This is a genomic window from Maricaulis maris (genome assembly GCF_049116555.1).
Classification (GTDB): domain Bacteria; phylum Pseudomonadota; class Alphaproteobacteria; order Caulobacterales; family Maricaulaceae; genus Maricaulis; species Maricaulis maris_C.
Genome location: NZ_JAGDYT010000025.1, coordinates 1 through 56179, shown reverse-complemented (window position 1 = coordinate 56179; position 56179 = coordinate 1). Strand labels below are relative to the sequence as shown.

Sequence of the window (56179 nt, the reverse complement as noted above, 5' to 3'; positions counted from 1 at the left end):
AGCGCAAGCGCGTGGCAACGCCTGCCAAGGATGGCGGCGCGGGTGGCAAGCAGTCTGGCAATGCCAAGGGCGGTGAATCCGCCCTGGCCGCCAAGGCGCGCCAGCTCGGCCTGTCCGAAGAGGAACTCGTTGCGCGCCAGCGGGCCATTGCCCGGGCTCGTGCCGAAGCCGCTGACCGGGAAGCCCAGAAGAAGCAGGCAGACGCCGCAATGCAGCAACGTGCTGCCGACGAACGTCGCCAGCTCGAAGAGAAGCGCGAACGTGCGGCGCGCGAAGTCGAGGAAGCCGAAGAGGCAGCCCGACGCGCTGTCGAGGAAGAGGCGCGCCTGAAAGCGGAAGCCGAAGAAGCCAAGGCCGCCAAGGAAAGCGGCCGCAAGCGGGATGATGAACCGCGCCGACGCCCGGCTGCCAAGGAAGACAAGCGCGCTCCCGATGCCGCGCCCATGACGGATCCGGCCAGCGCCCTCGAAGCGCTGGGCGGACGTGTGAAGCGCAAGGGCGGCGGGGCAGGCCCCGGCCCGGCGACCAAGCAACAGCCGGCGCGCGCCAAGACCGACAATCGCCGCCGCGGCAAGCTCACCATCCAGAACATTCTGGAAGGTGATGAGGAGCGCCAGCGTTCGCTCGCTTCGGTTCGCCGAGCGCGTGAGCGCGAGAAACAGCGCCGCCAGGACACGTCTGGCGGTCGCGACAAGATCGAACGCGAAGTCATCGTGCCGGAAGCCATTACCGTGGCCGACTTGGCCAACCGGATGGCCGAACGTGCTGTCGACGTCATCAAGTATCTCATGAAGCAGGGCCAGATGGTCCGCGTGAATGATGTGCTGGATGCCGATACCGCGGAACTGGTGGTCGAGGACTTCGGCCATATCGTGAAGCGCGTCTCGGAAGCTGACGTCGAAGAAGGCTTCATCGCCGATGATGATGCTGATGAAGCGAAGGCGCCTCGCGCACCGGTCATCGCCGTCATGGGTCATGTCGACCACGGCAAGACGTCTCTGCTCGACGCGTTGCGCTCGACCGATACCGCATCGGGCGAAGCCGGCGGCATCACGCAGCATATCGGTGCCTACCAGGTACAGCTCAAGGGCGGCGAGAAGATCACTTTCCTCGACACGCCGGGCCACGCCGCTTTCTCGGCCATGCGTTCGCGCGGGGCCATGGCGACCGATATCGTGATCCTGGTCGTGGCGGCCGATGACTCGGTCAAGCCGCAGACCATCGAGGCGATCAATCACGCCAAGGCGGCAGGCACGCCGATCATCGTGGCGGTCAACAAGTGCGACAAGCACGAAGCCAATCCGCAAAAAGTCCTGACCGATCTCCTGCAACACGAAATCGTCGTCGAGGCGATGTCGGGTGAAGTGCAGTCGGTCAATGTCTCTGCCAAGACGGGCGATGGGCTGGACGAGCTGACCGAGGCTATCAATCTGCAGGCCGAATTGCTCGACTTGAAGGCCAATGCGGAGCGCAGTGCCGAAGGCATCGTGATCGAAAGCCAGGTCGACAAGGGCCGTGGCCCGGTAGCGACCCTGCTGGTTCGTCGTGGCACGCTCAAGCGCGGTGACATCCTCGTCGCCGGCGCCCAGTGGGGCCGTGTGCGCGCGCTCGTCAATGAGCGCGGCCAACAGCTCGATGAAGCCGGACCCTCGGTTCCGGTCGAGATTTTGGGTCTCGCCGGTGCACCGGATCCCGGTGAGGTCTTTGCCGTTCTCGACAGCGAGTCCCGCGCTCGCGAGATCGCTGACTATCGTCAACGCAAGGAGCGTGAAGCCTCCGGTGCGACCTCGTCTGCAGGCGCCTCGCTGGAACAGATGATGGCGCGCCTGAAGCAGGATGCGACCCAGGAAATGCCGCTGCTGATCAAGGCAGACGTGCAGGGGTCGGCCGAAGCCATCAAGCAGTCGCTCGAAAGCATCGGCAATGACGAAGTCCGGGCCCGCGTGGTCCATGCAGCTCCGGGCGGTGTCAATGAAAGCGATGTTCTGCTCGCCAAGTCGTCCGGTGCGCCGGTCTTCGCCTTCAATGTCCGCGCCAACAAGCAGGCGCGCGCATTGGCCGAACGCGAACATGTCGAGATCCGCTATTATTCGGTGATCTATGATGTGATCGACGATGTTCGGAACACGATGGAAGGCATGCTGGCGCCGGAGAAGCGCGAGAACTTCATCGGTTACGCCGAGATCCTGGAAGTCTTCAACATCACCAAGACCGGCAAGGTTGCGGGTTGCCGGGTGACCGAAGGCACCGTCAAGCGGGGCTGTGGCGTCCGTCTTCTGCGCGACGACACGGTGCTGCACGAAGGCAAGCTCAAAACGCTCAAGCGCTTCAAGGATGAAGTGCCTGAGGTCAAGTCGGGCACCGAGTGCGGCATGGCGTTCGAGCGTTATGAAGACTTGCAGAAAGGCGACCAGATCGAGTGCTTCGAAGTCATCGAAGTGGCGCGCAAGCTGGAAGCCTGATCCGCCGGATCAGTCTGGAACAAGAAAGGGCGGCCCGATCGGGCCGCCCTTTTTCGTGCGAACAGGCGGGAGGGTATGTGCCGCAATCAGTGACCGGGTTCGGCCGTGATCATCCCTTGTTCGGGCGTGGCGTAATTCGCGAAGTCATCATGGCGAACCACCATCCCGTCCCGTACGGTCACGACGCTGACCTGGTCGGAGCGCCACCGGAAATTCTGCCCTTCGGTCTGGGTCGGGTAGAGTGCGTTGACATGACCGATGAAGATGACGCGACTGTTCGACGTGTAGACTTGGTCCCACTCGAAACCGAGCTCGATCGGGTCGTAGGTCTCAACGAATTCACGCAGCAATCCCATCATTGCATCGCGGCCTGCGCTGTTCAGCCCGTCAAATCCATGCTCCTCCGTCTCGGCCGTCGGATCGCGGAAAGCGACATCGTCGGCCAGCATGGCTTCCATCGCGTCGAGCTCAAGGTTGGAATAATGCGCCATATAGGTGCGGGCGACTTCCTCTGCGGCGACATTGGCCTCGCCCTGGGCGAGGGCCGTCGGAGCCAGCATCAGAGCAGCGGTGCAGGTTAGTCCTGCGAGTGCAGATTTCATCGTCATCAGGCTTGGACTCCAAAAAAAGCGGACGGTATCAGGCCGGTGGCCCAGGGATTTTGGCTCGGGCAGTACATCCCCAGGCCACCGGCCCGGTCCAGGCAGGGGGCACACACCCTGCTCGGACCATCTCAAGGGGCATCTAGAACGCCGCGTAACGGGTCAGTGAGGTGCGGGAATACGGCTGGCGCCGTTGAAGTCGGTATAGTCCCGATGCTCGGTGACATGCCCGTCCGCGACAGTAATGATGGTGGTAATGGGGTAGCGGAAGGCCTGCGCCCCCTCGCCTTCGCCATAAATCACATCGATATGGCCATTGAAGATTACCCGCCCTGACGATTCATAGCTTCGCTCGATCGTGTAACGGCCATGGTTGATGCCCCAGGCGCCGACACCGGAAGTGATGGCGTCCGGGCCCTGCCACTCGATCCGGTTTGTGATCGCCGCGATATCGAATGAGGTCGGATCCACGAAGACCGTGTCTTCCGTCATCAGTGCGGTCATCCCCTCGAAATCCTGCTTCGAATAGGCTTCGAGCCAGGCCTCGGCGATGGCACGAGGTGTCTCGGCGTGGTGATCGGCCGATGCGGCCGCCAGGCCGGTCAGACAGCTGGCTATGGCCAGCGAGAGGGTGGTCAGTCGTAACATGGTCTCTGTGTGTCCTGGAATTGTCCTTGGCCGCTCCTGCCGGCGGCGTGTCGGGTCGAATAGCGCTGCCAGATCTGTCCCGGTAAAGGGGGAGTGGCGACTAAAGTGATGAGCCCGGGAGGTCGAGGGACGAATGCCCCCTTCCGGGCAGGTCTTGCATCACCCGGCCAAGGGGCGTACACCCGCGCGCCTCGCTTCCGCCGGGATGGAGATCCGCATGGCCCGCCGCAAGACCCAGCCGCCGAAAGGCCCGAGCCAGCGCCAATTGCGCGCCGGTGAACTCGTCCGTCATGCCCTTGTCGGTATTCTGACGCGTGAGGAGCTGCGTGACCCGGACCTGGAAGGTCAGCTGATCTCGGTGACAGAGGTGCGCCCCAGCCCGGATCTGCGGACCGCCAAGGTTTATGTGGCCCCGCTGGGTCGTGGCGACTCGGCAAAGCTCGCCGCAGGCCTCAACCGCTGTGCCGGCTTCTTGCGCGGACGTCTCGGTCGCGAGATCGAGATGAAGTTCACGCCGGAACTGCACTTCCATCCGGACAATTCCTTCGACACGGCCAGTCATGTCGATGATCTGCTCAACCGGCCTCAGGTCCGGCGCGATCTGGATGCGGATGAGGGTCTGCCCGACAACACCGAAGACTAGTTTTCGGTGGTCTCGGTTCCGGTTGTCGGCAACGGCGGCAAGTCGGTGCGTTCGAGGCGGTAGCCACGCCCCTCTCCGGTGAGCCCTGCCTGGTTTGCCGTGATGGCGGTCACGCGCCCGGCGGCATCGCGCTCCAATGTCATATCGGTATTGAAAAGCCGCCAGTTGAAGGCGTCGATCCCGGTTGGCGTGAGGTAGAATCGCCAGTCTCGTTCCGTCAGGACCAGGTCCAGCCCGCCCTCGGTCTGCGTGAGCGCTACCGGACCGAACGGGCTTCCTGAATAGGTGCCGACGGCTTCCAGATGGCCAGACGTCAGGCGATCGGTGGCGGGGCGGCCGGCGGCGGGCGCGACGGGCTGTCCCAGAGCAAGCGCATGCAGGACGTCCCGAATTTCCCAATTGGGATAGGATTCAAGACTGGTTCCATAGGCGATGGTGATGTCGCGTTCGGGCAGAACAGAGATTCCGGCGCTGTAACCGGGCACCGAACCCTGAATGGTATAGATCGTTTCGCCGCTCAATTGCTCGACGCTCCAGGAGCCGGTCATCCGGCCATCTGGCTCGAACAGGTCGATGCGGCGGCTCGCGACCGCATCCGCCAATCGCAACAAGTCCTCCATCGGAGCCACCAGGCCAGATGCCCCAAGGGCAGGCGTGTTGGCCATGGGCGCGCGGAGGTCGAGCGGCAACGGGCCCGCGGTATAGCCCGTCGGCACACCGGCGAGGGTGGACCCGTCCTGACGCACGACCCGGCTTCTCTGCAGGTCCAGCGGGATCAGAAACTCGGTGGTGAGCAATGTCTCGAAGCGGGCATTGACGGCGCGCTCGATGATCACGGCAAGCAGGCCATAACCCACATTGGAATAGGCATAGGCATGAGGCCCCGCATCGGGGGCGGGCTGGTTGGCCAGCCAGGCCACCAGCGTATCGCTGGCGCTGTCGCCAAGGGCGCCCGGCGGCACGTCCCGAGGCAAACCGGCCGTGTGGCCGAGAATGTCGCTGATCCGGACCCTGTCATAGCCAGTAAGTTCCGGGACAAGGCGCGAAACGACAGTGTCCGGCGCGAGGCGGCCCTCATCGATCAGTCGATGCGCCATTGCTGCTGTCAGGCTTTTGGTAATCGAGCCGGTGGGAAAGCGGGCGTCTGCCCGCATCGGCTCGCCGGTGACCCAGTCGGCATAGCCAAAGGTCAGGGCTGCCGGAAGATTGTCACCGTGGCGGACCATGATGACGCCCGAAAAGTCGCGTGTTTCCACGAGCGGTTCAAACCAGTCGCGCACTCGCTCTTCCAGCAGGCGAGCGTCAGCGGCAGGCTGGGCCCGGCTTTCGGTCATCGGACCGACTGTCAGGACCAGCACGGCAAGCGCGGTTCGGAACATGCAAGACTCCTCGTGCAGGCTTCCACAACTAGGTGCTTCGCTCCTGCCCAGCAAGTCCGGGACCCTTGCTTCAGCCGCGTCAATCCTCTAGGTCCGCCCCTCCCGCGCTCGGGTCCGATCCCCGACGCCAGATGGAGACTGACATGGGAAGACGCCGCAAGGGCGAGGATATTCACGGCTGGGTGATCCTCGACAAGCCGCTCGACATCACATCAACCCAGGCTGTTTCGGCAGTCCGGCGAATTTTCAACGCGCGGAAGGCGGGGCATGCGGGAACACTTGATCCGTTGGCCTCCGGCATTCTTCCGATAGCACTCGGCGAAGCGACCAAGACGGTGCCTTTCGCTGTGGAAGGGTCGAAAACCTACCGCTTCACTGTGCGTTGGGGTGAGCGCACGACGACGCTTGATCGCGAAGGCGAGATCATCGCAACGAGCGAGGTCCGTCCGAGTCGCGACCGGATCGAGGCGGTATTGCCGGACTTCATCGGCGATATCCAGCAGGTTCCGCCCGCATTCTCCGCGATCAAGGTCGACGGCGAGCGGGCCTATGACCTGGCTCGCAGCGGCGCGGATGTGCAACTTGAAGCGCGCGAGATTCATATCGAGGATCTGCGCCTTCTCGACTGTCCGTCCGAGGACATGGCAGTTCTCGAAACGCGTTGTGGCAAGGGCGCTTACGTCCGCTCTCTGGCGCGAGACATCGCCCTTGCGCTGGGGACGGAAGGTCATGTGGCAGCGCTGCGCCGGATTCGCGTTGCTGGATTCACGGAAGCGGAATCCACAAGGCTGGACGAACTGGAAGAAATGGCTCATAAGGGCGCCGCTTCGGAAGCTCTGCTCCCGGTTCAGACCGCGCTGGACGACATCCCGGCGCTGGCCATAACCGAAGAGGAATCCTTCCAGTTGAAGCTAGGACGTCCGATCGTCCTGCTCCCGCGTCAAGCGCAAGAGCTCAAGGCGCAGCGCCGACCTCGCGAAATTGCGGGCAAGGACTGCACCTTTACCGCTTTGGCACTTTGCGACGGCGTGGCAGTGGCGCTCGGCGACGCAAGGGCCGGAAAGTTCCAGCCCGCGCGTGTTTTCAACCTCACTCCCTGACACGTCAGGGAGTCGACATAACGAGTTTAGGAGAACCCGATGTCGATTACGCAAGAGCGCAAATCCGCGCTGATCGCTGAACATGCCCGTGGCAAAACCGACACGGGATCGCCGGAAGTGCAAGTGGCCATCCTGACGACCCGGATTGCCAACCTTACCGAGCACTTCAAGACCCACAAGAAGGACAACCACTCGCGTCGCGGCCTTCTTAAGATGGTCTCCCAGCGCCGCCGGCTTCTCGACTACGTCAAGAACAAGGACGTGGCCCGTTATCAGGCTCTGATCGAGAAACTGGGTCTGCGCCGCTGATCCGCGACGCCATCCGTACGAAAGACGATATGTTCGATATCCAGAAAGAAACGATTGAGTGGGCAGGTCGCCCACTCACCATCGAAACCGGGCGGGTCGCCCGCCAGGCTGACGGCGCCGTCATGGTGTCCTACGGCGAGACGACAGTTCTCGCCACCGCCGTCGGCGTCAAACAGGCCAAGCCGGGAGTCGATTTCTTCCCGCTGACGGTCAATTATCAGGAAAAATACTTCGCAGCAGGCAAGATTCCTGGCGGCTTCTTCAAGCGTGAAGGCCGTCCGACGGACAAGGAGACGCTCACCTCGCGCCTCATCGACCGTCCGATCCGCCCGCTGTTCGTCAAGGGCTTCAAGAATGAAGTCCAGGTGATGCTGACGGTCCTGTCGCATGACCTTGAAAACGATCCCGACATTGTTGGCATGATCGGTGCCTCCGCGGCCCTGGTTCTGTCCGGTCTGCCCTTCATGGGTCCGATCGGCGCTGCCCGCGTCGGCTACAAGGACGGCGAATACATCATCAACCCGCCTTGCGATGAAATCGACGACAGCGAGCTTGATCTCGTCGTCGCCGGTACGCAGGACGCGGTGATGATGGTTGAATCGGAAGCCAAGGAGCTGTCCGAAGAGGTCATGCTCGGCGCTGTCATGGCCGGTCACAAGGCCTTCCAGCCGGTGATCGACATGATCATCAAGCTGGCTGAACGCGCTGCCAAGGAACCTTGGGATTATGCTCCGGCTGATCACTCGGCCGAGGAAGCCAAGGTTCGCGACCTGATCGGTGACGATCTGGCCGCCGCCTACACGATCGTCGACAAGACCGAGCGCTACAAAGCGGTTGGTGCGGCGAAAGACAAGGCGGTCGAGGCCCTGCTCCAGACCGAAGACCGTCCGGACGGCATCGACATGACGACCCTCAAGGACGTCATGAAAGCGGTCGAGAGTTCCATCGTTCGCGGTGGCATCATCAAGACCGGCAAGCGTATTGATGGCCGTTCGCTCGATCAGGTTCGCTCGATCGTGTCCGAAGCGGGCATCCTGCCGCGGACGCACGGTTCAGCCCTGTTCACGCGTGGTGAAACCCAGGCCCTGGTCGTTGCGACCCTGGGCACAGGCGAAGATGAGCAATTCATCGACGCTCTGACGGGTACCTACAAAGAACGCTTCATGCTGCACTATAATTTCCCGCCCTATTCGGTCGGTGAGACGTCTTTCCGTCTTGCTCCGGGTCGCCGGGAAATCGGACACGGCAAGCTGGCCTGGCGTGCGGTGAAAGCCGTCCTGCCGACCAAGGAAGACTTCCCGTACACGATCCGCCTGGTCTCCGAGATCACCGAGTCGAATGGCTCGTCCTCGATGGCTACGGTCTGCGGCGCTTCGCTGTCCATGATGGACGCTGGCGTGCCGATCACCCGTCCGGTCTCTGGCATTGCCATGGGCCTGATCAAGGATCCGGAAGGCATTGCTGTCCTCTCCGACATCCTGGGTGATGAGGATCATCTCGGCGACATGGACTTCAAGGTGGCTGGTACCACCGAAGGCGTCACCTCGCTGCAGATGGACATCAAGATCGCCGGTATCGACGAGGAGATCATGAAGACAGCCCTGGCCCAGGCCAGCGGCGGTCGTCTGCACATCCTTGAAGAGATGGGCAAGGCTCTGGGCGAAGCCCGGACCGAGCTGGGTGAGTTCGCACCTCGCATCGAAACCATCACCATTCCGACCGACAAGATCCGCGACGTGATCGGTTCGGGCGGCAAGGTGATCCGCGAGATCGTCGAAACCACCGGTGCCAAGGTCGACGTCAATGACGACGGCGTGATCAAGGTCTCGTCCTCGGACGGCGCCTCGATCAAGGCAGCTCTCGACTGGATTCACGGTCTCACGGCCGAGCCGGAAGAGGGTCAGATCTACAAGGGCAAGGTCGTCAAGGTCATGGACTTTGGTGCCTTCGTGAACTTCTTCGGTCCCAAGGACGGCCTCGTCCACGTGTCCCAGCTCAAGGCTGAGCGCGTGAACCACCCGTCCGACGTGGTCAAGGAAGGTCAGGAAGTCTACGTCAAGCTTCTCGGCTTCGATGATCGCGGCAAGGTCCGCCTGTCGATGAAAATCATCGACCAGGAGACCGGCGAAGAGATCAAGAAGGAAGAGGAAAGCGCCGAATAGGCGACGTCCCGTCCGATTGATTGATCAAAAGGCCCCGCCGGCGCAAGCTGGCGGGGCTTTTCTTTGCAAAAACCTCCTGTCGGCGATCGATGCCGCCAGCGTGGCCGGATTGGACAGCCAATGAATTGGGACCTGCTCGATTTCCTGATCGCCGCGGCGATGCTGGCCGTTCTTGTGGGAGGAGGCGTCGCGCTGTTCCGGGGCCGGGCGCATAGGGCCTGCAAACTGGCGGGTGTGGGGCTGCTGGTCGCAAACCTGCTCCTGTTCTGGATCAACGGGGCAGTCGGCATTATTGGCGCGTCGGGAAATGACGCCAATCTGGCCTATTTCCTCGTGCCCGCGATTGGCCTTGCCGGAGCGATCCTGCAGGCCGTTCGCGGGCGCGGGTTCGCGACAGCTTGCCTCGCCTCCGTCGTGGTCCTGACGGTCCTGGCGTCGGTGGCCCTGGTCATGGGCTGGGGGCGGGACGGTCCTGCCTGGCCTTGGGACATCGTGGTCATCACGGTGTTCTTTGTGGGCGTGTTCGTGATCGTTGGCGTTCTTCATCGTCACGGTGAGCGGGCTCACGCCGCGTTCAGCCGATCCCGATAGCGGCGACTGCCCGGAATGGTGTCTCCGGTATCCAGAGTGATGGCGACATCGCCTTCGCCGGTCGGGGCGATTTCACGGACGGCGTCACGATTGACCAACCATGAGCGATGGACACGAACGGCATCGATGCCGGCATCGCCCAACTGCTTCTCCAGTTCGGTCAGGGTCGACCGGGCCAGATGCTCGCCGCCTGCCAGACGGATCTCGACATAATTGCCGGCCGCCTGGGCGGAGCGGAATTCGTCCGCCGCGATACGCAGAGTCCGGCCGCCGCATTTCAGGGTCAGGCGGTGTGTTTGTCGCGCCTCCGCACGGGCCACCTCGACTTCCAGCTTCCGCATCTGCAGGGCGAGCGAGACGATCATGATGATCTGATATCCGGCATAGGTGCCGATATCCTTGCGGGCTTCATAAACGATCTCCCGCCAGGGGGAGTCGTGGAAGAACTCATAATCGCTGCCATAACCGAAGGCCCAGACGCCTTCGCGGATCAGGACCATGCCCAGCACGTGCAGGCTCGTATAGCCAAGAAATCCCGCGACATGCCAGGGCAGGGAGCCCAGCCAGCGGCCCGGCTCCAGAGGGGCCCGCAATCCCAGCCACATCATGGCCGGGACCATCAAGGCGGTCATGACGACGCTGGACCCTTCGGTCACCCAGGAGAAGAAGGGGGGACCCTCCCGTCCGTCGCGGGCGAATTCGGTATCGATCGAGGTCGAGGCGATCACCCAGAAGACGAACAGGGACAGCCAGGCAAACTGGCAGGCCAGCCAGAAGGCCCGGCTCTCGGCCTGATCGGCGCGATTGCGGTCAGAGGAAAATGTCTCGGTCATGAAGCGATGCTCAACCTGCGACGGGATGTCGGCAAGTCGGGCTTCAGTAACTCATCCCCCCAGGCCGCCGCTGATCCCTGCCATGCGGACACCCGTCCCGCGGGCCTGCCGGATGTCCCTGCCGACTGTTGGATGTCGGCCGCAAGTCCGATGACTGGGACCAACAAGGAGCCTTCCCATGACTGCGACAATGACCCATCCCCCTCAGCCCGGCGCAGGTCGCCAGTTCGGTCTGGACTGGCTGCGCATCGGCGTCTTCATCCTGTTGATCTTCTATCACACCGGCATGTTCTTCAACACGGAGGGCTGGCACGCCAAGAGTCTCAATGCGAATGACGCAATGGAGCCCTTCATGTGGCTCTCCAGTCCCTGGCGCCTGCCGCTTCTCTTTCTTGTCTCGGGCGTCGCCATGCGCTTCCTGTCGGATAAGCTGGGCAGCGGCAAATTCGCCCTCGACCGGTTGTGGCGGCTCTTCCCGGTGATCGTGTTCGGCATGTATGTGATCGTGCCGCCTCAGTCCTATTCCGAGCTGCGCATCGACGGCATCATCGAGCCGGGGTGGTGGGACTTCTATCGCCAATATGCCGGTGAGTGGGCCGGGCCCTGGGAGCTGCACACGCCGACCTGGAACCATCTCTGGTATGTCGTCTACCTGTTCGTCTATTCCCTGCTCCTAGCGCCCTTCGTCCCGGTTCTGCGCAGGCTGGCCGAGAGTGAGCCGCTGCGGGCGGCTGGCCGTGCGGCGTCACGCGGGTGGGTCGGGATCGCGGCGTTGCTCTGCTTGCCGCTCCTTCCCTTCCTTGTCGTGCGCTTCACCCTGACCGAGCACTTTCCAACAACCCATGCCCTGTTCGACGACTGGGCCAATCACGCCAACTCGCTGGCGATGGTTCTGATCGGCTATTTCATGGCCCGCAATGAGGGTGTGTGGCGCAGCGTGGATCGGGCGCTGCCGGTGGCCGGCGGGCTGACGGCGATCCTGATGACCTATCTGTTCTGGGCCTACACCCATATCGAGGTGGCGCTGGGAGAACCGGTCCTGCTGTGGATCGCCCGGATCGGCCGGATCGTATTTGCCTGGACGATCATCCTGACCCTGTTGGGCGCTGCCCGCCGCTGGCTGAACCAGGACGGGCCAGTCCGACGCTATCTCACCGCGGCGGTGTTTCCCTGGTACATCCTGCATCAGACCATCATCGTGGCGACAGGCTTTGCCATTCGCGATGCCGGCCTTGGAGTGTGGACCGAGTTCGCGATCATTACGGCGACGACCTTCGGAGGCTGTATCATTGGCTTCGAAGTGTTGCGGCACATCCCGGTCCTGCGTTTGGTGATGGGCATGAAGGCGCTCGCCCCGGCCATCGCGCCGGCCCCGGATCCGGATGCCCGGTCCACATTACAAAAACTTTAGACGAAACCGGGCCGCGTCCGCCTATCTTCCCCGGGACACATATTCGGGGAGCTCGTGATGCTGAAATCGATGATGAAAACTGGCCTCAAGGCCGGACTGGGACTGGTGGCGGCGTCTGCCTTCTGGGTCGCACCGGTCGCCGCGCAGGACCCATATCGCCTGCCACCCCAGGACATTATCGACATCGTGGACGCGGCCCCCTCACCCTGGACCTCGCTCTCGCCGGCGCGCGACACGCTGCTCCTCATGCATCGCGAGGCCCTGCCGCCGGTTGCCGAGCTGGCCCGACCGATGGAACGCCTTGCCGGGCTGCGGCTGGATGCGACGCTGAATGGTCGTCATGGCCCACGCTCTGTGGTCGGTCTCTCGCTGATGGATCTGGAGAGCGGTGAGGAACGTGAGGTCCGCCTGCCCGACGATGCCGGCATCTCCTACACCAGCTGGTCGCCGGACGGATCGCAGATCGCCTTCGTGATGACCCGCAATGACGAGCTCTCCCTGTGGGTCGTCGATGTCGAGCGCGCCCGGGCCCGCGAGCTTGTCGACAGCGGCATCAATGCCGTTTTCTCGCCGATTGACTGGATGCCTGATGGTGAACGCCTGCTTGTTCATCTGGTGGACCCGGACCGGGGTGCCATGCCGGAGCGCCCGCGCGTGCCTTCCGGCCCGGTGACGCAGGAAGCCAGCGGCTATGAAGCGCCGGTGCGGACCTATCAGGACCTGCTGACTGATGATCATGATGCCGCCCTCTTTGCCTGGTTGGCTTCGAGCCAGCTCGCGGTCGTCAATACCAGCGGTCGGACGCGGATACGTGAAATCGGTGAGCCGGGCCTTTATTATTCGGCATCCCCGGCCCCGGGCGGGGACTACATCCTCGTTGGCGAGATGGAAGAACCCTTCTCCTACCAGGTGCCCTGGTCGCGCTTCCCGGATCGGGTTTTCGTCATCGACACGGATGGCGATGAAGTCGCGACGATTGCCCGCCAGCCCCTGGGCGACAATGTGCCGATTGGTGGCGTGGTCACCGGTCGCCGTTCGGTCAGCTGGCAGGCCAGCCATGCAGCGCGTCTGACCTGGGCGGAGGCGCTCGACAATGGCGATCCGCGCGTTGAAACCGATCAGCGCGACAGTGTCTGGGCGCTTGAGGCGCCATTCAGTGGCGACCCGACCGAGATTCTGCGAACCGAGGACCGCTATTACGGCACCCAGTTCACCACCGAAGGCCAGCTCGGTTTCTCCATGGAGTATGATCGCGATACCCGCGTCATCCGCCGCTGGCTGGTTGATTTCGCCGACCCGTCGGTCGAGCCGCGCCTTGCCGAGGAGCGCAACTACCAGGACAGCTATGCCAATCCCGGCAGTGCCCTGAGCGTACGCAATGAATTCGGACGGAACGTTGTCGGCGTCCATGATGGCTATATGTACATGGCCGGCGATGGCGCCACGCCAGAGGGCGAACGTCCTTTCCTCAACCGTGTCAGCTTTGAGACGTTTGAGACGACGGAAATCTGGCGCAATTCCGGCGAGAATTACGAGGAGGTCATCGGCCTGACGTCGCCGGACGGTTCCGCGTTCCTGACAAGCTGGCAGGACCCGATCACCCCGCCCAATGTACGCTGGCACCGTGCGGGTGAAGAAACCGCCCAGATCACGCAATTCGCCAATCCGCACCCGCAGCTCAACGAGATCAGCCGCGAGCTGATCACCTATGAGCGGGAGGACGGCGTGCCGCTCTCGGCCACGCTCTACCTGCCGGCCGATTACGAGGAGGGCGACACCCTGCCGGTGCTCGTCTGGGGCTATCCGCTGGAATACAATGACGCCTCGACTGCCGGTCAGGTCTCCGGCTCGCCGTACGAGTTCACCCGTGTTGCCGGGACCAGCCCGCGCTTTCTGGTGACCCAGGGCTATGCCCTGCTGGAGAACGCCACCATGCCGATCGTTGGCGATGACCCGCTGACGGTGAATGACACCTTCATCGACCAGCTCGTCCTCTCCGCCGAAGCGGCGCGCGATGTGACGGTCGAGATGGGCTTTGGCGATGGCGAGCGTCTGGCGATCGCCGGCCATTCCTATGGGGCCTTCATGACGGCGCACCTCTTGGCGGCATCCGACGTCTTCCGGGCCGGCATTGCCCGCTCGGGCGCGTATAATCGCACCCTGACGCCGTTTGGCTTCCAGTCCGAACGCCGCACCTTCTGGGCCGCACCGGAGACCTATTTCGAGCTTTCACCCTTCATGCATGCCGACCAGATCAACGAGCCGATGCTGATGATCCACGGGCAGATGGACAATAATTCGGGTACCTACCCGATGCAGTCCGAACGCATGTTCGCGGCCGTCAAGGGCAATGCCGGCACAGCCCGCCTGGTCATGCTCCCCTATGAAAGCCACGGCTATCGCGGCCGCGAGAGCATCCTCCACGTGCTGGCAGAAAGCATCGACTGGCTCGACCGCTGGGTGAAGCCGGAAGTGAATCCGATGGGTGGGGATGAGGAAGAGGCTGCGGAGTAGCGCGAACTAGCCTTTGAAGTAGGTTTCCCGGTGGTAGCGCAGAAATTCGGAGTGCGGCCGAAGATGCGCTGCCTCCGGCACAGATACAAACCCACTCGGGTCGAACAACCGCTCGACCCCATCCGGCAGCAGATTTTTCGCTTTCAAGAGCCGATGATTGTCGTCGATAGCGATTAGGCCACGGTCGAAAAGCCAATGCGCCGTTCGTGACAGGGCGACGCCGTTTTGAATTGAGTCGGGCCCATCGTCGGCCACAGGGCGGATATGAGCCGCCTCAATTTCCGCCCGACCGCCACCGTTGATGATCTGAAGACCTGTAACAGCGCATCGTTGATCGTAGGTAGTGCGAACGGTTCGAGCGAAAGCGGCATCTCTAAACTTACGAGAAACAAGCTGCTCTACGATCGGTCGCTTGAACACCGCGGGAGGATCTGAGAGGCCTGGCCGGTCGGTCCTCGTGCCTTCGAAAAGGTCTGGCGAAAACCCGACGTCACAAATCAGGCTGAATTCGTCATCCGGAATTCGTCGCACCGAAACACCAAACGAACCTTGGTTTCCAGAGCCGTCTGGCTTTTGGAGCTTGGCTTCCCAATAAGACCCATCCGCCCTGCGGTGTGGAACGGGCTCTGTAAACTCCAAATAGTTGGATAGGTGAGCAATGCAGTCGCCCGAACCATCTGGAACTTTTTGCAGGTCGGAAACTTGTGCGACGGCTAGATAAGCCAAGCGACCGCCCCCAGCGCGCGGCTCATAGAACAGCGCGAGATCCCCGACAGCCTCGCTCGCGGCTTTAACTAGACGCTTTGGAACAAAGTAGGTCTCGCCCGACACTTCGGTGTACGCGCTTGCCATGGACTGCATAAGGACGACTTTGGTCATGTCGCCAGGCTAGCTCGACCAATCAAATAGTAAAGCGACAAGCAGTTGAACACGCGAACAAAAAACCCCGCCAGCATCCGCCAGCGGGGTCTTTCAGTCCGACAGTGTCGTCAGATGTCAGTCGTCATCATCCATGCTCGGCACCGCCACGGCGTGGAAACCGGCATCCACATGCAGCGTCTCGCCTGTGCAGGAGAAGCCGAGGTCTGACAGCAGGTAGAGGGCGGCGCCGGCGACGCCTTCCATCTTGGTGTCCTGCTTCATCATCGACCATTCGCGGCCGGTGCGCATCAGGGCCTTGCCGCCGGAGATGCCGGCCATGGCGAGGGTGCGCATCGGGCCAGCCGACAGCGCGTTGACGCGGATGTCCTTGGGGCCGAGATCGCGGGCCATGTAGCGGGTCGAGGCTTCCAGCGCCGCCTTGGCGACACCCATGACATTATAGGACGGCACGACGCGCTCCGAGCCGAGATAGGTCAGCGTCACCATCGAACCACCATTGGGCATCAGGTGGGAGGCGCGCTTGCCGGCATCGACGAAGGAGAAGGCGGAGATGTCCATCGCCCGGCGCCAGCCCTCGCGGGTGGTGTTCTCGGTGAAGGAGCCGACCAGCTCGTCCTTGCCGGCAAAGGCAATGGCGTGGACCAGGAAGTCGATCGTGCCCCACTTGTCTTCCAGCGCCTTGAAGCAGGCATCCATGGAGGCGTCATTGGTGACGTCGGCCTGAACCATGAACGGCTCGCAGGGCAGGCTCTCGACCAGCGGGCGGACCCGGCGCTCGAGCGCTTCATCCTGGTAGGAGAAGGCGATCTCGGCGCCTTGGGCGGCCAGTTGCTGGGCAATGCCCCAGGCGATCGAGTTCTTGTTGGCGACGCCCATGACAAGTCCGCGCTTGCCCTTCATCAGCTCGCCGGCCGGGAAAACCGTGTCACTCATCGTGATATCCTCTTCTGGATCAGAAGCCGCCGTGTCGGGCGGGTCAGACTTTTTCGAAAACGACCGTGCCGTTGGTACCGCCGAAGCCGAAGGAGTTCGACATGGCGGTTTTCAGATCGGCGTCGCGGGTCTCGGTGATGATGGGCAGGTTCAGGGCTGCAATGTCGGGATCCATGTCGAAGACATTGATCGACGGGGCGACGAAACCCTCTTTCATCATCAGCAATGTGTAGATGGCTTCGTGGACGCCGGCGGCGCCGAGCGAATGGCCCGTCATCGACTTGGTGCCCGAGATCATCGGGGCGCTGTCGCCAAAGACGTGCTTGACCGCTTCCATCTCTTTGATGTCGCCGACCGGGGTCGCGGTGGCGTGCGGGTTGAGATAGTCGATCGGCGTGTTGACCGTTTCCATCGCCAGCTTCATCGAGCGGATGGCGCCTTCGCCGGACGGGGCGACCATGTCGTGCCCGTCGGAGGTGGCGCCATAGCCGGTTACCTCGGCGATGATATTGGCACCACGCGCCTTGGCGCGCTCGTATTCTTCCAGAACAACCACACCGGCGCCGGCACCGCCGACGAAACCGTCACGGTCCTTGTCGAAGGCGCGCGAAGCCTGTTCCGGCGTGTCGTTATACTTGGTCGACATGGCGCCCATGGCATCGAACAGGTTGGAGAGCGCCCAGTGGATCTCCTCGCAACCGCCGGCGAACATGACGTCCTGCTTGCCCCACTGGATCTGCTCGGTCGCGGCACCGATGCAATGCAGCGAGGTCGTGCAGGCCGAGGTGATGGAATAGTTCACGCCGAGAATCTTGAACGGGGTGGCCAGCGTCGCCGAGGCCGTCGAGCTCATCGCCTTGGGCACGGCGAAGGGACCGATCCGCTTGGGGCCCTTTTCGCGGGTGATGTCGGCCGCATTCACGATCGTGCCGGCTGACGGTCCGCCCGAGCCCATGATGATGCCGGTGCGGTGGTTGGAAATGTCGGACTCTTCAAGGCCGGAATGGGCGATCGCCTGTTCCATGGCCATGTAATTCCAGCCGGCGCCTTCCGACATGAAGCGGTAGACGCGCTTGTCGACATGGGCGGCCGGGTCAATGTCCGGCTTGCCGCCGACCTGGCAGCGGAATCCGAGCTCGGCGAAGCTTTCCATGCGGCCAATGCCGCTCTTGCCGTTCTTCAGGGACTCGGTGACTTCCGCAGCATTATTGCCGATCGGGGAAATCACGCCGAGACCGGTAATGACAACACGACGCATGAGGCTCTCCTGGGTCAGGCCATTTCGCCGGGCTTGAACAGGCCCACGCGCAAATCCTTGGCGGTGTAGATGGTTTTGCCATCGACTTCGACACGGCCATCGCCAATCGCCATGATCAGGCGGCGCTGGATGACGCGCTTGAGGTCGATGACATAGCGGACTTTCTGGCAATCCGGTGTGATCTGGCCGGTGAATTTCACCTCGCCCACGCCCAGGGCGCGGCCCTTGCCGGGATTGCCCTTCCAGCACAGGAAAAAGCCGACCAGCTGCCACATGGCGTCGAGGCCGAGGCAACCCGGCATCACCGGATCACCCTTGAAGTGACAGTCGAAGAACCAGAGGTCCGGCTTGATGTCGAGTTCGGCAATGATCTGGCCTTTGCCATGTTCACCGGTTTCGTCGTCGATGTGAGTGATGCGATCCATCATCAGCATGGGCGGCGCGGGGAGCTGCGCGTTGTCCGGTCCCCACATCTTTCCATTGCTGGAGTCGATCAGGTCATTGTAGCTGAAAGAGCTTTGGCGTTCAGTCATGTAGCCGATCAGTTGCGCCGCGTGTGAAGGCGCATGGCGATCACCGGGCTGGTCACGAAAACCCGGCCTTTCATGATCGACCGGGAAGATCAGGGCAGAGCGGTATCATGCGCGACCGACGTGCTCAAGGCGGGGTTGCCGTCGGTTTCGTCACCGTTCCCGGTGTCCAGCTCCTGGGGATACACGCCCCACAAGGTGTGCGGGCGTACCCAGCCACGAAATCCCTGCCCTTCGACACGGCACCAGCCTGTGCGGCAGCGTTCCAGTGACAGGACCACGCCGGCTTCGGCAACGGCCTCGATCGGCGAGCTGTCGCTGTCACGGGCATGCAGGGTGGTTTCTTCCAGTGTGTAGACCGACCGGCGCCCGGACAGGATGGAGCGGTGCATCCAGGTGACCTCGCCCTCCGGGTCACGCACGCGGCGCCAGTCCGGGGTTTCCGCGATCACCTCCATGGGCAGGCCGGCGCGCAGATAGCGCCAGGCGATGGGGTGCTGGGAGGACGGGCCGGAGCGGCCATTTGCGACGTCGACCTTGAGCGACACGAAGCGCGGCACGGCCTGCCCGGAAGGCGTGGCGGTGTGCTCTGGCTCCTGGGAAGCGAAGACAGACCCGGCAAATGTCAGGCAGGCAATAAGGGTGATGAGGCTTCGCATGGGACACTCCTTGACCTTATCCCTCTGCCAAAACAGGGTGAACAGGCCGTAAATTCTGCGCAGCAAGACGGGAGCGCGAGGCATGGCCGGTAAACGAAAAAACAGGGGCGCCGGGATTGGCGTCGGGATCGCTCTCGGCGTCGCCCTGGGTGTGGCGTTCGACCAGATCGGGCTCGGCCTGGCGCTGGGCGTCGCCATCGGCGCGGCGTTCGAATGGCGCCCGGGCGGTGGACCTTCACCAGATGGTGAGGATGCAAATTCGAAAATCGTGCCTATATCAGACCCAGACAGGCCGGAAAGCGGGTCCGGCGATATCTCGGGAGGGGATTAGATGAGTTTTCGTTTGGCAATCAGCACGGCCGCAGCCGTTCTTGCGGCGAGTGGCATGGCTGTTGGTACCGCGTCGGCGGTCCGGCAGGACGTGACCGCATCATCGACCGACATGGGCGATGGCATTCACATGATCTCGACCGGCATTGCCGGCAATCTCGCCCTCCTGACGGGTGATGATGGCGTGGTGATGGTCGATGACCAGCTGCCCAATACCGGTTCGGTGATCGAAGGCGCAGTGGTCGAGATCGCCGGCGCCGGTGCGCCGCGCTTTATCGTCAACACGCACTGGCATGGTGATCATACCGGCGGCAATTCACATTTCGCCCAGCAGGGCTCGACCGTTGCCGCCCATCACAATATCCGCACCCGGATCGCCGATTCAGAGGCTGAGTGGACAGATGCACCGGGCGCTCTGCCGATCCTCACATTCGGGGATGACCTGACCTTCCACATGAATGGTCAGACCGTCGAAGCGGTCCATGTACCGTCGGCCCACACCGATGGCGATGCGTTCGTCTATTTCCGGGAAGCCGACATCCTGCACATGGGCGACATCTTCTTCTCGGGCTGGTTTCCCTTCATCGACCTTGATTCCGGCGGCACCGTCGACGGCTACCTGGCCGGCATGGAGCGGGGCCTGGCAATGGCCGGTGAGGATACCCGCATCATTCCCGGACATGGTCCGCTGTCGACGCGCGTCGAGCTCCAGGCCTCCATCGACATGCTGCGTGAAGCGGCCTTCCGCGTCCGTACCCTGGTTGAAGGCGGTGCCGATCTTGAAGCCGTGCTGGCAGCGCAGCCGCTCGCAGATTACGACGCTGAGTGGAGCTGGCGCTTCATCACCACGGAACGCATGGTCACCACGCTCTACAACGACGCCGTCAGCAATGGCTGACGGTTGGCTCGCCGCGGAGTGAAGCATCTGACGAAGAGTTAAAGCGTCACTCAGCTTCCTGTGAGGTCATGGCGTCCATAACGGACGCCATGACATCCAATCCGCCTCCGCCGGCCCCACGTGAGCCGGCCCACAAGACTCAAGGTTTCCGCCTGCCGCTCGGTTTTGTCGCCGGGTTGGCATCGGGACTCGCCCTGTTGGTGATCATCACGCTGGTGACCGACAGCCCGCTCCTCGGCATACTCTTCGGCCTCGCCCCTGGCATCGCCATTGGTCTGGGCTTGCAATTGACCGCGCGGCGCTGACGCCACCCCGGTTGCACCACGCCTGTTCCGACGCTTAAATTGGTGCCGGGGGCGAATAAATGATTCCGACATTGAGTGTTTTTCGGGCGGTATCGGCCGCACTGGTTGGCGTGATGGTTGCGGTCATGTCCGCGGTCGGCCCGGTTGATGCGCAGCGTATCCCCTCGATGGGCGATGGCGCGATCGAGGACTTCCTGCGTCATGTGATTCGCCCGCCGCGCTATGAAAATGTGCGCCTGTCGCCCAATGGACGCTATCTGTTGATGGTCCAGAAGCCTCACCATGACGGCGGGGATGACACTGTCCTGGTGTATGACCTCGATGCTGAAGGTGGCTCGTCCGGTCGCCGCGTGTCTGTCGGCAATCGACGCGTCGACTGGGTCGAACTGCTGGCGCACCCCCGTCGTGACCGCGACTTCATGCGCGAAACTTTGCCGGTCCACCTGGCCGATCAGGTGCAGATTCCACTCTATCTGTTTCACGGCGAGGCCGACCAGATCGTGCCGGTCGAGCAATCGCACGTCATGGCCGAGACCCTGTAAAGGACAGGGGCGGATTTCGTCTATGAAGAGGTGCCGGATTTGGCCCACAACTGGGGTGAGGGCCGGGACTTCATCATCACCATGCGCAATCTGGCAGAGTTTCTCGACGATGCGATGGATGGCCGGATCGACAGTTTCGACCCGAATGAGGAAGAAGAGGGTTAGGGTCCGAAGCGTCAGGCGCGACACCCCCTCCGCAAAACTAGCCGCCGCAGGCCGGGCAGGCCGGGTCCTTGTCGAGCTTCACTGTCCGGCTTTCCATCGACAGGCCGTCGAAGAGGTGGATGCGGCCGTCCAGGGTTTGGCCGGCGCCGCAGATATGCTTGATCGCTTCCAGGGCCATCATCGAGCCGATCACGCCGGTCAGGGCACCGACCACGCCGACGCGGGCGCAGGTTTCGGCGTCCGGCGGGGTTTGCGGTACCCAGCAGCGATAACAGGGTGCGTCCGGGCGGGCATTGAACAGCGAAACCTGGCCGTCCCAGCGTCCGACCGCGCCGGAGATGAGCGGCTTGCCGCTGGCTAGGCAGGCTTCGTTGACCGCATAGCGCGTCTCGTAATTGTCGCAGCCATCCATGACCAGATCAGCTTTTCCGATCAGGCGTTTGGCATTCTCCTTGTCGAGCGCCTTGATGATCGATTTGACCTTGGTGCCCGGATTGAGGGCGCGCAAGGCGCGGGCGCCTGTCTTGGCCTTGGCGGTACCGATATGACCGGTTCGGAACATGATCTGGCGCTGCAGATTGTCCACCGTCACGGTATCCGCATCGATCAGGCTGATCATGCCAATCCCGGCCGCCGCCAGGTAGAGCGCGGCCGGGGCACCGAGGCCTCCGGCGCCGATGATGGCGACATGGGTCCGGGCAAGGGCCTGCTGGCCGGGGCCGCCAATCTCCTTGAGAACGAGATGGCGGGCGAAGCGGTCGATATCGATTTCGGTGGTCATGCCCCCTTGGTGACGGGATTGGTGTTTCGCTTCAAGGGGGATGCACGCCTGAATCCGGCGATTGGCGCGCAGAAGGCTTGTTCGCAGCGCGAACAGGGGCAATCTGGCGCGATGTCCGTGCCTGCCAATCCACCCCTTCCCGCGCCAGCCCTGTCCGAGCACCAGGAGCGTCTGCTTGACTGGCTGTCGAGTGCGCGGCCGAATGTCTTCCTGACCGGGCGTGCCGGCACCGGCAAGACCACGCTGATGCGCGAATTCCTGCGCCGGGCCGGGCCGCGCGCGGCGGTCATCGCGCCGACCGGTGTGGCGGCCATGCAGGCAGGTGGTCAGACCATCCACTCCTTTTTCCATTTCCCGCCACGGATGATCGGCGCCCGCGATATCCGCAAGGTCCGTCATCGCCGCGTGGTGCAGGCGCTGGAAACCCTGGTGATCGACGAGATCTCGATGGTCCGCGCCGACATGATGTGGGCGATCGACAAGTCCCTGCGGCTCAATCGTGAGCGCAATGAGCCATTCGGGGGCGTGCAGATTGTTCTCGTGGGCGATCTCGCCCAGCTGCCGCCCGTCGTGCAGGGCGCCGAGGCCGAGTATCTGGAATCGACGTTTGGCGGGCCCTTTTTCTTCCACCCCGACAGCTTCCGGGATGCCGGCTTCTCCTATGTCGAGCTCGAGCAGGTCTTTCGCCAGACCGACAGCTATTTCGTCGACATTCTCAACGCGATCCGCGATGGCGACCTGACCTCGGACAAGGCCGCTGACCTGAATGATCGGGTCACGGGACGTTCCGGGCTGGAGGCCTCGCTCTCCCACATCGTACTGACCGCCACCAATCAGACCGCCTGGCACATCAATCAGGCACGTCTGGAAGGCCTGCCGACCAGCCACAAGGCCTTCGAGGCCAAGGTCGAGGGCCAGTTCGACCAGCGCCTCTTCCCGGCCGAGGAACCCCTGGTGCTCAAGATCGGTGCCCGCGTCATGCTGACCCGCAATGACCCGCAGGGGCGCTGGGTCAATGGCACGCTGGGGCAGGTGGAAGGCTTTGACGAGAAAGCGGTTCGGGTGCGGATCGGCGACACGGTCCACGCCGTCGAAGCCCAGAAATGGGAGCGCAATGCCTATGCCTTCGATCCGGAAAAACAGGCCCTGACCAAGACCACAGCCGGCGCCTTCACCCAATTCCCGCTGCGTCTCGCCTGGGCGATGACCATCCACAAGGCCCAGGGCCTGACGCTGGACAAGGTCTATCTCGATCTCGCCCGCCGTCTCTTTGCCCACGGCCAGGCCTATGTCGCCCTGTCGCGGGCCCGCTCGCTGGAAGGCCTGGAATTGTCGCGCGCCCTGACTCCCAGCGACGTCATCTCCGATCCGCGGATATTCGATGTGACGGCGTTTTGTGATCCGGCACCCGCGAGTGTGAGTGCGTAGGGCTTCTTACCTCGCCGTCATCCCCCGGATCACGACGCCGTCGTGACCGTGGGATGACGGTGGGTGCGGGGCAAAGAATCAGCGCCGAAACCGCCCTCAATCCTCAAACAGCGCCGTCGACAAATATCGTTCCGCAAAGCTCGCGAGGATCACCACGATGGTCTTGCCGGCCATGTCGTCGCGCTTGGCAACCTCGAGGGCGGCTTTCAGGGCAGCACCGGAAGAGATGCCGCCGGGAACGCCTTCCAGTTTCGCGGCCTCGCGGGCCATGGCGAAAGCATCGTCATTGGAGACCGTGACCACTTCGTCGATCAAATCGGGGTCGAGAATGTCAGGCACGAAGCCGGCGCCGATGCCTTGAATCTTGTGCGGGCCGGGTGCGCCGCCCGACAGGATGGGGCTGTCGGTCGGTTCGACCGCGACGACATGGAAGCCGGGCTTCTTTTCTTTCAGGACCGAGGCGCAGCCGGTCAGAGTGCCGCCGGTGCCGACGCCGGAGATCAGCACATCGGCCTCACCGGCGGTGTCGTTCCAGATTTCCAGTGCCGTGGTCTTGCGGTGGATTTCCGGATTGGCCGGATTGGCGAACTGGCTCGGCATGACGGCGCCCGGCGTGGCGTCGAGGATTTCCTGCGCTTTCGCGATGGCGCCCTTCATGCCCTTGGCGGCTTCGGTCAGGACCAGTTCGGCGCCAAGATGGGTGAGGAGTTTGCGACGCTCGACCGACATGCTTTCCGGCATGGTCAGGATCAGGCGGTGGCCGCGTGAGGCGGCGACGAAGGCCAGGCCGATACCGGTATTGCCGGAGGTCGGTTCGACCATCACGGCGCCCTCGCCCAGCTTACCGGCCGCTTCCAGCGCGTCGATCATGGCCACGCCGATCCGGTCTTTCACCGAGGCCAGCGGGTTGAAGAATTCCAGCTTGGCCAGGATGCGGGCCTTTGCGCCATGGGCGTCAGCGAGCTTTTTCAGCTCGACCAGCGGGGTATTGCCGACCGTGTCGGCGATGGAAGCATAGATGCGGCCGCGGCCGGGTGCGTCTGTCATGGGAGATCTCCGTTTGCGGGCAATGTAGGTATCCGGCGGGCGAGGGCCAGTGACGAAAGCGTCAGGTGATACCTACTTCGTCCCTGTGGATCCAAAGCCGCCGGCACCGCGAGTGGTCTCGTCCAGCGTGTCGGCGACCTCCCAGACGGCCTGGGTGACCGGGGCGATGATCATCTGGGCGATGCGGTCGCCGCGATTGACGACGAAATTGGCCTTGCCGTGATTGATCAGATTGACCCGGATTTCACCGCGATAATCGGCATCCACCGTGCCCGGCGTATTGACGCAGGAGATGCCGTGCTTGGCGGCGAGGCCCGACCGTGGTCGGACCTGGGCCTCATATCCCGCCGGCAGCGCAATGGCGATCCCGACCGGGATCAGACGCCATTCGCCCGGCGGAATGGAGACCGGTGCATCGGCGGGCACCGCCGCGCGCAGGTCCATGCCGGCGGATTGCGGTGTTTCATAGGCCGGCAAGGCGAGGCCCTCATAATGATCGAGCGGTTTGATCTTCACGGGCACGGTCGGCATGGCGGCATCCTGGCTGGAATTGTGGTGCCAGCATCAAAGCCAAGCCCGGCTGATTTGGCCAGAGGCTAGAGCGCCGACGCGATCCGTGCGGCCAGCAGGGCGGCGATCTTCGACTTCTCCGCCCGCTCCCAGCTCTCGCTGCCCGTTTCGGTGACCAGCAGGACCGCATTCTCGGCCCCGCCCATCACATCGCCGGAGACATCATTGGCAACGATCCAGTCGCAGCCCTTGCGGGCCCGCTTGGCCGTGGCGAGCGCTTCGACATCATGGGTTTCGGCGGCAAAGCCGATCACCAGGCCGGGCCGACCCGCGTCCATTTGCGAGATCGTCTTGAGAATGTCCGGATTCTCGACCAGTGGCAGGCTGGAAAAGCTGGCCTTGTCGAGCTTGAGCTTCCTGTCGGACGGCTGCGCCGGGCGCCAGTCGGCGACGGCAGCGACGGCGATGAAGACCTCGGCGGGCAGGGCCTGTTCGACACCGGCCAGCATGTCCCGCGCGGTCTCGACATGGACAGTCTCGACGCCGTCCGGGTCGTCCAGTGCGGTCGGCCCGGCGACCAGTGTCACCCGGGCGCCCAACGCGGCGCAGGCCGCGGCGATGGCATAGCCCTGCCTGCCGGAGGAATGATTGGAGATGAAGCGGACCGGGTCGATCGGTTCGCGGGTCGGCCCGGCCGTGATCAGCACGTGGCGGCCGGTCAGTGTGTCAGGCATTGAGCAGGCTCACCACCGCATCGGCGATCACATCCGGCTCGGCCAGACGGCCCGGTCCGAACTCACCGCAGGCCATGTCACCCTCATCGGGCCCGACAAAGTGCACGCCGTCGCCCTTCAGCGTCGCCAGATTGCGCTGGGTCGCCTTGTGCTCCCACATGCGCACATTCATCGCCGGCGCCATCAGGACCGGCTTGTCGGTGGCCAGAAGCGTGGTCGAGGCGAGGTCATTGGCCAAACCGGTCGCGGCCTTGGCCATCAGGTCGGCCGTGGCCGGCGCGACCACGACCAGGTCGGCCGAGCGCGACAGCTCGATATGACCCATCTCGGCCTCGTCGGTGAGGTTGAACAACTCGCCATAGACCTTGTCGCCCGACAAGGCGGCCACGGAGAGCGGGGTCACGAATTCGCTGCCCGCGCGGGTCAGGATGCAACGACTGGCAATGCCGCGCTTCTTCAGCGTCCGGATCAGTTCCAGCGCCTTGTAGGCGGCAATGCCGCCACCAATGATCAGGAGTATGGACTTGTCGGCCACGTGTCGTCTCCGCTGATGGTCCCGTACAGGTAACCGCAAAGCGGCGAAAGCCCAAGGGATGCATCATTTGATCTCCGACCTGTCGGCCACCTTCACCTGCGCCGATGACGGCGCGGGGTACCCGTCCGGCGACGGTACCAAAGAGAAAACGCTAAACTCCCTTCTCCAGGGCCCAATGTCTGGTTTTGTCGGTAATCTTTCAGGTTAGCTGGTATGCCGCGCTGTTTGCTTGAACGTCCGCGCCATCGGCGCAAACTCCACCATAAACCGCTTGCCGGGACGCCGCCGTATCCGGTTCTTCAGGTCAAGGGCGGCGCAGCCGCCGCTGCGCGGTTTTACCCTTGAGCTGAAGAACCGGATACGGCCTGCTGGCTGACAAGCGATGTATGGATCGCCCTGCGCGCTGGCGCCCAGATCACCCCGAGCCCGGCCGGTGACCGCACGGATCTCTCACTCAAGCTGACCGCCCGAGCCCCTTCCTCAACCAAGCCTCAGCTCAGTCAACCAGGTGACGGATCTTGTGAACGTCCGAGGTCAGGGCCGCGCGCTTGTCCATGATGTGGCGGTAGAAGGCGCCCATCGACAGTTCGACATCGTAGTGCGTTATGCGCGACAGCGCTGTGATGTCATCGGTCTTGAAACGGCGACGATTGGCCATGGCGAGCTCGACGATACGCGCGAACATGTTGGAGTAGGCCGCCGTATAGACATGCGACGGGAATTCCAGCTTGGCATGGCGCTCGCCCATGCTTTCGGTCGCTTCATAATAATGCTCGTCGAAGCGGGCCGAAAACAGCTCGTCGCAATGGGCCAGCATGCCGGCGCGCAGATAGGCGACATTGTCGGCGATCTCGAAATAATGCGCGACTTCCGGATTGCCAACCAGATGGTCGAAGACGGTTTCGAGGGCCTCTTCCGCGTATTCCATCAGGCGCGGCTTGAGGTGCTGGATCCGGTCGATCACATCTTCGTCGATGCGAAAGAACTCGCGCTGCAGGCTGCGTGCCTCTTCATTCATGATGAAATCTCTTGCCATGCTTGGAATAGGCGCAGGTGTTTCTTTCGATTTTGTGTAAATCGGAGCGATATTTTAGCTAAATGCCAGCATTGCAGCCGCGCCTAGCGCTCCAGCACCGATCAGCCAGGCCAGACGCAGGAACCAGGGCCGCAGCTTCGGGCCGCCGCCGAGTGATAGTTTTCCGGCCTTGAGCTGGGCGCCGACATCGGCCCAGTCATCGATCGCATCGGGGAGTCGGCGCAAGGCGTCATGCAGGCGCGTCAGGTCCTCGCCGAGGTCCCGGATACGCCCTTCCGGACCCAGTTCCCGTTTCATCCAGGCTTCGACGATGGGCGCGGCTGCGCCCCACATGTCGTGTTGCGGGTCGAGCTGGCGTGAGACGCCTTCGCACTGGACCATGGTCTTTTGCAGCATCACCAATTCCGGCCGGAGGCGCATGTCGAACAAATCGGTTATCTCGAAAAGCTGCAGCAGAACGCGCGACATTGGAACCTGATCGGCAGTCTTGCCGAAGATCGGTTCACCAACCGCGCGCAAGGCGCTGGCAAAGTCTTCTACGGAGTGTCTGGCAGGGACATAGCCGGCCGCGAAATGGGCCCGGGCGGCGGCCATGTAGTCGCGGGTCAGGAAGCCGTGCAGGATCAGCGCGAGGAAGCGTCGCTCGGCCCGGCCGATCCGCCCCATAATACCGAAATCGACCGCCCAGACCGTGTCGTCAGTGCGCGCGAAGAGATTGCCGCCATGCATGTCGGCGTGGAAGACACCCCGGTCGAGTGCGGTGGCAAGGAAGGCGCGGGTCAGGCGGGTCGCCAGAGCGGGTCGGTCTATTCCGCTTTCTGCGATGGCGTCGATATCTGACAGGGCAATGCCGTCAATCCATTGCGTGACGAGGATGCGTCGGGTCGACCGGGCCCAGTCTACGGTCGGGATGTGGTAACCCTCGGCGACCGCGGCGGCTTCGCCCAGTTCCGATGCGGCGGCCGCTTCCAGTCGCAGATCGGTTTCCACCGTCAGGGAGCGCGAGACCGTCTCGACAAATTTCTTCGGTTCCAACCGGCGGCTGGCCGGCGCGAAGCGTTCGGCCAGGGTCGCGCCGAGCGAGAGGGTGCGGATGTCGCGCGCGATGCGCCGCTCGATGTCCGGCCGCAGGATTTTCACCGCGACCACCGCGCCGTCGGGGGTCGTGGCCTTGTGAACCTGGGCGATCGAGGCGGCCGCGACAGGAGGCCCGAATTCGCTGAAGGCCTCGCTGACCGGCATGCCGAGCTCGTCGGCCAGAACCGCCCGCGCCTCTTCATCACCAAAGGCCGGCATGCGGTCCTGCAGCCGGGACAGGCCGCGGGCAAAGCGCTCGCCAATGACATCGCCGCGTGTGGCCAGGATCTGGCCGAACTTCACATAGGACGGACCCAGCTGCTCCAGCGCTCGTGCAAGGCGCTCGCCCGGATTTTCGGCGAGATCGCGTCGCCGAAATACGCGCATGACGGCGCCTGCCCAACGGGCCGGTGCCGGATAGAGCGACTGATACTCGGCCGGCAGAATGGCGTCATGCCGGGCCAGGGTCAGGCCGGCGCGCAAAAGGCGCGCGAAAGAAGCGAGGCTGTCAAACATTGATTGTCGGTTTAGTGTCCTTGGTGCAGCTTGGCGAGCGTGGCGTGAAGTCGCGCCGCTAATCGGCTGAAACTGAACGGCTTGCCGCGGGACATTTGACGTGACGCACCGGATTGAATTTGACCCGCTTCGCCAGCTCGCCGTGGTGCATTATCGGGGTGACGTGCTGCCGGAAGAGCCCGCGGAGCTGCTTCTCGAACTGGTTGCCAAGCCCGGATGGACCCCGCGTTGTGATCGCATTGTCGTTTATGATGATGCGGAGATCGGTGAATTGACCGCGGCCAGGTTCAAGCAGGTGGCAGCCTCGTTGCAGCCGATCATCGCAAAATATTATGGCCCGGCGCCCAATTTTTCTGCCCAGGTTTGTGGCAATGCCCTGAAACGCGGCATGTTGGAGTACTGGATTGCGCTCGGATCGTCAGTCTATTCGCCGCCCATGCAGCTGTTTGAGACCCAGGCTGAAGCCGAGGCGTGGCTGGCACAGCAGCGTGCGGCGCTCAAAAAGTCCTAGGCCCACCCAACATGGAGGGCGGCAATCCCGCCGGAAAAATTCGTGTAGCCGACCTGCCGGAACCCGGCAGCGCGCAGCTCATCCGCGAAATCATCCTGGTTGGGAAAACGGCGGATCGACTCGACGAGATATTGATAGCTGTCGCGATCCTTGGCGACGTAATGACCGAGCTCCGGCATCACATTGAAGGACCAGGCATCATACGCCTTCTCCCAGGCGCGGCTGGTTGGACGCGTGAATTCCAAGCACAGGAAACGGCCACCCGGCTTGAGCACGCGGCGCATTTCCTTCAGGGCCGTGGCCCGGTCGGTGACATTGCGGATTCCGGTCGAGATCGTGACGCAATGGGCGGTGCGCTCCGTCAGGGGCAGGCATTCCGCATTGCCGGTGACCCAGTCAATCCTGCCAGCCTCATGTGGCTTCAGGCCGCGCTTCACGCCCGCGCGCAGCATCTGTTCATTGATGTCCAGCACGATGGCGCTGGCCTTCCGGTCGCTGCCACGTCGCTCGGCGACCGCGTCGGCCTTGGCCAGAAAGCTGCGCGCCAGATCCCCCGTGCCGCCAGCGACGTCGATCAGGACTTCTCCGGGCTGCGGATTGGCGCGGGTCATGACCATGTCTTTCCAAACGCGGTGAATGCCCAGCGACATCAGGTCATTCATCAGGTCATAGCGCCGCGCAGACCGATCAAAGACGCCGCGGACGAGCGAGGCCTTCTCCTCGCGGGCAACATCGGTGAAGCCGAAAGAGACGGTGGCATCGGATGCGTCGTCGGCGGGGCGTGTGGTCTGGCTACGGCTCATGACTGGCAACATAGACACGGACCGTCCCGCGGCAAAGCGGCGAGGGCGGTCCTTGTTGTCGCATGTGCGCGACCGCGCCCGGGCCTGCCGCATGCCCGGCGGGCATACGGCGCGGATGTCACGCCAGGGCGAGTTTCGGAACGGGCGCTGTCACCATGCGTCGGACCTGCCAGGCGTGGGCGGCGACGAAGCGGCGTGCGCGTGACATGATGCGCCGTCCGCGGGCAAGCGGACCGATTCCCATGATCTCATCACGCGGCTTGCGGCGCCCGAACCCCTCCACGAAGCCCTCAACGAGGCGGAAGATGCGTAATCGGTCGAGCGCCGGATTGAGCAGATTGGTCACCGTGCAATAGCGGGTATTGTGTGCGTGGGTGTGATGCTTCCAATGCTCTTTCGGGCTTAACAAGACGCCGCGCCTTTGCAGCCAGTGAACCAGCGGCGGTCGCTTGCGCTTCGGTTTGTGGCTCCAGACATGGATCTCGCTGGCGAAAACGCCGGTGGCCAGGGCGCTGAGCGTGAAGGCATTGATCCAGCCCAGGGTAAGAAAGGCGGCCAGGAATGCCGCGCTCAGGGCGAGGTTGGGACCATTGCGCGACCAGAAGCTGGCACGGGTGCAGTCGAGTGGCTGGGCATGGTGATTGATGGTCGGCCAGTAGACGTGCTTGCCGAGAATGGGGGTCTTGGGATCGCCATAAGTGTCGATATACCAGTGTACGATCCCGCTCATCAGGTCGGCGAAAAGAACGCCCAGCCCGATCTGTGCCGCGATTATCGCGGCTGACAGGATGATATCCATATGATCAAACATGCTGCCTCGTCTCCATTGCATACCAAAGGCCCGCGAAGCTGAAACCGGAAATGCGGCCAAAATGTAACCAGTTGAATGTAAAGATGATTCACATAAGCCATGCCCGAGCTTCCTGAAGTTGAAACGGTCCGCCGGGGCCTCATTCCGGCGCTGGAGGGGCGACGTCTCCTCGCAGTCGAAGTGAATCGCCCCAATTTGCGCTTTGCCTTCCCCGAACGCTTTGCCGAGCGGCTGACAGGACAAAGGGTCGAGCGCATTGACCGCCGGGCCAAGTATCTGCTGGTGCGCCTGAGCGGCGGCGAGACGATGATCGGGCATCTCGGCATGTCCGGCCGCTTTTCGATCGAGGTGGACGGCGCGGCGGCCCAGCCCGGTGATTTCGTCCACGCAGCCCCCGCCAATCCCAAGCACGACCATGTCGTCTTCCGGGCCGAGGGCGGTGTTGTGGTGCGCTATAACGATCCACGCCGGTTCGGATACATGGACCTGTTGCGGACCACGGCCGAAGCTGACCATCCGGTCCTGGGCGCGCTGGGACCGGAACCGCATGGCAATGAGTTTTCCGGACCTTACCTGTCATCTGTGCTGGCCGGGCGGCGCACGCCGATCAAGGCGGCTTTGCTGGATCAGTCCATCGTCGCCGGTCTGGGCAATATTTATGTCTGCGAGGCCCTGCATCGATCCGGGATCAGCCCGCGGCGGGCCGCCGCCTCGATACCGGGCGTGCGTGCCGATCGGCTCGCGACTGCCGTGCGGGCCGTCATTATCGAGGCGATCGAGGCCGGTGGTTCCTCGCTCAAGGACTTCGCGTCCACGGACGGGGCGCTTGGCTATTTCCAGCATCGTTTCCGGGTTTATGATCGATTGGGTGCGCCGTGCCCGACCGACGGATGCCACGGATCCATCCAGCGCATCGTGCAGTCCGGTCGCTCGACCTGGTTTTGCAGCACCTGCCAGCGTTGAGGGCGTGCGGGTGGGAAGCGGGCCTGTCATTTCCCGCTAGCCAGCGCGTTCGGTGCGGATAACGTGTCCGCATCTTTCGATTGTCTCTTTGAGGATCCTGCATGTCAGCTCACTCCCGTTTCCGCCGTGCCGTCTCCGGTGCCCTGGGTGCCGCCCTGTTTGCGGGCAGCGCCGTGTTCGCTTCAACTGCCCTGGCCCAGCCGGCGGACTATTCGACCCTCGAGGCCGATCCGGCAGTCTGGCACCTCTCGGATGCCGATTCCGACGTCTATATCTTTGGCACTTTTCACATCCTTCCGCCGGGCCTCGATTGGCAGACGCCTGAGCTTCAGGCGCTGCTGGCGAGCGCCGAAACGCTCTATCTGGAGGCGGATGTGCATTCGCCAGAGTCGCAAGCCCAGATGCAGCAATTGGTCATGCAGCACGGACTCAACCCGCCCGGTGTGACGCTGTCCTCCCTTCTGTCGGCCGAGGCCAATGCGGCGTTGGCCGAGTTCGCCCCCACACTTGGCGTTGCTCCGGCGATGCTGGAACCGATGCGTCCCTGGCTGGCCCAGGTGATGCTGGCTGTTACCCAGATGCAGGCGCTGGGCCTTGATCCCAGTGCCGGTGCCGAGGCTGGCTTGCTGGCGCTGGTCGCCGGTACCGACACGCAGATGGGTTATTTCGAGACCGCCGAGGAGCAGATCGGCTTTCTGGCAGGCGTGTCCGATGAGGTCCAGGCGCGTGCCTTCGATCAGGGCCTGGAGGACATGGTCGACCTGCCGACCCAGCTCAATGAGTTGGTGACGGCCTGGGCCCTGGGCGACATGGCCGTTCTCGAGGAGATGATCAATGGCAGCATGCGTGAAGGATCCCCTGAGGTCTACGAGACGCTTATCGTGACCCGGAACACTAACTGGGTGCCGCAGATTGCCGAGATCATGGACGGTGAAGGCACGGTCTTTATCGCGGTTGGCGCGGCGCATCTGCCGGGCGAAGACGGTGTGATCCAGCTCCTGCAGGATGCGGGTTACAGCATCTCACGCCAGTAAGTCGTGCGAGACCGGGTGACTCAAACGGGTCGCCCGGTATCGACGCTCGCTTCTGTCTGCGTTATAGCGGCGCGGATTTTCCCGCGCGGGACTTCCGCGCCGTCAGATGGAGCACCGGAATGGGCTACAAGACGATCCAGTACAAAACCGAGGGCCGGGTTGGCGTCATTACGCTGAACCGCCCGGAGGCACTCAATGCCCTGTGCGACGAGTTGACGACGGAATTGGCAGCGGCCCTGGCGGCCTGCGAGGCTGATGACGAGATTGGCTGTGTGGTCCTGACCGGCTCGAAGAAGGCCTTTGCGGCCGGTGCGGACATCAAGGAACTCCAGTCGCGCGACATGGTCGGTCTCTACAACAAGGACCCGTTCGCGGAGACCTGGGAGGCGGTGGCCCGTTTCCGCAAGCCGATCATTGCCGGCGTGTCCGGCTATGCGCTGGGCGGTGGTTGCGAGATCGCCATGATGTGCGATTTCATCATCGCATCGGAGTCGGCGAAATTCGGTCAACCGGAAATCAATCTTGGTGTCATGCCGGGTGCTGGCGGTACACAGCGCCTGCCGCGCGCCGTTGGCAAAGCCAAGGCCATGGACATGTGCCTGACCGGCCGGATGATGGATGCCGAGGAAGCTGAGCGCGCTGGACTGGTTTCGCGCGTCGTGCCCGCAGACGATTTCATGGATGTGGTCATGGAGGCCGCGCAGGCTATCGCTGCGAAGTCCCTGCCCGTCGCGATGATGACCAAGGAAACGGTCAATCGCTCTTTCGAAATCGGCCTGACCGAAGGCGTACGCTTCGAGCGCCGTGTCTTCATGTCCCAGTTTGCGCTTGAGGATCAGAAAGAAGGCATGGCGGCCTTCGCTGAAAAACGGGCTGCACATTTCAAACATCGCTAGGCGTCAAGACACACAGGGCGGTTGACGCCCAGCCCGCAAGGGCCTATACGCCGCCGCTCACGGATTTAGCCGGGAAGTCTGTCCCGGCCGCTTAAAGAGGTTTACATCCATGGCCAACACCAACTCGGCCAAGAAAATGGTCCGCAAGATCGCTCGCCGGACAGCCGTCAACAAGGCTCGTCGTTCGCGCGTTCGTACTTTCGTCAAGAAAGTCGAAATGGCGATCACGTCTGGCGACCAGGCTGCTGCCAAGACCGCTCTGGTCGAAGCTGAGTCCGAGCTGATGCGCGCTGTCGGCAAGGGCGTCTACCACAAGAATACGGGCTCGCGGAAAGTCTCCCGCCTTTCGGCCCGCGTGAAGTCGATGTCGGCCTGATCCGACACACTTGACGGACTGCAATTCTGATACGCCCGGGGCACACGTCCCGGGCGTATTTCTTTGTGCGCCTGCATCACGGCGCGCAGGACATTCTTCGCGCATGCCGCACGATGTTATTCAATAAATTATTCTGCGTACGGAGGGTTGCCAAACCCGGTCGGACTCGTTCCGACGGCCGCAATCCTGGCTTCACTCGGTTCTCAAAAACGACCAATTGATCTGTCATAAATGAGTTACAAAGGCCAAGTTTCGGTCCGGCCACGGATTTCCCGTGTCAAGCGAAGAATCTCGATTTTTGGGAGCTGAATCCTGTTGACCCAAACCGGCCTCGGAGTAACCTTTGGGCTTCTGAGGGCGACTATTCCCATGCGGAAAAATTTCCGGTAGCAGCACGACTGGGTGGAGTGCTGTGAGCGGGGGGATTTTGCCAAAATTACAAACACATAGCTTTCGCACCTGCGAGAGAAAAATAAAAGTGTGACCGACGATGGCATTTAACAAACTGGCTGTTTCCGAGGCTAAAGCGGCAACCATTGAGGGGCTCGACGCTGGGGGCATTTCGGCGATCTGGCGCAAGGTCCGAGCGCACCTCCGTGAGGAGTGTGGCCCGGCACTGTATTCCCAGGAAATCGCGCGTTTGCGTGTCCGCTTGGCTGAAACTGGCGCTCTGGTTATTGTCGCGCCCAGCAGTTTCAATCGTGATTGGGTCGAAGATCACTGGGGTGCCCGAATTCGCGCACTTTGGGCTGAACTCGATCCCACGCATCGCGAAATTCTCCTGGTGTCCGAGGGCGACCGCGAACCGCAACCCCTGGTCGCGGCGCGTCCGGCAATGGCCGCGCCCGCCGTCCGCTCGGCCCCAGCCAAACACGACGCTGGCGATGAGGGCTTGGCAGATGATGCGCTGACCGATGCGCGCTTCACATTTGACAGTTTTCGCGTTGGCCCGGCCAATGAAGTCGCCGCGGCCGCAGCCCGGACCATGGTTGGTGCCGCGACGCCGCCATTCAATCCGGTTTTCTTCTATGGCGATTACGGTGTCGGCAAAACGCACCTGCTCCACGCTGTGGCGTCTGCGGTTCAGAAAACGTCGCGTCCGCGCCGGGCGCTGTATCTGACCGCCGAGGAATTTCTCTCCGGCTTTGTCACCGCCATGAAGGCCCGCGACACGATCTCCTTCAAGGAGACGGTCCGGGGTGTCGACGTTTTGCTGATTGATGATGTCCACTTCATCGCCGGCAAGCCCAAGACCGAAGACGAGTTCCTGCACACGATCGCGGCGCTGGTCGCAGAGAACAAGCAGGTCGTCCTGGCGTCCCACAAGCCGCCGGCCGAGCTGCAAATGCAGGATGAGCGTCTGCGCTCGCTGTTGACGGGTGGCTTGTCCTGCCCGCTCGGCAAGCCGGATCTCGACCTGCGTCGCCAGATCCTTGACTGCAAGATCGCCCAGGCAACCTGTCATTACCCGACGTTTGATGTTTCCGAAGCGGTGCGTGACTTTCTCGCCGCCCGTATCACGTCCAGCCCGCGCGAGATGGAAGGGGTGCTCAATAACGTCATCTGCCGCACCGCGCTGATCGGTCAGCCCGTGACCATGGAGGTCGTGTCGACGGCCTTGCGCGAGTTGTCTCTGGGTTCCGAGCGCCGTCTGACCGTGGACGAGATCCAGAAGGTTGTGGCCACGCATTTCGGGATCACGCCGGCGGATATCTGCTCCAAGCGCCGGACCCAGTCCGTGGTCCGTCCACGTCATATCGCCATGTATCTGGCCAAGACGCTGACGACGCGGTCCCTGCCGGATATCGGGCGGCGTTTCGGCGGTCGGGATCATTCCACGGTCATCCATGCGGTTTCCAAAGTGACGCATATGATCGAGGCCGGTGATCCGGTTGCGGACGAGATTGATGCACTCACCCGAGAGCTGCAGGGCTGACACCCCCGCTCCATCGGCGGAAATTCGCGTTAACGCTGGATAAATCTCTTGCGAACGGGCGAATTCATGTATCCTCTTTGACCCATCCCGAACGGCTCGGGTGAATTGCGTCCGGTGCCGTCAAGACAGACAAAGATCTTCGACGTGGATTCAGGTAACTGACGCAGAAGACGTTGAAAGCGGAACGCGAGATATGAAGCTGACGATCGAGCGCGCGACGCTCCTCAAGGCCTTGGGCCATGTGCAGGCAGTGGTCGAAAAGCGCAACACAATTCCGATCCTGTCCAATGTGCTGATTTCAGCAGGCCCTGACGGGGCGAGCTTTGCGGCCACCGATCTGGATATCGAGATTCTCGAAACCACGGATGCGAGCTGTGACGGTGAGGGTCTGGTGACCGCTCCGGCTCACACGCTTTACGACATCACCCGCAAGCTTCCCGATGGCGCGGATGTGACGCTGGAATTGAATGGCGGCGACCCGCGCCTCACCCTGAAAGCCGGCCGTTCCAGCTTTTCCCTTCCGTCACTGCCGCCGGGCGATTTCCCGGTCATGCCGACCGAGGACCTCGAGCATCGCTTCACGGTTCCGGCGCGGGAACTGGCTCGCCTGATCGACAAGACGCGCTTCGCCATCTCCACCGAGGAGACGCGTTACTACCTCAACGGTATTCACCTCCACGCTGCCGAGCAGGATGGTCGCAAGACCCTGCGCGCCGTGGCCACGGACGGGGTTCGTCTCGCCCTCGCCGAAGTCGACCTGCCGAACGGTGCCGATGGCATGCCGGGTGTGATTGTCCCGCGCAAGACGGTCCAGGAAGTCAAACGCCTGCTCGAAGATGCCGACGACGATGTCGAAGTCTCGGTCTCCGAGGGCAAGATACGTTTTCGCCTTGGCAAGGCCGTGCTCACCTCGAAACTCATTGACGGCGCCTTCCCGGATTATGAGCGCGTCATTCCGCGCGGCAATACCCGGCTGATGTCGGTCGAGAACAAGCGTTTCGCCGAAGCCGTTGATCGCGTTGCCACGATCTCCGTTGAGAAATCGCGCTCGGTGAAGCTCTCGCTCGGCGCCGATGCGCTGACCCTCGCGGTCAACAACCCGGAGAGCGGTCAGGCCGAGGAAGAGCTTGCCGTGTCCTATTCGGATGAAGGCTTCGCGATTGGCTTCAATGCCCGCTACATGCTCGACGTGGCTTCGCAGATTGAAGGCGATGAGGCGCGTTTCCATTTTGCCGATGCGGCCTCGCCGGCACTGGTCACTGATAGTGGTGATCCCGACGCGCTTTACGTGCTGATGCCGCTGCGGGTGTGACGGGCGACGCCGAAACTCCAGGAACTGACACGCCGCCGCCGGTTCCGCCTGCGGCGGTTCGTCGTTTGCGACTGACTGATTTTCGCAGCTATGGCGATCTCGATCTTGATCTCAGCGCCGCGCCAGTGGCCCTGTACGGCGAGAACGGGGCCGGCAAGACCAATCTTCTTGAAGCGCTGTCCTTTCTCGCGCCCGGCCGAGGTCTGCGCTCGGCTGGCGCCGACGGTGTCGCGCGAAAGCTCGATGGCGGGATTGCGCCGGAATGGGCGGTCTTTGCAGAGGCCGATACGCGCGATGGCGGCTTCCGCCTGGGTGTTGGCGCCCGGGGAAGTGCCCGGCGCGAGACCCGGATCGATGGCGAGCCGGCCGCCCAGAACGCGCTTGCACGCCTCTTGCCGATGATCTGGCTGACACCGGCCCAGGACCGCCTCTTCGCTGGTCCACGGGCCGATCGGCTGAAGTTTTTCGATCGCCTGGTCCATGCCGCCGATCCGGCTCATGCCGACGCCGCCAGTGCCTATGAGAAAAGTCGAACGCGACGGCAGCGCCTGCTCGACGAGGGTGGGCAGGACCCCGCCTGGCTCAGCGCGCTCGAGGTCGAAATGGCCGGTCATGGTGTGGCCATGGCCGCCGCACGCCTCGACGCCTTGATCCGCTTGCAGGGGGAGATTGACCAGCGACCCGCAGGCGTCTTTCCGCAGGCCGACCTGGCTCTGGATGGCGCAGTAGAGGCTGACCTCGCCGAGGGTCTGACAGCCGGCGAGGCCGAGGACCGTTTTGTGTCGGCCTTGCGTGAGGGGCGCCGCCGCGACGGCGCGGCCGGCCGGACGCTGACACGCGGCCCGCATCGGACTGAACTCCTGGCGCGGCACCGCGGCAAGGATCAGTCCGCTGGTGATTGCTCGACGGGGGAACAGAAGGCCCTGATCCTCACGCTGGCCCTGGCGCAGGCGAGGGCGCTGGGACGGCAGTGGGGCGTGGCGCCGCTGCTCTTGCTTGATGAGGCCTGCGCCCATCTTGATGCTACCCGGCGTGAAGGTCTGGCGCAGGAAATCCTGGCTTCGGGATCCCAAGCCTGGTTGACCGGCGTGGAACGCGTTCTCTTTGAGCCGTTCGGATCACGCATCCAGTTTGGCGAGGTGGAGGACGGGCGAGTCGCTCTGGCCTGACTGCCGCCCTCCGCTTTTTCGGTCGGGCGGGGCTGATCAGGCCGGGAGCGCGGTCGTCCCGCTCTCCGTCTCTTCTTCCGGATGCGCGTCATCGGCGTCGCGATGTGCATCCACAATGGCGACCAGCAGGCCCGCACCGGCATCGACTGCGATATGGATCAGGATTGCCGGCCACAGTGATCCACCGATCAGAAAGACGGCTGTCATGAGCACCGTAATTGGCAGGATGCGCAGCATGCCGGACAGGCCTTGATAGGCATGGGCAACCAGGAAGGTGCCAACGACGATCAGCGCCGCCGCCCAGACCGGCATGGCCAGTGCGAGGGTGGATATAAGGAAGCCGCGGAAAATAATCTCTTCGGTCACGCCGGCTGTGATGGACAGGCCCTGAAAGCTGACATGTTCTGCTGCGGTACGCGGGCGAAGCAGATCGAAGCCGTCGGCGTTGGCAAAATCGGCGCGCAGCTTGATGCGGGTTTTGCGATCGAGTGTCGTCGCGATGACGGAGTAAATCAGATAGGCGATCGTTCCGGCGGCAAGCGCCCAGACCAGCCAGGCTTGCCAGCCGGTCGGTGACCTCATGCCCATCTCCGCGAGGGGCTGGCCCGACACGACCCAGCAGGCCATGCAAATCAGACACAGGCCCCAGAGCGAGGCCGCGGTGTTGCGATACTGTATCATGGTGGAGCCGTGGTCCCGGTCCGGGTTGGCTCGACGCATCAGGTCCCGGATGATGCCGACAAAGATGAAAAGGCTGATAGTGCCAAGTCCGATGAGAAGGGCGGGGGATTGGATGAGCGTGTCCACGAATATACTCCCTGTCTGGCTTGACCGCCGCTGGATCGGCGTGCGATCAGTTAGATCGATTATGCGAATGCGAATTCGCGTTCACATTTAAGGGTGGTTCAGACATGAGTCAAGGAGTGCGGCCGACACGGCAGGCGCGTTCGCGTGAAACCCGGGACAAGCTGGTGCAGGCGCTGGACACTTGCCTGCGCAAAAAGTCTTTTGCAGACATCACTATAGCCGAGCTGGCCGAGACTGCCGGCCTGTCAGTGGGCGCGGTCTATCGCCGCTTTGAAAACAAGGATGCCTTCATCCCGGTAATCTTCGAGCTCTATCGGGCGCGCCTTGGTGAGTTCACGGCCAATGAGGGGCGGTTGGAGATCGATCCCGCAATTGGCCTCCGTGCCACGCTGCGGGCGGCATGTGAAACCGGCTGGTCCTTCTTGCAGCGCGATGGCTACCTTGTTCGCGCGGCTCATCTCTATGCGCGGATCCGACCCGATCTGATTGGGGATGATTGGGAGGAAATGCTGGAGATGGCGCGGGAATCCGGCCGCCAGTTGCTGCGCCTCTTCGGCGACGAGGTTAAGCGGTCTGACCCGGAAGAAGCCGCGCAAATGTTTACCTATCTGATGAATACCCTGCCGATCGAGCGGGCCCTCTACCGGGAGGAGGGAGCGGCGGTAATCCTGACCATACCAGACGCGCAATTCGTCTCGGCCATCTCCGACACCCTGTACGGCTATCTCGTCACGCCCGACTGAGGTGATGCTTCGACCCTGTCGCAGGTTTCAGTCTATAGCCAAGCCTGTTTAGCGAGCGGAAACCGATGACGCCGGAAACCCTTCTTCTCTTCGCCGGAGCCTTNNCACACCGGGCCCGGGCATCGCAGCCATGATAGCGCGGACCCTTGATACGGGGCCCTGGCATGCGGCGGTCTACGGCGCAGGGATCCTTCTGGGTGACATGTTCTGGTTCACCCTGGCGGTGACCGGCCTGTCAGCCATCGCTACCCAGCTCTCTGCCTTCTGGGTCGCCGCGAAGATTATAGGCGCGCTCTATCTGGGCTGGATGGCATTCAAGGCCTTCTGGAGTGCGTGGACGGGCGCGCGGCCAAAGCCGGTCTTCAAGGCCGGTTCGAAGCGCGGCTGGATCGCCACCTTTGTCGCAGGCATTGCCATGCCGCTCTCCAATCCCAAGCCGATTGTCTTCTATCTGACCCTCGTCCCGGCCTTTGTTCCGCTCGAGGCGATCACGCCGCTCAGCTATTTGCTGATGCTGGCCATCATGATCGCCATGGCGGTGCCGACCGCGGGCTTCTATATCGGGCTCGCACACCGCGCGAGGAACTGGATGTCGACGCCGCAAGTCCGACGGGGAGCTGACATCCTCACCGGCTGTGTCATGACCGGGATCGCAATCCTCCTGATCCTGCGCTAGCGCTGACAGGTACTTTCGTCACCGAACCGCATTCAGGTTTGAAACTGCCGCCAAAGCGGCACACACTCCGGACCACGTTATCAGGGCTGTTTCATGAGCGAGATGAACTCCACGGACTTTCGTCGACCCGACCGGTCAGGCAGCGAATTGCGGGCTTCCGTTGTCATTGCCGTGCTGGACGAGGCGGAGAATGTCGCCGCTGTGTGCGAGGAAGTGCTGCGTGAGATGGAACGCGCCGGCGCCTTTGAAATCGTCTTCGTGGACGATGGTTCGACCGACGCCACGCCGGACATTCTCCAGGACATTGCCGCCAGGGATGACCGTGTTCGCCTGATCCGACATGACCGGCGATGCGGCAAATCTCAGGCCGTTCGCTCCGGTGTGCTGGCTGCGCGGGCCCCCTGGATCGCCACGCTTGATGGTGACGGCCAGAACGATCCGGCTGACCTGCCTGACATGCTCGAAAAAGCCTGGACTGCCGACGGCGTCGCTCCGCTTGTTGCGGGCACCCGGGTCCGTCGCAATGACCCGGTTTCGCGGCTGATCGCCACCCGCATCGCCAATGGCTTCCGCGCGACTGTGCTGGGCGATCACTGCCCCGATACGGGGTGCGGCGTGAAAATATTCGACCGCGACAGCTTTCTGCTCCTGCCCTGTTTCGAGGGGATGCACCGTTTCCTTCCCGCGCTCTTCCAGCGCTACGGCCACCCCCTGATCAATCATCCGGTCAGCCACCGGGCCCGCCATGCCGGGCAGTCCAAATACACCAATCTGGGGCGCGCCTTTGTCGGGATTTTCGATACGATGGGCGTGATCTGGCTGGTTCGCCGCACCAAGGCGCCGGGGCGGATCGAAGAGCGTCTGTCGTGACCTCCGTCGGATCGGACGCGCACCGGCTGGGCTGGAAGGATTGGCTGATCCTTGTGGCCGTGTCGGCGCTGGTCCTCCTGCCGGGGATATCCTCCTTGCCACCCGTGGATCGCGACGAGTCCCGTTATGCCGTCGCCACCAACCAGATGCTGGAAACCGGCGATTACATCGATATCCGCTTCCAGGAGGAGCAACGCTATCTCCAGCCGGCCGGCATTTACTGGCTGCAATCGATCGCAGTCGCCGTAACCGGGACAGCGGATGATCGCGAAATCTGGGCGCACCGCATCCCGTCCTTCCTGGGCATACTCGCCGCGGTCCTGATGACCGGGGCGATCGCGACACGGCTATATGGCCGCCATGCGGGCTATGGCGCGGCGCTCCTTGTCGCGACCGCGTTTGCCGTCGGATTTGAAGCGCGGATCGCCAAGACTGATGCCGTTCTGCTCGCGACTATCACGGCCGCCCATCTGGCTCTGATGCGGACCTATCTCGAGCCGAAGGGACATTGGTGGAGGCCGGCCCTTTTCTGGGCCGCATTGGGCGGCGGGCTGATGATCAAGGGACCGATCATCCTTCTCTTTGTCGGCCTGACCCTCATCGCACTGGTGATCTGGGACCGAAAGTTTGCCTGGCTTGGGGCGTTGAAGCCTCTCTGGGGCGTACCGCTTTTCCTGGCGATTGCCCTGCCCTGGTATGTGGCGATCGGAATCGTGTCCGATGGCGGGTTCTACGCAGAAGCGGTCGGAGACAGTCTGATGGGCAAGGTTGGCGAGAGCCAGCAATCCCACGCCGGACCGCCGGGATATTATCTCGGCCTGTTATCACTCAGTTTCTGGCCGGGCTCACTCTTCTTCGTTTTTGCCGCCTGGTTTGCCTGGACCCGGCGCGCAGAGCCTGCAACACGCTATCTGATTGCATGGATCGTCCCGGCCTGGATTGTCTATGAACTGATCGCCACCAAGCTACCGCACTATGTCATGCCACTCTATCCGGCGATGGCCTGTTTGGCGGTCGCTGCGATCTTCCAGCCCGGCGACGCGCGTGCGCCCCTCTGGCTGCGGGTGGCTGCCGGCCTTTACGCCGTGATCTGGCTGGTTACGAGTGGGTTTGTGGCGGCGTTTGGCGCGGCCTTGCTGCAATGGTCCGAGGGCCAGCTTTCACCGGTCCTGATTGTGGCCGGGGTGGCGATCCTGGTCTCGGCCATGGCGGCTCTTGGCCTCTACCTCTCAGGCCGCAAACCGAAAGCGCTCGCAGCCGGCCTGGTTGCGGGCGGGCTGGCCGTTGTGACCGTCTATGCGGGCACCCTGCCACGTCTCGACACGCTTTTCCTGACGCCCCGCATTGTTGCGGCCGTGGAGGCGTTGTCCGAGTGTGAGCCGACGCGACTGGTCACATCGGCTTATCGCGAGCCGTCGCTTGTTTATCGTCATGGCCCTTATGATACGCGTCTGGCTAATGGCCCCGCCGACGCTGCGGACACGCTCGCTGACGACCCGGCCTGCACAGTGGCGCTGATCGACGCCAGCGAGGCCGACGCCTTCCTCAATCGCGCCGAAAGTCTCGGCCTGGACCTCGATGCCCTCGCAGTGATCGAAGGCCAGAACTACTCCAATGGCGACGCGATGAATCTGACCCTGTACCGGGCCGGGCCCCGCACCGGCAACGGTGAGTAGAAAGCATTGGCACGCAGGGCATCCCGCCGGTTGAGCACGTGATTGTGCCCTTCAGGTGACTCACGCGTGCGCGCGTGCGTACGCGTGTGCGCGCGAGTGGTCACAAAGCCGCGAAACCTGTACAACAAAACCATGACGGAACAAGCGAATCAGGAATACGGCGCGGAGTCGATCAAGGTCCTCAAAGGGCTCGACGCCGTGCGCAAGCGCCCGGGCATGTATATCGGTGATACCGATGACGGTTCGGGACTTCATCACATGGTCTATGAAGTCGTCGACAACGCAATCGACGAAGCACTGGCGGGCCACTGTACGGAAGTCCTGGTGACGCTCCATGCCGATGGCTCGGCCTCGGTGCGCGATGATGGTCGGGGCATCCCGACCGATATCCACCAGGAAGAGGGTGTTTCGGCGGCGCAGGTCATTATGACCCAGCTCCATGCCGGCGGTAAGTTCGACCAGAATTCCTACAAGGTCTCCGGTGGTCTTCACGGCGTTGGCGTGTCTGTGGTGAATGCCCTGTCAGACTGGATGGACCTGACCATCTGGCGCAATGGCAAGAAACACTGGATGCGATTCCGCCGCGGTGATGCGGAAGACGACCTCAAGGTGATGGGGGATGCAGAGCCGGGCCAGAAGGGCACGGAAGTGCGCTTCATGCCGTCGGAAGAAACTTTCACCATGACCGAGTTCAGCCGCGAAACGCTGCAGCACCGCCTGCGCGAGCTGGCTTTCCTGAACTCCGGCGTCAAGATCACCCTGCGTGACGAGCGCGAGGCCGAGGTCTATTCCGACACCATGGTCTATGAGGGTGGCGTCGCCGAATTCGTCGCCCACCTCGACCGCAACAAGACTCCGATCTTCACGCCGCCCGTCCTGATCCAGGGTGAGAAGGACGGCGTGATGGTCGAGGCGGCGCTGGAGTGGAATGACAGCTATCACGAGAATGTCCTCTGCTTCACAAACAATATCCCGCAGCGTGACGGCGGCACCCATCTTGCCGGTTTCCGCGGCGCCCTGACCCGCATCATCAACAATTATGCCGGCTCGTCGGGCCTGGCCTCCAAGGCCAAGGTGTCGATCTCCGGGGATGATGCCCGCGAAGGTTTGACCTGCGTTCTGTCAGTGAAGGTGCCGGATCCGAAATTTTCTTCCCAGACCAAGGACAAGCTGGTCTCGTCGGAAGTTCGCCCGGCCGTCGAGGGCGCCGTAGGCGAGGCCCTGGCCGAATGGTTCGAGGAACACCCGACCGAAGCCAAGATGGTGGTCGGCAAGATCATCGAGGCCGCGGCTGCCCGCGAAGCAGCGCGCAAGGCGCGCGAGCTGACGCGACGCAAGTCGGCGCTTGATATAACGTCTTTGCCCGGCAAGCTGGCGGACTGTCAGGAGAAGGATCCGGCCAAGTCGGAACTCTTCATCGTCGAGGGTGATTCAGCCGGCGGTTCTGCCAAGCAGGGGCGTCACCGCGAGAACCAGGCCGTCCTGCCATTGCGCGGCAAGATCCTCAATGTCGAGCGCGCCCGCTTCGACAAGATGCTGTCCTCCGACCAGGTCGGAACCCTGATCACGGCGCTGGGCACGGGCATTGGTCGCGATCAGATCAATTACGAAAAGCTGCGCTACCACAAAGTCATCATCATGACCGATGCTGATGTCGACGGTGCCCATATCCGCACGCTTTTGCTCACCTTCTTCTATCGTCAGATGCCGGAGTTGATCGAGAAGGGCTATCTCTACATCGCCCAGCCGCCGCTCTACAAAATCGCCAAGGGCCGGTCCGAACGCTATGTGAAGGACCAGGCCGAGATGGACGCCTATCTCATCGAGGAAGGCGTGTCGGACGCGCATCTGACCCTTCATGGCGGTGAAGTTGTCACCGGGCAGGATCTGGCCAGCCGCGTCGCCGCTGCCCGTCAGGTCAAGCTCTCGATTGATCGCATGACCGCCCGCGCTCCGGGGTTTGCCCTGGAAGCCGCGGCCCTTGCCGGCGCCCTCGTGCCCGAACCAAGCGACGCGTCCGTCACCATTGCCGCGGAGCGTCTCAACTCCTTTGCCGATGAAGGCGAGGATGGCTGGGGCGGTCGGGTCGATCCTGAAGATGGAAATCTGGTTTTCGAACGGGAAGTGCGCGGCGTGACCGAAACCGTTGTGCTGGACCGCAATCTGCGCGCCAGTCCGGATGCCAAGCGGCTCAATGAGCGCGCGATCGCGGTCAGCGATGATTATGCGGGCCGAGCGAGTTTCGTGCCGAAAGCCGGTCCGGTGACCATCAACTCGCCTCGTGAACTGGTTGATGCCGTCATTACCTCTGGTGCCAAGGGAATGAAAATTCAGCGCTATAAGGGACTGGGCGAAATGAATCCCGGCCAGCTCTGGGAAACCACGCTCGATCCGAATGCCCGCTCGCTTCTCCAGGTCTCGGTCACCCATGCCGACACCGCCGACGAGCTTTTCTCCAAGCTGATGGGAGATGTGGTCGAACCACGCCGCGATTTCATCCAGGAGCATGCGCTCGAGGCGGAAGTCGACGCGTAAAGCGCCGAGACTTCGCTGAAACTGAAAACGCCCGCCTGGTCCAGGTGGGCGTTTTTGTGCCAGGACAGATCCCGTATTTCTGTCTGCCAACTCTCTTCTGGATTAAATTCCAACAAGATTTCCAACTCTTAAGCTTGGTGGGGCGTCAGGTCTGGTAGACGGGACGCGATTTTTGGAGAGACCCTCATGAACCAAGCCCTGCTCGCCTCTGCCCTTGTTCTTGGTGCTGCGTCCCCTGCGCTTGCCCAGCCGGAACCGATCGTCGAAGCGACGATGGACCGCGGTTCGCGCGGGCATCTCATTATCGATGTTGAAGTCAACGGTGCGGGCCCCTTCCCCTTTCTTGTCGACACCGGCGCTCAGGGCACGGTTGTCTTTCCGGCCCTCGTGGAGGCCCTGGAAATCGCGGCGATTGAAGGCCGGCAAGTCATGGTGCAGGGCGCGTCAGGACTCACACAGGTGAGCTTCTACACCCTGGACAGCCTCGAGATCGGTGATATCGAACTTGCCGACTTCGACGTGGTGGGTGGTCCGCAAGGCGCCAGCGAAGCCTTTGCCACCTACCGGACCTACGGGATCATCGGCGCGAACATACTCAATGATTATTCCGTCGAATTCGATTTTGCCGACCAGGCCATGCGCCTGTTCAATCCCGAAACCGATTTCGAGCAAGCCAGCGACGGATGGAGCCGCACCCCCTATACGCTCAATCGCGCCGGATTCGCGGTTCTCGATGCCGAGATAAACGGGACTGATCTCGCTGCCGTGTTGGATCTGGGCGCTTCGCACAATGTGATCAATGCCGCGGCAACAGACGCACTTGCCTTCGCTCCGGAAGAACTGACGGCACGCACCGCGACCATTCGCGGGTTTTCCGGCAATGGCGAGGCGCCGCCCCTGGTTGACGGCAACGCGATGACCACGGGCGACTGGCAAGTGACAGATGTCGAGCTGGCCGTTTTCGACAGCCCCGCTTTCGGTGCGTTGGGACTGGGTGAGACTCCGGCCATGTTCCTAGGCTTTCCGCTCTTCGAGGGCCGCTCTCTCCTGTTCGATCGGGCGCAGGAAGAACTCGTCATCAGCCCTCGCGCCTGATCGCGGAGATGCATCCATGGTGAACAAAGCGGCCCCGGTCAGGCGAGGGCTGCCCGATATGAGTCTTTCATGGCCTCCGGGATGGTGTCCTGCGTGTCGATCACATCGCAGAAATGCCGGCGCAGGTGGGATTTGAGAGCTCCGTCCAGCGGCAGATCGGTGAACCCGTCCGTCATCTCGGCGAAGGCGCCGCCCAGCAACGCCTCGATCTGATCGGCTGACGAATACTCGCTGACCCGCCGAGCCGCCCAGACCCGGGCCTTGTCGAACGAGCCGCCAAACACCTCGCGCTCCTTCTCGATCGTTGGTGGGGCACCTTCAATCCCCGCCCAGGCATCCATGATGCCCGACAGGACCCGGTTCATACGCGCCATGGGAACCATCCGGTCCTGCAGCGAGGCATTGGAGTGGCGCTCACTTTCAGTAACCCGTTCAATCGATTGCCGTGCCGGCCGCAGCACGTCGAGCTCGGCCTCATACCGGTCCCAGAACTGGTCAGGCTGGTCACGCATCTCGTCAGACGACAGGAAAACCACACGCTCGAAATGCTGTCCGAAAACTTCCCGGATATGGTGCAGGTCCAGAACCCGTTCGATCAGCGTCCGGTGCTTGACCAGATATGCCTGGCCAGTGTCGTGATCGCCGCGCCGTATCACCTGTTCATGGGTCGAGCGGATCCAGCCGACCGGGTTGCGCACCATGAATAGTGCGACGGGCGCGATCGCGACCTGACCCGTCATCCTGGCAGCAAGCCGATGCAGGTCGGCGATCCTGTCCTGCTCGGCGGGACGGCCCAGATAGGCCCAGCTGAACCCTTCCGCCGAAGCAACAAGGCTGGTGCCGACCCGCGCCCGGGCGCCAAGGTCGACCCGCGGCAGGTTGGCGGCATTGTCCGTCAAGGCCAGCTGCCGCGCCGCGTTCGCCGCCTTCGCCAGGCTGACACCGGTATACTGATCGTCCACCCCCCACACATTCTGCAGGAAGGTCGACCCGCATTTGGGCAGGCCGAAGTGAATGAATTTTGCCGGATAATCGTGCGCCATCATCGTCTCCAGCCTCTCCCCCCTGATCGCACGACGCTAGATTGATCCGGCATTCCGCGTCGAGTTGCGATTGGGGTTCCGGGCGCGGCCTGGTACCTCCAGGCTGTGTCATCACCGGGACATAACTCCCCGAGAGACAGACCTCCGCTCTACAGCCCGCCTTCGCGGGCTATCCTCCCGGAATGCCATGCGTGAATAAGGACTAGAGGCTCTTAGTGAGCCTCACCCCAGGTCATCCCGGCCTTGGCGTCCACGACCAGCGGGACACTCAGCTCCAGAGCGGGCGCGCACGCCTCCCCCATCACTTTTGCGGCCAGGGCGATCAGATCTTGTGCCTGACCTTCGGGGACTTCAAACACCAGCTCATCATGCACCTGCAGCAGCATGCGGGCGTCCAGATTGGCGGCGCGGATGGCGTCGTCCATGCGGATCATGGCGCGGCGGATGACGTCGGCGGCCGAGCCCTGGATCGGCGCGTTGATCGCCTGGCGTTCGGCGAACATGCGCATGTTCGGATTCTTGTCCCGAATGCCGGGGAAATGGGCACGGCGCCCGAAGATGGTCTCGACAAAGCCTTTTTCGGACGCTTCGGCCTTCATCGCATCCATATAGGCCCGGATCCCGGGGAATTTCTCGAAATAGGCGTCAATGAAGGCCTTGGCCTCCTCGCGCTTGACGCCGATCTGGTTGGCGAGGCCGAAGGCCGAAATGCCGTAGATCACGCCGAAATTGATCGCCTTGGCCTTGCGGCGGACCATTGGATCCATGCCCTCGATCGGCACGCCGAAAACCTCTGAAGCGGTCATGGCGTGAATATCGGTGCCGTCGCGGAAGGCCTGTTTCAGACTGTCGACCCCGGCGATATGGGCCAGAAGCCGCAATTCGACCTGGGAATAGTCGGCGGCAACCAGGACATGACCGGGTTCGGCGATGAAGACTTCGCGGATCTGGCGGCCCGCCTCGGTCCGGATCGGGATGTTTTGCAAATTGGGTTCGGTCGAGGACAGCCGCCCGGTTGTCGTCGCGGCCAGCGAGAAAGAGGTGTGGACCCGCCTTGTGTCGCGATTGATGTGCGCGAAGAGACTGTCGGAATAGGTCGATTTCAGCTTTGCAAACTGGCGGTATTCCAGCAGCGCGACAGGCAGGGCGTGCCCCTCGGCGGCGAGCTGGTCGAGCACAGCAGCATCGGTCGACCAGGCCCCGGTCTTGGTCTTCTTGCCGCCGGGTAACCCCATTTCTCCAAACAGGATTTCTCCGATCTGCTTGGGGGACGCCACGTTGAAATCGCGCCCGGCTGCCTCGTGTGCTGCGGCCTCGGCCGCCATCATCTTCTGGCCGAAATCCGAGGACAGGCGATTGAGCTGGTCCGGATCGACCTTGATGCCGACCCGTTCCATTTTCGACAGCACCTCGGCCATGGGACGTTCCAGCGTCTCGTACACGGTGGCCAATTTCTTGGCGACGAGCGCCGGCTTCAGGATTTCCCACAGCCGCAGCGTGATGTCGGCATCTTCGGCCGCATAGAGCGTCGCCTTGTCCAGCGGCACCTTGTCGAAGGTGATCTGGTTCTTGCCGGTGCCGCAAATCTCCTTGAAGGGGATGCAGGTATGGCCGAGATGAAGCTCGGCCAGCGCATCCATGCCATGCCCGTGCAGCCCGGCGTCCATGACGTAGGAGATCAGCATGGTGTCGTCATAGGGCGCGACATCAATGCCGTAGCGCGACAGCACGCCCAGATCATATTTGAAGTTTTGCCCGATCTTGAGGACGGCCGGGTCTTCCAGCAGAGGTTTCAGGGCCTTCAGCGCCTGATCCATCGGGATCTGCTCCGGCGCGGCGCCGGTGTCGAACATGTCGCCCGTGCCCTGCGGATCGACATGGGCGAGCGGGATGTAGCAGGCCTGCCCCGGCGCTGTGGCCAGCGAGATACCGACCAGGCCGGATGCCGTCGAGGACAGGGCATCGGTCTCGGTATCGACCGCGATCTGTCCGGCCTCGTAGCACCGGGCAATCCAGCGCTCGAGCGCCTCCATTGTGGTCACGCATTCATAATCGTCGCGATTGATCGGCGCCGTGGCATCACCGGTCTCATCGGCGGGCGGGCCGCCCAGAGCCTCTTCGACCTTGCGGGTGAAGGAGCGGAACTCCATCTCGCGCAGGAAGGGGACGAGGACTTCCGGATCCGGCTCGCCGAGCCCGAACTCCTCAAGCGTCTCCGGCATCGGCGCGTCGAGCTTTAGCGTCACCAGGTCGCGAGAGATGCGGGCGTCCTCGGCATGGGCGAGCAGCTTCTCGCGCCGGCCCTTCTGCTTGATCTCGCCGGCGCGCTCCAACAGCGTGTCGAGATCGCCATATTCATTGATCAACAGGGCTGCGGTCTTCACGCCGATCCCCGGAACGCCGGGCACATTGTCGACACTGTCCCCGGCGAGGGACTGGATATCGATCACCTTGTCCGGACCGACCCCGAACTTTTCCATCACTTCCGGGGCGTGGATGCGCTTGTTCTTCATGGCGTCGAACATGGAGACCTTGTCGGTCACCAATTGCATCAGATCCTTGTCCGAGGAGACGATGGTGACATCCGCGCCCAGGGCCTCGGCCTGGCGGGCATAGGTGGCGATGATGTCGTCGGCCTCGTAATTCTCCAGCTCGATGCAGGGCGTGCCGAAGGCGCGGGTGGCATCACGGATGATGGAGAATTGCGGCACCAGGTCCTCGGGCGCCGGCGGCCGGTTGGCCTTGTAGAGATCATAGAGGTCATTGCGGAAGGTCTTGCCGGAATGGTCGAAGATCACGGCCAGATGGGACGGCTGGTCGTCGCCCTTCAGGTCCTCCAGCAACTTCCACAACATGTTGCAGAAGCCCTGCACCGCTCCGGTCGGCGTCCCGTCGGTACGGGTCAGCGGCGGCAGCGCATGATAGGCCCGGAAAATATAGCCCGACCCGTCGATCAGATAGACGTGGCTGGTCTCGTCGACGGGTTTGGTCGTGGCCATGGGGCAGGTCTCCGGGCGGATGCGCAGGCGGGCAAATCAGTTGGATCGGAGACTAGCGCGGGGACGGCGCCGGGTCATGGGCGGAGTATGTGTTGCGGGGTGCAATTCTCACAAGGAGGCAGTCATTGCGCCGTTTGCTGCTCCTCCGCCGGGGAGACGTGCCGCGCTGTGCCAATAGTGAGGCGGCGCGATAGCGCCGATCAACGAAACTCGCTGGCGCCGCGTCACGGCATGCCTCTCACCCCCGGGTGCGGATGCACTTCGGGGCCCTTCCCCAGTCGGGCAGGGGCAATTTTCGTGCTGTCGCGGTTTAGCCGAAGAGCACGAAAATGCCGGCGATGATGGCAATGGCGGCCAGATTGATCCGCACGCCGGCTTTCATCATCTGCAGCTGGGTCACGGCACCTGAGGCGTAGACGATGGCGTTTGGCGCGGTCGCGACGGGGAGCATGAAGGCGGTCGAGGCGGCAATGGCGACGGGGACGACCAGGGTCTCCGGTTCCACGCCAGCTTCCAGTGCGATGACGCCGAGCACGGGCAGGAAGGCCGTCGTGGTCGCGACATTCGAGGTCAGCTCGGTGAGGAAGACGACTGCGGCCACAAAGATCAGCAGCAGGACGGGCAGTGGCATGTCGGCAAGGAAGCCCATCTGCCCGCCCAGCCAGTCGGCCAGACCTGTCGAGGAGAGGGCCGCCGCCAGCGAGAGACCACCGCCGAACAGGATGACCACATTCCATGGCAGGCGGGCGAGGCCCTCCCAATTCATGAGCATTTCGCCCTGGCGGTCGCCGCGATCACCAGCGGGGACGAGGAAGGTGGTGAGCGCACCCATGACGGCGATCTGGGTATTGCCAAGGGCGAGGGTGACCGGCATGTCGAGCGTCGTGCCGATCCAGGCCAGCAGTGGGTTCCAGCCCCACTCCGTGCCCGGCTGACCGATCAACTCGCCGGGCAGCTCGCGGCCCATCCACAGGATGGCGACCGTGCCAAAGAGGAGGGCGACCCGCCACTCCGGTCGGGTCATGCGACCCAGACGTGCGAGCTCGGTGCGGACCAGTTCCTTGGCTGCGGAACTGTCGCCGCCGCCCTTCAGATTGAAGGCGAGGCGGGTGAGGATGAACCAGGCCACCGGGATCAGGAGCGCAACAATGGGCAGGCCCATCCCCATCCATGTGGCGAAATCGATCGAGATATCGAACTCGTTCTGCAGATATCCGATACCGATCAGATTGGTCGGCGTGCCGACCGGTGTTGCCATGCCGCCGATCGAAGCTGCATAGGCGACGCCCAGGGCCAGGGCCGGGGCGAAGAATTTCGAGCTGACGCCCTCACGCTCGACTTCCTGGGCCACACGCAGGGCAATTGGAATCATCATCAGCGTGGTCGCGGTATTGGAGATCCACATCGACAACAGGGCTGACGCCAGCATGAAGCCGAGAATGAGCGCGGCCGGGCGACCGCCGAAGCCGCTGACGATATTGAGCGCGATCCGCGTGTGCAGGTTCCAGCGTTCGATCGACAGGGCGACGATGAAGCCACCCAGCAGCAGCATCACGATCGGGCTGGCATAGGGGCTGGTCGCGGCACCGGTCGAGGTGATGCCCAAGAGCGGGAACAGTGCGATCGGGATCAGCGCAGTGGCAGCAATCGGGATGGCTTCGGTCGCCCACCAGACGGCCATCAGGAGCGCGAGGGAGGCCAGCAGCCAGGCTTCCCGGCTCAGTCCGTCAGGCAGGGGCAGGAATTGCAGCAGCCCGGCCAGGGCAATCCCGACCAGCAGACCAATGACTTGTGATGCGGATTTGCCGCGCGTGGCGGGCGTTGTGTCATTGTCTGGCACAGAACGCCTCCCCAGCCGTCTGTTGCAGACCCGTCAATCTGTCGCGATGCGTCAGGCTTTGGGGTCTTCGGCGGATCCGGCTCTCACGAAGCGGCGATCACAATAGGGGCATTCGACGAAATCATCCTGGCCCATTTCCAGATAGACACGCGGATGCCCGAGCGCGCCATCGCCGCCGTCGCAGGCCATGCGGTGCTGGTCGGTGACAATGATTTCGGACGGCGGTACGGAATTGGCGGCGTCGGCCATGGACAAGCCCTCATGGACAGGAGGAATGACGATCCCTAAGTGTGGGTCCTAGTTATGGCCTTTGGCCCTCATCCGTCAATTCCGAGGCGACATGTCCGACAGCTCTTCCCATTCCGATTTCGCCCCTGATTTCGCAATCGAGGCCACCGGCCTGCAGAAGACCTATCGCGGCTCCAAGCTCGCTGAGCCGAAAGTTGCGCTGAAGGGGATCGACCTGAAAGTGCCGCGCGGCTCGATCTTCGGGCTCCTGGGTCCGAACGGGGCAGGCAAATCGACCTTCATCAATATCTTTGCCGGCCTGGTGAAGAAGTCCGGTGGTACGGCGAAAACCTGGGGCATCGATATCGATCAGGACAGCCGCGCTGCGCGCGCCGCGATCGGGGTGGTGCCGCAGGAAATCAATATGGACGTCTTCTTCACACCCCATGAGACGCTGGAGTTGATGGCCGGCTTTTATGGCGTGCCCAAGGCGGAGCGCAAGACGGATGAGTTGCTGGAGGCTGTTGGCCTGTCCGACAAGCGCAATGCCTATGTGCGCCAGCTTTCCGGCGGCATGAAACGGCGCCTCCTTGTGGCCAAGGCGATGGTTCACACCCCTCCTGTCCTGGTGCTCGACGAACCGACCGCCGGGGTCGATATCGAGCTGCGCCGTCAGCTCTGGGACTATGTGCGCGAACTGCATGCCCGCGGCACAACGATTGTCCTGACCACGCACTATCTCGAGGAAGCCCAGGAATTGTGCGACCAGATCGCCATTATTGATCATGGGCAGGTGATTGCCTGTGAGCCCAAGGAAACGCTTCTGAAGCGGATGGATTCCAAGACGCTGGTCATTGAGCCGGCCGAGGCGCTGAGCGCCGTGCCGGCCGAGCTGGCAGGTTATGACGCCGAGATCCGCCCGGACGGGGCGCTGGCCATCACCTATCGCTATGGCCAGCAATCGGTCGCCGAGATGATTGAGAAGTTCCGCGCGGCCGGGGGCAGGATCGAGGATTTGCGTACCGAGGAGGCCGATCTGGAAGATGTCTTCCTTGCGCTCACCTATAACCGTCAGGATGGCTGATCCCTGCGCGCGCGTCTGCGGGGACTCTGACCGTCACCATCCCGCCTGACCTGCCCCTTTTTCGGCATGATTGCAGGCCATTCTGCCGGTGGCCGAAGGAGGGCCGCAACGGCCGGATCCGCAGACTTGCCCGATTAACAGACTTGGCAATTCAGGTGATCGGGCATTGAAGAAAACAGGGAGGCTCGCATGCGCACGAATTCTATCCGGAAGTTTTTCGCCATTTCGGTCAGCGCGCCGCTCTTTGTCGGTCTGTCCTGGTTCTTTGGTGTCTTCCTCCAGCCTCAAGGCGAAACGGGGGCCGGCTTTGCTCTCATTCTCATCCTGATCAGCGCTGTCGCCGCGATCTGGCTTTATGGCTGGCTGATGCGACCGGGCCGGAAAGTGCATTTCCGCAATCGCGGCGTGGACGGATTTGATCGTGACTGGGGTGTCGGCATGACCGGTTATTCCCAAACCAAGGAGGGCCGTCGCCGCCGCGATGATAGCGATGGCGATGATCTTGGTGGCCGTCGCAATTCAGGCGATATGGATGATGGCGCCGATGATGTCGGCGGTCCTGGCTGGGCCTGATCCGTCCGGCTGATTCAAACCGCGCCCCGGTATCATCCGGGGCGTTTGTGCTGGTGGTCTTCTTGACATCGCTTCGATGATTAGCTAAATGTCTTTTCATGAATGATGTTTTCAAGGCCCTCTCTGACCCGACCCGCCGCGAAGTGCTCCGCCTGTTGAAGTCGGGCCCGCGATCAGCCGGTGACCTCGCCGACGCCTTTCCGGTGTCGCGACCAACCATGTCAGCTCATTTCAACGTGCTGCGCGGGGCCGGGCTGGTCTCGACCGAGAAGGTCGGGAAGTCGGTCATCTACCATCTCAATGTGTCGGTGCTGGAAGAGGCGCTGCTGGGCTTTGCCGGGGCGTTCGGCCTGGGCACCGGTGTGCCGCCGGTCAGCCCCTCGGAATGAAAGGAAATGCCATGATCACCCGCTCGCTGAAGGGCTCGCTTGCCCTCGCCGCCATTCTCCTGGGTACGGCCTACGGGCTGTCGCTTCTGGCTGATTTCAACTGGGTCGGCCCGGACATGCCTGATCGGGTGACCCAGGTCATGATCGGGTTGATTCTGGTCCTGTTTGGCAATGCCACCGGCAAGCGCCCGTCTGACGCGGACCCGGCCCGCGATGGCAAGCCGGGCATGATGGCGGCGCGGCGCTTTTTCGGCCTGGCCCTGGTGGTCGGCGGCCTCATCCATGCCATTGCCTGGCTTGTTGCTCCGCTCGAAATGGCCAACACACTGTCCATGGCGGCTGTGATTCTTGCCCTGGTCGCCGGCCTGGGCCGGGTCGCCTACGCGATTCTTGCTCAGCGCGTGACGCCGGACCAGGAGTGAGGCGCTATCGGCACTGACGAGCCGCGCGCGCTGATCGGCAGGCGTATAGCCGCGTTGCGCACCTGAACCGCATCGGCTATGGGTTCGGCTTCGACGCACCCATAGCTCAGCTGGATAGAGCGCTGCCCTCCGAAGGCAGAGGTCAGAGGTTCGAATCCTCTATGGTCCGCCAGTTTCAACTTCCCGCCTTAAGTGTTTGATTTGATGCGACGCTGATGTCGGAAGTTAACCGGCCTTTGAGCTTGCAGACCATATATTCGCGCTGTTCAAAGCGGTTGGAAGGTCTGCGCCAATCCGTCCAGCCTGCATCGACTCACATGGGGCGACGATCATTGTACTTCGGTCGGTTCGTTTAAATCCAAATCCCGCGCTTTAATTTAAACAGCATTTATTCATTTCTGCTTGGCGCAATTTATTCGACCCGAGCCTTATCGGACTTCATAACAATCCTGCGCCGCGCAAAGGGATTGCCATTCTTTAAAGCTGTCTGTCGTTTCCGAGAATGAACCGCCGTAAAAGAAGATATGACGAAAAGCGCAGCCGGAACGCCTTGCATAACGGTGTGCGC

The 56179-nt window shown here is 62.7% G+C and carries 53 protein-coding genes and 1 pseudogene (1 of these 54 cut by a window edge); 32 read left to right on the top strand and 22 right to left on the bottom strand.

The annotated features are described in order from the left end of the window. A protein-coding gene (gene infB / locus JXQ94_RS14355) for a translation initiation factor IF-2 (RefSeq protein WP_421924466.1) crosses the window boundary here: on the top strand, nucleotides 1-2462 show its 3' portion. It extends 124 nt beyond the left edge of the window; 2462 of the gene's 2586 nt are visible here — the last part of the coding sequence; its start codon lies beyond the left edge, outside the window; its stop codon occupies nucleotides 2460-2462. Nucleotides 2463-2548: 86 nt separating this feature from the next. Here the strand turns inward: infB and JXQ94_RS14350 are convergent, their stop codons facing one another. Beyond that, on the bottom strand, nucleotides 2549-3070 hold the full coding sequence (locus JXQ94_RS14350; protein ID WP_421924465.1) for a nuclear transport factor 2 family protein: 522 nt from the start codon (nucleotides 3068-3070) through the stop codon (nucleotides 2549-2551). 156 nt (nucleotides 3071-3226) lie between these two features. Beyond that, on the bottom strand, nucleotides 3227-3712 hold the full coding sequence (locus JXQ94_RS14345) for a nuclear transport factor 2 family protein (RefSeq protein ID WP_421924464.1): 486 nt from the start codon (nucleotides 3710-3712) through the stop codon (nucleotides 3227-3229). A gap of 217 nt (nucleotides 3713-3929) precedes the next feature. Between JXQ94_RS14345 and rbfA the strand changes: the two genes are divergently transcribed. Further along, on the top strand, nucleotides 3930-4355 hold the full coding sequence (gene rbfA / locus JXQ94_RS14340; RefSeq protein WP_421924463.1) for a 30S ribosome-binding factor RbfA: 426 nt from the start codon (nucleotides 3930-3932) through the stop codon (nucleotides 4353-4355). Here the strand turns inward: rbfA and JXQ94_RS14335 are convergent. Further along, nucleotides 4352-5734: a serine hydrolase domain-containing protein gene (locus JXQ94_RS14335; protein WP_421924462.1), complete on the bottom strand. Its 1383-nt coding sequence runs from the start codon at nucleotides 5732-5734 to the stop codon at nucleotides 4352-4354. The two genes, rbfA and JXQ94_RS14335, sit on opposite strands and share 4 nt — an antisense overlap. Before the next feature lie 143 nt (nucleotides 5735-5877). Here JXQ94_RS14335 and truB point away from each other — a divergent pair, with 143 nt between their 5' ends. From truB to JXQ94_RS14315, 4 genes are all read left to right on the top strand, one after another. Further along, nucleotides 5878-6834 carry a tRNA pseudouridine(55) synthase TruB gene (gene truB / locus JXQ94_RS14330; RefSeq protein ID WP_421924461.1) on the top strand — a complete coding sequence of 319 codons (957 nt, stop codon included), beginning with the start codon at nucleotides 5878-5880 and terminating at the stop codon, nucleotides 6832-6834. Between the two features lie 39 nt (nucleotides 6835-6873). Beyond that, on the top strand, nucleotides 6874-7143 hold the full coding sequence (gene rpsO, locus JXQ94_RS14325; protein WP_295691054.1) for a 30S ribosomal protein S15: 270 nt from the start codon (nucleotides 6874-6876) through the stop codon (nucleotides 7141-7143). A 29-nt stretch (nucleotides 7144-7172) separates the two neighbouring features. Then, on the top strand, nucleotides 7173-9305 hold the full coding sequence (pnp, locus tag JXQ94_RS14320; protein WP_421924460.1) for a polyribonucleotide nucleotidyltransferase: 2133 nt from the start codon (nucleotides 7173-7175) through the stop codon (nucleotides 9303-9305). Between the two features lie 120 nt (nucleotides 9306-9425). Further along, nucleotides 9426-9896 (top strand): hypothetical protein, encoded by a 471-nt coding sequence (locus JXQ94_RS14315; RefSeq protein ID WP_421924459.1) that lies wholly within the window; start codon nucleotides 9426-9428, stop codon nucleotides 9894-9896. Here JXQ94_RS14315 and JXQ94_RS14310 read toward each other — a convergent pair. Further along, nucleotides 9869-10729: a LytTR family DNA-binding domain-containing protein gene (locus JXQ94_RS14310; protein ID WP_421924458.1), complete on the bottom strand. Its 861-nt coding sequence runs from the start codon at nucleotides 10727-10729 to the stop codon at nucleotides 9869-9871. The two genes, JXQ94_RS14315 and JXQ94_RS14310, sit on opposite strands and share 28 nt — an antisense overlap. 178 nt (nucleotides 10730-10907) lie before the next feature. Here JXQ94_RS14310 and JXQ94_RS14305 point away from each other — a divergent pair, with 178 nt between their 5' ends. Next, on the top strand, nucleotides 10908-12140 hold the full coding sequence (locus JXQ94_RS14305; protein ID WP_421924457.1) for an acyltransferase family protein: 1233 nt from the start codon (nucleotides 10908-10910) through the stop codon (nucleotides 12138-12140). 57 nt (nucleotides 12141-12197) lie between these two features. Then, nucleotides 12198-14654 (top strand): S9 family peptidase, encoded by a 2457-nt coding sequence (locus JXQ94_RS14300; RefSeq protein ID WP_421924456.1) that lies wholly within the window; start codon nucleotides 12198-12200, stop codon nucleotides 14652-14654. A 6-nt stretch (nucleotides 14655-14660) separates the two neighbouring features. Here JXQ94_RS14300 and JXQ94_RS14295 read toward each other — a convergent pair whose 3' ends face one another. The 5 genes from JXQ94_RS14295 to JXQ94_RS14275 form a co-directional block, all read right to left on the bottom strand. Next, nucleotides 14661-15533 (bottom strand): HNH endonuclease, encoded by an 873-nt coding sequence (locus JXQ94_RS14295; protein ID WP_421924455.1) that lies wholly within the window; start codon nucleotides 15531-15533, stop codon nucleotides 14661-14663. 117 nt (nucleotides 15534-15650) lie between these two features. Beyond that, the gene (locus tag JXQ94_RS14290) at nucleotides 15651-16469 is read right to left on the bottom strand and encodes an enoyl-ACP reductase FabI (protein WP_121211387.1); all 819 of its coding nucleotides are present in this window, start codon (nucleotides 16467-16469) and stop codon (nucleotides 15651-15653) included. A gap of 43 nt (nucleotides 16470-16512) precedes the next feature. Continuing rightward, nucleotides 16513-17727, bottom strand: coding sequence for a beta-ketoacyl-ACP synthase I (fabB, locus tag JXQ94_RS14285; RefSeq protein WP_421924454.1), 1215 nt, complete (start codon nucleotides 17725-17727; stop codon nucleotides 16513-16515). A gap of 14 nt (nucleotides 17728-17741) precedes the next feature. Continuing rightward, nucleotides 17742-18260, bottom strand: a complete 519-nt coding sequence (gene fabA, locus JXQ94_RS14280; protein WP_421924452.1) for a bifunctional 3-hydroxydecanoyl-ACP dehydratase/trans-2-decenoyl-ACP isomerase — start codon at nucleotides 18258-18260, stop codon at nucleotides 17742-17744. Nucleotides 18261-18349: 89 nt separating this feature from the next. Beyond that, the gene (locus tag JXQ94_RS14275) at nucleotides 18350-18916 is read right to left on the bottom strand and encodes an SH3 domain-containing protein (RefSeq protein ID WP_421924451.1); all 567 of its coding nucleotides are present in this window, start codon (nucleotides 18914-18916) and stop codon (nucleotides 18350-18352) included. Between the two features lie 82 nt (nucleotides 18917-18998). Between JXQ94_RS14275 and JXQ94_RS14270 the strand changes: the two genes are divergently transcribed. The 5 genes from JXQ94_RS14270 to JXQ94_RS14250 all read left to right on the top strand — a co-directional run bounded on the left by JXQ94_RS14270 (nucleotide 18999) and on the right by JXQ94_RS14250 (nucleotide 21156). Beyond that, entirely contained in the window at nucleotides 18999-19247 is a 249-nt protein-coding gene (locus tag JXQ94_RS14270) for a hypothetical protein (protein ID WP_421924450.1), read from the top strand. Continuing rightward, nucleotides 19248-20144 (top strand): MBL fold metallo-hydrolase, encoded by an 897-nt coding sequence (locus JXQ94_RS14265; protein ID WP_421924449.1) that lies wholly within the window; start codon nucleotides 19248-19250, stop codon nucleotides 20142-20144. A gap of 89 nt (nucleotides 20145-20233) precedes the next feature. Then, nucleotides 20234-20449 (top strand): hypothetical protein, encoded by a 216-nt coding sequence (locus JXQ94_RS14260; protein ID WP_421924448.1) that lies wholly within the window; start codon nucleotides 20234-20236, stop codon nucleotides 20447-20449. 59 nt (nucleotides 20450-20508) lie between these two features. After that, on the top strand, nucleotides 20509-20991 hold the full coding sequence (locus tag JXQ94_RS14255; RefSeq protein ID WP_421924447.1) for an alpha/beta hydrolase family protein: 483 nt from the start codon (nucleotides 20509-20511) through the stop codon (nucleotides 20989-20991). Between the two features lie 39 nt (nucleotides 20992-21030). Beyond that, a complete protein-coding gene (locus JXQ94_RS14250; protein WP_421924446.1) occupies nucleotides 21031-21156 on the top strand; it encodes a hypothetical protein in 126 nt (41 codons plus the stop codon). A gap of 37 nt (nucleotides 21157-21193) precedes the next feature. Here the strand turns inward: JXQ94_RS14250 and JXQ94_RS14245 are convergent, their stop codons facing one another. Next, nucleotides 21194-21937, bottom strand: a complete 744-nt coding sequence (locus JXQ94_RS14245) for a HesA/MoeB/ThiF family protein (protein ID WP_421924445.1) — start codon at nucleotides 21935-21937, stop codon at nucleotides 21194-21196. Here JXQ94_RS14245 and JXQ94_RS14240 point away from each other — a divergent pair. Further along, nucleotides 21899-23365, top strand: coding sequence for an ATP-dependent DNA helicase (locus JXQ94_RS14240; protein ID WP_421924444.1), 1467 nt, complete (start codon nucleotides 21899-21901; stop codon nucleotides 23363-23365). The two genes, JXQ94_RS14245 and JXQ94_RS14240, sit on opposite strands and share 39 nt — an antisense overlap. Before the next feature lie 96 nt (nucleotides 23366-23461). Here the strand turns inward: JXQ94_RS14240 and cysK are convergent, their stop codons facing one another. The 5 genes and pseudogenes from cysK to ubiB form a co-directional block, all read right to left on the bottom strand. Then, nucleotides 23462-24412, bottom strand: a complete 951-nt coding sequence (gene cysK / locus JXQ94_RS14235; RefSeq protein WP_421924443.1) for a cysteine synthase A — start codon at nucleotides 24410-24412, stop codon at nucleotides 23462-23464. A 72-nt stretch (nucleotides 24413-24484) separates the two neighbouring features. Then, nucleotides 24485-24943, bottom strand: coding sequence for a dUTP diphosphatase (dut, locus tag JXQ94_RS14230; RefSeq protein ID WP_421924441.1), 459 nt, complete (start codon nucleotides 24941-24943; stop codon nucleotides 24485-24487). A gap of 65 nt (nucleotides 24944-25008) precedes the next feature. Further along, nucleotides 25009-26191 (bottom strand): annotated as a pseudogene (coaBC, locus tag JXQ94_RS14225) (bifunctional phosphopantothenoylcysteine decarboxylase/phosphopantothenate--cysteine ligase CoaBC). 496 nt (nucleotides 26192-26687) lie between these two features. Further along, nucleotides 26688-27209 carry a protoglobin domain-containing protein gene (locus tag JXQ94_RS14220; protein ID WP_421924440.1) on the bottom strand — a complete coding sequence of 174 codons (522 nt, stop codon included), beginning with the start codon at nucleotides 27207-27209 and terminating at the stop codon, nucleotides 26688-26690. 72 nt (nucleotides 27210-27281) lie between these two features. Next, a complete protein-coding gene (ubiB, locus tag JXQ94_RS14215; RefSeq protein ID WP_421924439.1) occupies nucleotides 27282-28820 on the bottom strand; it encodes a 2-polyprenylphenol 6-hydroxylase in 1539 nt (512 codons plus the stop codon). 100 nt (nucleotides 28821-28920) lie between these two features. Between ubiB and JXQ94_RS14210 the strand changes: the two genes are divergently transcribed. Then, complete coding sequence (locus tag JXQ94_RS14210) at nucleotides 28921-29331, top strand: hypothetical protein (protein ID WP_421924438.1); 411 nt, start codon at nucleotides 28921-28923, stop codon at nucleotides 29329-29331. Here the strand turns inward: JXQ94_RS14210 and JXQ94_RS14205 are convergent. Next, entirely contained in the window at nucleotides 29328-30134 is an 807-nt protein-coding gene (locus JXQ94_RS14205; RefSeq protein WP_421924437.1) for a class I SAM-dependent methyltransferase, read from the bottom strand. The two genes, JXQ94_RS14210 and JXQ94_RS14205, sit on opposite strands and share 4 nt — an antisense overlap. Nucleotides 30135-30252: 118 nt before the next feature. After that, nucleotides 30253-30945, bottom strand: a complete 693-nt coding sequence (locus tag JXQ94_RS14200) for a fatty acid desaturase CarF family protein (protein ID WP_421924436.1) — start codon at nucleotides 30943-30945, stop codon at nucleotides 30253-30255. A gap of 99 nt (nucleotides 30946-31044) precedes the next feature. Here JXQ94_RS14200 and mutM point away from each other — a divergent pair, with 99 nt between their 5' ends. The 7 genes from mutM (at nucleotide 31045) to recF (ending at nucleotide 38631) form a co-directional block, all read left to right on the top strand. Continuing rightward, a complete protein-coding gene (mutM, locus tag JXQ94_RS14195) occupies nucleotides 31045-31908 on the top strand; it encodes a bifunctional DNA-formamidopyrimidine glycosylase/DNA-(apurinic or apyrimidinic site) lyase (RefSeq protein WP_421924435.1) in 864 nt (287 codons plus the stop codon). Nucleotides 31909-32009: 101 nt separating this feature from the next. Further along, nucleotides 32010-32942, top strand: coding sequence for a TraB/GumN family protein (locus tag JXQ94_RS14190; protein WP_421924434.1), 933 nt, complete (start codon nucleotides 32010-32012; stop codon nucleotides 32940-32942). Between the two features lie 119 nt (nucleotides 32943-33061). Then, nucleotides 33062-33838, top strand: a complete 777-nt coding sequence (locus JXQ94_RS14185) for an enoyl-CoA hydratase (RefSeq protein WP_421924433.1) — start codon at nucleotides 33062-33064, stop codon at nucleotides 33836-33838. 109 nt (nucleotides 33839-33947) lie between these two features. Further along, nucleotides 33948-34214 carry a 30S ribosomal protein S20 gene (gene rpsT, locus JXQ94_RS14180; RefSeq protein ID WP_011645002.1) on the top strand — a complete coding sequence of 89 codons (267 nt, stop codon included), beginning with the start codon at nucleotides 33948-33950 and terminating at the stop codon, nucleotides 34212-34214. Between the two features lie 490 nt (nucleotides 34215-34704). Next, entirely contained in the window at nucleotides 34705-36150 is a 1446-nt protein-coding gene (dnaA, locus tag JXQ94_RS14175) for a chromosomal replication initiator protein DnaA (protein WP_421924432.1), read from the top strand. Nucleotides 36151-36343: 193 nt separating this feature from the next. Next, nucleotides 36344-37462 (top strand): DNA polymerase III subunit beta, encoded by a 1119-nt coding sequence (gene dnaN / locus JXQ94_RS14170; protein WP_421924431.1) that lies wholly within the window; start codon nucleotides 36344-36346, stop codon nucleotides 37460-37462. A 65-nt stretch (nucleotides 37463-37527) separates the two neighbouring features. Then, on the top strand, nucleotides 37528-38631 hold the full coding sequence (gene recF, locus JXQ94_RS14165; protein ID WP_421924430.1) for a DNA replication/repair protein RecF: 1104 nt from the start codon (nucleotides 37528-37530) through the stop codon (nucleotides 38629-38631). A 36-nt stretch (nucleotides 38632-38667) separates the two neighbouring features. Here the strand turns inward: recF and JXQ94_RS14160 are convergent, their stop codons facing one another. Next, nucleotides 38668-39438, bottom strand: coding sequence for a CPBP family intramembrane glutamic endopeptidase (locus JXQ94_RS14160; protein WP_421924429.1), 771 nt, complete (start codon nucleotides 39436-39438; stop codon nucleotides 38668-38670). Nucleotides 39439-39542: 104 nt separating this feature from the next. Between JXQ94_RS14160 and JXQ94_RS14155 the strand changes: the two genes are divergently transcribed. The 6 genes from JXQ94_RS14155 (at nucleotide 39543) to JXQ94_RS14130 (ending at nucleotide 47033) form a co-directional block, all read left to right on the top strand. Next, nucleotides 39543-40181, top strand: coding sequence for a TetR/AcrR family transcriptional regulator (locus JXQ94_RS14155; protein WP_421924428.1), 639 nt, complete (start codon nucleotides 39543-39545; stop codon nucleotides 40179-40181). 130 nt (nucleotides 40182-40311) lie between these two features. Continuing rightward, a complete protein-coding gene (locus JXQ94_RS14150) occupies nucleotides 40312-40857 on the top strand; it encodes a LysE family translocator (protein WP_421924774.1) in 546 nt (181 codons plus the stop codon). A 93-nt stretch (nucleotides 40858-40950) separates the two neighbouring features. After that, nucleotides 40951-41727: a glycosyltransferase family 2 protein gene (locus JXQ94_RS14145; protein ID WP_421924427.1), complete on the top strand. Its 777-nt coding sequence runs from the start codon at nucleotides 40951-40953 to the stop codon at nucleotides 41725-41727. Further along, nucleotides 41724-43403: an ArnT family glycosyltransferase gene (locus JXQ94_RS14140; RefSeq protein ID WP_421924426.1), complete on the top strand. Its 1680-nt coding sequence runs from the start codon at nucleotides 41724-41726 to the stop codon at nucleotides 43401-43403. Before JXQ94_RS14145 ends, JXQ94_RS14140 begins: the two co-directional genes overlap by 4 nt. 132 nt (nucleotides 43404-43535) lie before the next feature. Next, nucleotides 43536-45938 (top strand): DNA topoisomerase (ATP-hydrolyzing) subunit B, encoded by a 2403-nt coding sequence (gyrB, locus tag JXQ94_RS14135; protein ID WP_421924425.1) that lies wholly within the window; start codon nucleotides 43536-43538, stop codon nucleotides 45936-45938. A gap of 186 nt (nucleotides 45939-46124) precedes the next feature. Beyond that, nucleotides 46125-47033 carry an aspartyl protease family protein gene (locus JXQ94_RS14130; RefSeq protein ID WP_421924424.1) on the top strand — a complete coding sequence of 303 codons (909 nt, stop codon included), beginning with the start codon at nucleotides 46125-46127 and terminating at the stop codon, nucleotides 47031-47033. 38 nt (nucleotides 47034-47071) lie between these two features. Here the strand turns inward: JXQ94_RS14130 and JXQ94_RS14125 are convergent, their stop codons facing one another. The 4 genes from JXQ94_RS14125 to JXQ94_RS14110 form a co-directional block, all read right to left on the bottom strand. Then, entirely contained in the window at nucleotides 47072-48079 is a 1008-nt protein-coding gene (locus JXQ94_RS14125) for a hypothetical protein (RefSeq protein ID WP_421924423.1), read from the bottom strand. 209 nt (nucleotides 48080-48288) lie between these two features. Further along, a complete protein-coding gene (gene polA / locus JXQ94_RS14120; RefSeq protein ID WP_421924422.1) occupies nucleotides 48289-51075 on the bottom strand; it encodes a DNA polymerase I in 2787 nt (928 codons plus the stop codon). A gap of 310 nt (nucleotides 51076-51385) precedes the next feature. Further along, the gene (locus JXQ94_RS14115) at nucleotides 51386-52915 is read right to left on the bottom strand and encodes an SLC13 family permease (protein WP_421924421.1); all 1530 of its coding nucleotides are present in this window, start codon (nucleotides 52913-52915) and stop codon (nucleotides 51386-51388) included. 51 nt (nucleotides 52916-52966) lie between these two features. After that, nucleotides 52967-53164 carry a zinc-finger domain-containing protein gene (locus JXQ94_RS14110; protein WP_295695192.1) on the bottom strand — a complete coding sequence of 66 codons (198 nt, stop codon included), beginning with the start codon at nucleotides 53162-53164 and terminating at the stop codon, nucleotides 52967-52969. A 91-nt stretch (nucleotides 53165-53255) separates the two neighbouring features. Here JXQ94_RS14110 and JXQ94_RS14105 point away from each other — a divergent pair, with 91 nt between their 5' ends. The 4 genes from JXQ94_RS14105 (at nucleotide 53256) to JXQ94_RS14090 (ending at nucleotide 55611) form a co-directional block, all read left to right on the top strand. Then, on the top strand, nucleotides 53256-54227 hold the full coding sequence (locus tag JXQ94_RS14105; protein ID WP_421924420.1) for an ABC transporter ATP-binding protein: 972 nt from the start codon (nucleotides 53256-53258) through the stop codon (nucleotides 54225-54227). A 189-nt stretch (nucleotides 54228-54416) separates the two neighbouring features. Beyond that, nucleotides 54417-54800 (top strand): hypothetical protein, encoded by a 384-nt coding sequence (locus JXQ94_RS14100; protein ID WP_421924419.1) that lies wholly within the window; start codon nucleotides 54417-54419, stop codon nucleotides 54798-54800. A 98-nt stretch (nucleotides 54801-54898) separates the two neighbouring features. Next, complete coding sequence (locus tag JXQ94_RS14095) at nucleotides 54899-55189, top strand: autorepressor SdpR family transcription factor (protein ID WP_421924417.1); 291 nt, start codon at nucleotides 54899-54901, stop codon at nucleotides 55187-55189. Nucleotides 55190-55200: 11 nt separating this feature from the next. Next, nucleotides 55201-55611: a hypothetical protein gene (locus tag JXQ94_RS14090; protein ID WP_421924416.1), complete on the top strand. Its 411-nt coding sequence runs from the start codon at nucleotides 55201-55203 to the stop codon at nucleotides 55609-55611. Nucleotides 55612-56179 lie beyond the last annotated feature (568 nt).

Bases quoted from the DNA above. Each gene is read 5' to 3' on its own strand.
- JXQ94_RS14350 (WP_421924465.1), bottom strand. From the start codon at position 3,070: ATGACGATGAAATCTGCACTCGCAGGACTAACCTGCACCGCTGCTCTG.
- JXQ94_RS14345 (WP_421924464.1), bottom strand. From the start codon at position 3,712: ATGTTACGACTGACCACCCTCTCGCTGGCCATAGCCAGCTGTCTGACC.
- rbfA (WP_421924463.1), top strand. From the start codon at position 3,930: ATGGCCCGCCGCAAGACCCAGCCGCCGAAAGGCCCGAGCCAGCGCCAA.
- JXQ94_RS14335 (WP_421924462.1), bottom strand. From the start codon at position 5,734: ATGTTCCGAACCGCGCTTGCCGTGCTGGTCCTGACAGTCGGTCCGATG.
- truB (WP_421924461.1), top strand. From the start codon at position 5,878: ATGGGAAGACGCCGCAAGGGCGAGGATATTCACGGCTGGGTGATCCTC.
- rpsO (WP_295691054.1), top strand. From the start codon at position 6,874: ATGTCGATTACGCAAGAGCGCAAATCCGCGCTGATCGCTGAACATGCC.
- pnp (WP_421924460.1), top strand. From the start codon at position 7,173: ATGTTCGATATCCAGAAAGAAACGATTGAGTGGGCAGGTCGCCCACTC.
- JXQ94_RS14315 (WP_421924459.1), top strand. From the start codon at position 9,426: ATGAATTGGGACCTGCTCGATTTCCTGATCGCCGCGGCGATGCTGGCC.
- JXQ94_RS14310 (WP_421924458.1), bottom strand. From the start codon at position 10,729: ATGACCGAGACATTTTCCTCTGACCGCAATCGCGCCGATCAGGCCGAG.
- JXQ94_RS14305 (WP_421924457.1), top strand. From the start codon at position 10,908: ATGACTGCGACAATGACCCATCCCCCTCAGCCCGGCGCAGGTCGCCAG.
- JXQ94_RS14300 (WP_421924456.1), top strand. From the start codon at position 12,198: ATGCTGAAATCGATGATGAAAACTGGCCTCAAGGCCGGACTGGGACTG.
- JXQ94_RS14295 (WP_421924455.1), bottom strand. From the start codon at position 15,533: ATGACCAAAGTCGTCCTTATGCAGTCCATGGCAAGCGCGTACACCGAA.
- JXQ94_RS14290 (WP_121211387.1), bottom strand. From the start codon at position 16,469: ATGAGTGACACGGTTTTCCCGGCCGGCGAGCTGATGAAGGGCAAGCGC.
- fabB (WP_421924454.1), bottom strand. From the start codon at position 17,727: ATGCGTCGTGTTGTCATTACCGGTCTCGGCGTGATTTCCCCGATCGGC.
- fabA (WP_421924452.1), bottom strand. From the start codon at position 18,260: ATGACTGAACGCCAAAGCTCTTTCAGCTACAATGACCTGATCGACTCC.
- JXQ94_RS14275 (WP_421924451.1), bottom strand. From the start codon at position 18,916: ATGCGAAGCCTCATCACCCTTATTGCCTGCCTGACATTTGCCGGGTCT.
- JXQ94_RS14270 (WP_421924450.1), top strand. From the start codon at position 18,999: ATGGCCGGTAAACGAAAAAACAGGGGCGCCGGGATTGGCGTCGGGATC.
- JXQ94_RS14265 (WP_421924449.1), top strand. From the start codon at position 19,248: ATGAGTTTTCGTTTGGCAATCAGCACGGCCGCAGCCGTTCTTGCGGCG.
- JXQ94_RS14260 (WP_421924448.1), top strand. From the start codon at position 20,234: ATGACATCCAATCCGCCTCCGCCGGCCCCACGTGAGCCGGCCCACAAG.
- JXQ94_RS14255 (WP_421924447.1), top strand. From the start codon at position 20,509: ATGATTCCGACATTGAGTGTTTTTCGGGCGGTATCGGCCGCACTGGTT.
- JXQ94_RS14240 (WP_421924444.1), top strand. From the start codon at position 21,899: ATGGCGGGCGAAGCGGTCGATATCGATTTCGGTGGTCATGCCCCCTTG.
- JXQ94_RS14245 (WP_421924445.1), bottom strand. From the start codon at position 21,937: ATGACCACCGAAATCGATATCGACCGCTTCGCCCGCCATCTCGTTCTC.
- cysK (WP_421924443.1), bottom strand. From the start codon at position 24,412: ATGACAGACGCACCCGGCCGCGGCCGCATCTATGCTTCCATCGCCGAC.
- dut (WP_421924441.1), bottom strand. From the start codon at position 24,943: ATGCCGACCGTGCCCGTGAAGATCAAACCGCTCGATCATTATGAGGGC.
- JXQ94_RS14220 (WP_421924440.1), bottom strand. From the start codon at position 27,209: ATGAATGAAGAGGCACGCAGCCTGCAGCGCGAGTTCTTTCGCATCGAC.
- ubiB (WP_421924439.1), bottom strand. From the start codon at position 28,820: ATGTTTGACAGCCTCGCTTCTTTCGCGCGCCTTTTGCGCGCCGGCCTG.
- JXQ94_RS14205 (WP_421924437.1), bottom strand. From the start codon at position 30,134: ATGAGCCGTAGCCAGACCACACGCCCCGCCGACGACGCATCCGATGCC.
- JXQ94_RS14200 (WP_421924436.1), bottom strand. From the start codon at position 30,945: ATGTTTGATCATATGGATATCATCCTGTCAGCCGCGATAATCGCGGCA.
- mutM (WP_421924435.1), top strand. From the start codon at position 31,045: ATGCCCGAGCTTCCTGAAGTTGAAACGGTCCGCCGGGGCCTCATTCCG.
- JXQ94_RS14190 (WP_421924434.1), top strand. From the start codon at position 32,010: ATGTCAGCTCACTCCCGTTTCCGCCGTGCCGTCTCCGGTGCCCTGGGT.
- JXQ94_RS14185 (WP_421924433.1), top strand. From the start codon at position 33,062: ATGGGCTACAAGACGATCCAGTACAAAACCGAGGGCCGGGTTGGCGTC.
- rpsT (WP_011645002.1), top strand. From the start codon at position 33,948: ATGGCCAACACCAACTCGGCCAAGAAAATGGTCCGCAAGATCGCTCGC.
- dnaA (WP_421924432.1), top strand. From the start codon at position 34,705: ATGGCATTTAACAAACTGGCTGTTTCCGAGGCTAAAGCGGCAACCATT.
- dnaN (WP_421924431.1), top strand. From the start codon at position 36,344: ATGAAGCTGACGATCGAGCGCGCGACGCTCCTCAAGGCCTTGGGCCAT.
- JXQ94_RS14155 (WP_421924428.1), top strand. From the start codon at position 39,543: ATGAGTCAAGGAGTGCGGCCGACACGGCAGGCGCGTTCGCGTGAAACC.
- JXQ94_RS14150 (WP_421924774.1), top strand. From the start codon at position 40,312: ATGATAGCGCGGACCCTTGATACGGGGCCCTGGCATGCGGCGGTCTAC.
- JXQ94_RS14145 (WP_421924427.1), top strand. From the start codon at position 40,951: ATGAGCGAGATGAACTCCACGGACTTTCGTCGACCCGACCGGTCAGGC.
- gyrB (WP_421924425.1), top strand. From the start codon at position 43,536: ATGACGGAACAAGCGAATCAGGAATACGGCGCGGAGTCGATCAAGGTC.
- JXQ94_RS14130 (WP_421924424.1), top strand. From the start codon at position 46,125: ATGAACCAAGCCCTGCTCGCCTCTGCCCTTGTTCTTGGTGCTGCGTCC.
- JXQ94_RS14125 (WP_421924423.1), bottom strand. From the start codon at position 48,079: ATGATGGCGCACGATTATCCGGCAAAATTCATTCACTTCGGCCTGCCC.
- polA (WP_421924422.1), bottom strand. From the start codon at position 51,075: ATGGCCACGACCAAACCCGTCGACGAGACCAGCCACGTCTATCTGATC.
- JXQ94_RS14110 (WP_295695192.1), bottom strand. From the start codon at position 53,164: ATGGCCGACGCCGCCAATTCCGTACCGCCGTCCGAAATCATTGTCACC.
- JXQ94_RS14105 (WP_421924420.1), top strand. From the start codon at position 53,256: ATGTCCGACAGCTCTTCCCATTCCGATTTCGCCCCTGATTTCGCAATC.
- JXQ94_RS14100 (WP_421924419.1), top strand. From the start codon at position 54,417: ATGCGCACGAATTCTATCCGGAAGTTTTTCGCCATTTCGGTCAGCGCG.
- JXQ94_RS14095 (WP_421924417.1), top strand. From the start codon at position 54,899: ATGAATGATGTTTTCAAGGCCCTCTCTGACCCGACCCGCCGCGAAGTG.
- JXQ94_RS14090 (WP_421924416.1), top strand. From the start codon at position 55,201: ATGATCACCCGCTCGCTGAAGGGCTCGCTTGCCCTCGCCGCCATTCTC.